At 70.4% G+C, this 55,574-nt stretch carries 57 protein-coding genes and 1 pseudogene (2 of these 58 running past the window's edge); 29 read left to right on the top strand and 29 right to left on the bottom strand.

The features are described from left to right. The 4 genes in view from BXU09_RS21555 to BXU09_RS21540 are tightly spaced (at most 5 nt apart) and all read right to left on the bottom strand, a layout consistent with a single transcriptional unit that may run on beyond the window. On the bottom strand, positions 1 to 23 hold the 5' portion of the coding sequence (locus tag BXU09_RS21555) for a hypothetical protein (protein WP_240501282.1). 160 nt of this gene lie to the left of the window's left edge; 23 of the gene's 183 nt are visible here — the first part of the coding sequence; it begins with the start codon at positions 21 to 23; its stop codon lies beyond the left edge, outside the window. Then, positions 20 to 634 (bottom strand): hypothetical protein, encoded by a 615-nt coding sequence (locus tag BXU09_RS21550; protein ID WP_240501280.1) that lies wholly within the window; start codon positions 632 to 634, stop codon positions 20 to 22. The genes BXU09_RS21555 and BXU09_RS21550 overlap by 4 nt, the downstream gene beginning before the upstream one ends. Then, positions 631 to 897 (bottom strand): hypothetical protein, encoded by a 267-nt coding sequence (locus tag BXU09_RS21545; RefSeq protein ID WP_240501278.1) that lies wholly within the window; start codon positions 895 to 897, stop codon positions 631 to 633. The genes BXU09_RS21550 and BXU09_RS21545 overlap by 4 nt, the downstream gene beginning before the upstream one ends. A 5-nt stretch (positions 898 to 902) precedes the next feature. Further along, positions 903 to 1,208: a hypothetical protein gene (locus BXU09_RS21540; RefSeq protein WP_240501276.1), complete on the bottom strand. Its 306-nt coding sequence runs from the start codon at positions 1,206 to 1,208 to the stop codon at positions 903 to 905. Positions 1,209 to 1,483: 275 nt separating this feature from the next. On the opposite strand from BXU09_RS21540, the pseudogene BXU09_RS14355 reads away from it, so the two are divergent. The 6 genes and pseudogenes from BXU09_RS14355 to lysX all read left to right on the top strand — a co-directional run bounded on the left by BXU09_RS14355 (position 1,484) and on the right by lysX (position 5,228). After that, a pseudogene (locus tag BXU09_RS14355) lies at positions 1,484 to 2,769 on the top strand (3-isopropylmalate dehydratase large subunit). After that, positions 2,766 to 3,167: a VOC family protein gene (locus tag BXU09_RS14350; protein WP_078299309.1), complete on the top strand. Its 402-nt coding sequence runs from the start codon at positions 2,766 to 2,768 to the stop codon at positions 3,165 to 3,167. Before BXU09_RS14355 ends, BXU09_RS14350 begins: the two are co-directional and overlap by 4 nt. A 1-nt stretch (position 3,168) precedes the next feature. Then, a complete protein-coding gene (locus BXU09_RS14345) occupies positions 3,169 to 3,663 on the top strand; it encodes a homoaconitate hydratase (RefSeq protein ID WP_078299306.1) in 495 nt (164 codons plus the stop codon). Positions 3,664 to 3,686: 23 nt separating this feature from the next. Further along, positions 3,687 to 4,025: a hypothetical protein gene (locus BXU09_RS14340; RefSeq protein ID WP_078299303.1), complete on the top strand. Its 339-nt coding sequence runs from the start codon at positions 3,687 to 3,689 to the stop codon at positions 4,023 to 4,025. A gap of 82 nt (positions 4,026 to 4,107) precedes the next feature. Continuing rightward, positions 4,108 to 4,281 (top strand): lysine biosynthesis protein LysW, encoded by a 174-nt coding sequence (gene lysW, locus BXU09_RS14335; RefSeq protein WP_078299300.1) that lies wholly within the window; start codon positions 4,108 to 4,110, stop codon positions 4,279 to 4,281. 83 nt (positions 4,282 to 4,364) lie between these two features. Next, positions 4,365 to 5,228 carry a lysine biosynthesis protein LysX gene (gene lysX / locus BXU09_RS14330; RefSeq protein ID WP_078299297.1) on the top strand — a complete coding sequence of 288 codons (864 nt, stop codon included), beginning with the start codon at positions 4,365 to 4,367 and terminating at the stop codon, positions 5,226 to 5,228. Positions 5,229 to 5,300: 72 nt separating this feature from the next. On the opposite strand, the gene BXU09_RS14325 is transcribed toward lysX, so the two are convergent. Continuing rightward, positions 5,301 to 5,924 carry a CBS and ACT domain-containing protein gene (locus BXU09_RS14325; RefSeq protein WP_055363034.1) on the bottom strand — a complete coding sequence of 208 codons (624 nt, stop codon included), beginning with the start codon at positions 5,922 to 5,924 and terminating at the stop codon, positions 5,301 to 5,303. Between the two features lie 142 nt (positions 5,925 to 6,066). Between BXU09_RS14325 and BXU09_RS14320 the strand changes: the two genes are divergently transcribed. Together BXU09_RS14320 and BXU09_RS14315 are read left to right on the top strand one after the other, a co-directional pair. After that, positions 6,067 to 6,555 carry an OmpH family outer membrane protein gene (locus BXU09_RS14320; RefSeq protein ID WP_055363035.1) on the top strand — a complete coding sequence of 163 codons (489 nt, stop codon included), beginning with the start codon at positions 6,067 to 6,069 and terminating at the stop codon, positions 6,553 to 6,555. A gap of 265 nt (positions 6,556 to 6,820) precedes the next feature. After that, positions 6,821 to 7,285 carry an OmpH family outer membrane protein gene (locus tag BXU09_RS14315; protein ID WP_055363036.1) on the top strand — a complete coding sequence of 155 codons (465 nt, stop codon included), beginning with the start codon at positions 6,821 to 6,823 and terminating at the stop codon, positions 7,283 to 7,285. Between the two features lie 110 nt (positions 7,286 to 7,395). Here BXU09_RS14315 and BXU09_RS14310 read toward each other — a convergent pair whose 3' ends face one another. The 7 genes from BXU09_RS14310 to BXU09_RS14280 form a co-directional block, all read right to left on the bottom strand. Further along, positions 7,396 to 7,908, bottom strand: coding sequence for a pyridoxamine 5'-phosphate oxidase family protein (locus BXU09_RS14310; protein ID WP_055363037.1), 513 nt, complete (start codon positions 7,906 to 7,908; stop codon positions 7,396 to 7,398). 334 nt (positions 7,909 to 8,242) lie between these two features. Next, complete coding sequence (locus BXU09_RS14305) at positions 8,243 to 9,499, bottom strand: MFS transporter (protein WP_078299293.1); 1,257 nt, start codon at positions 9,497 to 9,499, stop codon at positions 8,243 to 8,245. Between the two features lie 70 nt (positions 9,500 to 9,569). Continuing rightward, a complete protein-coding gene (locus BXU09_RS14300; RefSeq protein ID WP_240501274.1) occupies positions 9,570 to 10,340 on the bottom strand; it encodes an RluA family pseudouridine synthase in 771 nt (256 codons plus the stop codon). After that, positions 10,337 to 10,927 (bottom strand): NADPH-dependent FMN reductase, encoded by a 591-nt coding sequence (locus BXU09_RS14295; RefSeq protein WP_078304451.1) that lies wholly within the window; start codon positions 10,925 to 10,927, stop codon positions 10,337 to 10,339. Before BXU09_RS14295 ends, BXU09_RS14300 begins: the two co-directional genes overlap by 4 nt. Positions 10,928 to 11,003: 76 nt before the next feature. Next, positions 11,004 to 12,071: a M48 family metallopeptidase gene (locus BXU09_RS14290; RefSeq protein WP_078304449.1), complete on the bottom strand. Its 1,068-nt coding sequence runs from the start codon at positions 12,069 to 12,071 to the stop codon at positions 11,004 to 11,006. A 2-nt stretch (positions 12,072 to 12,073) separates the two neighbouring features. Next, complete coding sequence (locus BXU09_RS14285; protein ID WP_078304447.1) at positions 12,074 to 13,330, bottom strand: YjgN family protein; 1,257 nt, start codon at positions 13,328 to 13,330, stop codon at positions 12,074 to 12,076. Between the two features lie 244 nt (positions 13,331 to 13,574). Next, positions 13,575 to 13,841, bottom strand: coding sequence for a cold shock domain-containing protein (locus tag BXU09_RS14280; RefSeq protein ID WP_055362996.1), 267 nt, complete (start codon positions 13,839 to 13,841; stop codon positions 13,575 to 13,577). 298 nt (positions 13,842 to 14,139) lie between these two features. On the opposite strand from BXU09_RS14280, the gene BXU09_RS14275 reads away from it, so the two are divergent. Both BXU09_RS14275 and BXU09_RS14270 read left to right on the top strand, forming a co-directional pair. Continuing rightward, the gene (locus BXU09_RS14275) at positions 14,140 to 14,736 is read left to right on the top strand and encodes a gamma carbonic anhydrase family protein (RefSeq protein WP_144012133.1); all 597 of its coding nucleotides are present in this window, start codon (positions 14,140 to 14,142) and stop codon (positions 14,734 to 14,736) included. 25 nt (positions 14,737 to 14,761) lie between these two features. Continuing rightward, positions 14,762 to 15,736: a hypothetical protein gene (locus BXU09_RS14270; protein WP_240501272.1), complete on the top strand. Its 975-nt coding sequence runs from the start codon at positions 14,762 to 14,764 to the stop codon at positions 15,734 to 15,736. A 31-nt stretch (positions 15,737 to 15,767) separates the two neighbouring features. Here the strand turns inward: BXU09_RS14270 and BXU09_RS14265 are convergent, their stop codons facing one another. Both BXU09_RS14265 and BXU09_RS14260 read right to left on the bottom strand, forming a co-directional pair. After that, positions 15,768 to 16,610: an SDR family oxidoreductase gene (locus BXU09_RS14265; RefSeq protein WP_078305052.1), complete on the bottom strand. Its 843-nt coding sequence runs from the start codon at positions 16,608 to 16,610 to the stop codon at positions 15,768 to 15,770. Positions 16,611 to 16,893: 283 nt separating this feature from the next. Further along, the gene (locus BXU09_RS14260; protein WP_078304445.1) at positions 16,894 to 17,517 is read right to left on the bottom strand and encodes a TetR/AcrR family transcriptional regulator; all 624 of its coding nucleotides are present in this window, start codon (positions 17,515 to 17,517) and stop codon (positions 16,894 to 16,896) included. Between the two features lie 138 nt (positions 17,518 to 17,655). On the opposite strand from BXU09_RS14260, the gene BXU09_RS14255 reads away from it, so the two are divergent. After that, on the top strand, positions 17,656 to 20,292 hold the full coding sequence (locus BXU09_RS14255) for a YhgE/Pip domain-containing protein (RefSeq protein WP_078304444.1): 2,637 nt from the start codon (positions 17,656 to 17,658) through the stop codon (positions 20,290 to 20,292). Positions 20,293 to 20,471: 179 nt separating this feature from the next. After that, positions 20,472 to 22,511 (top strand): VWA domain-containing protein, encoded by a 2,040-nt coding sequence (locus BXU09_RS14250; protein ID WP_078304442.1) that lies wholly within the window; start codon positions 20,472 to 20,474, stop codon positions 22,509 to 22,511. 239 nt (positions 22,512 to 22,750) lie between these two features. Here BXU09_RS14250 and BXU09_RS14245 read toward each other — a convergent pair whose 3' ends face one another. From BXU09_RS14245 to BXU09_RS14230, 4 genes are all read right to left on the bottom strand, one after another. Further along, positions 22,751 to 23,545, bottom strand: coding sequence for a hypothetical protein (locus BXU09_RS14245; RefSeq protein ID WP_055363428.1), 795 nt, complete (start codon positions 23,543 to 23,545; stop codon positions 22,751 to 22,753). A 243-nt stretch (positions 23,546 to 23,788) separates the two neighbouring features. Beyond that, on the bottom strand, positions 23,789 to 24,145 hold the full coding sequence (locus tag BXU09_RS14240) for a DUF705 domain-containing protein (protein WP_078304438.1): 357 nt from the start codon (positions 24,143 to 24,145) through the stop codon (positions 23,789 to 23,791). After that, positions 24,145 to 26,487, bottom strand: coding sequence for an ATP-dependent DNA helicase RecG (gene recG, locus BXU09_RS14235; protein WP_078304436.1), 2,343 nt, complete (start codon positions 26,485 to 26,487; stop codon positions 24,145 to 24,147). Before recG ends, BXU09_RS14240 begins: the two co-directional genes overlap by 1 nt. A gap of 49 nt (positions 26,488 to 26,536) precedes the next feature. Further along, positions 26,537 to 27,934, bottom strand: a complete 1,398-nt coding sequence (locus tag BXU09_RS14230) for an MDR family MFS transporter (protein ID WP_078304434.1) — start codon at positions 27,932 to 27,934, stop codon at positions 26,537 to 26,539. 77 nt (positions 27,935 to 28,011) lie between these two features. On the opposite strand from BXU09_RS14230, the gene BXU09_RS14225 reads away from it, so the two are divergent. Beyond that, positions 28,012 to 29,007 carry an aldo/keto reductase gene (locus BXU09_RS14225; RefSeq protein ID WP_078304432.1) on the top strand — a complete coding sequence of 332 codons (996 nt, stop codon included), beginning with the start codon at positions 28,012 to 28,014 and terminating at the stop codon, positions 29,005 to 29,007. A gap of 43 nt (positions 29,008 to 29,050) precedes the next feature. Next, a complete protein-coding gene (locus BXU09_RS14220) occupies positions 29,051 to 29,788 on the top strand; it encodes an MBL fold metallo-hydrolase (protein WP_078304430.1) in 738 nt (245 codons plus the stop codon). A gap of 9 nt (positions 29,789 to 29,797) precedes the next feature. Here the strand turns inward: BXU09_RS14220 and BXU09_RS14215 are convergent, their stop codons facing one another. Continuing rightward, positions 29,798 to 30,280, bottom strand: coding sequence for a MaoC family dehydratase (locus tag BXU09_RS14215; RefSeq protein WP_055363310.1), 483 nt, complete (start codon positions 30,278 to 30,280; stop codon positions 29,798 to 29,800). Between the two features lie 49 nt (positions 30,281 to 30,329). Further along, positions 30,330 to 31,190 (bottom strand): CoA ester lyase, encoded by an 861-nt coding sequence (locus tag BXU09_RS14210; protein WP_240501271.1) that lies wholly within the window; start codon positions 31,188 to 31,190, stop codon positions 30,330 to 30,332. Positions 31,191 to 31,348: 158 nt separating this feature from the next. Here BXU09_RS14210 and BXU09_RS14205 point away from each other — a divergent pair, with 158 nt between their 5' ends. The 4 genes from BXU09_RS14205 (at position 31,349) to BXU09_RS14190 (ending at position 35,152) form a co-directional block, all read left to right on the top strand. Continuing rightward, on the top strand, positions 31,349 to 31,972 hold the full coding sequence (locus BXU09_RS14205; RefSeq protein WP_078304428.1) for a hypothetical protein: 624 nt from the start codon (positions 31,349 to 31,351) through the stop codon (positions 31,970 to 31,972). 222 nt (positions 31,973 to 32,194) lie between these two features. Next, on the top strand, positions 32,195 to 33,532 hold the full coding sequence (gene aspS / locus BXU09_RS14200) for an aspartate--tRNA(Asn) ligase (RefSeq protein ID WP_078305050.1): 1,338 nt from the start codon (positions 32,195 to 32,197) through the stop codon (positions 33,530 to 33,532). Between the two features lie 149 nt (positions 33,533 to 33,681). Continuing rightward, positions 33,682 to 34,332 (top strand): hypothetical protein, encoded by a 651-nt coding sequence (locus BXU09_RS14195; protein WP_078304426.1) that lies wholly within the window; start codon positions 33,682 to 33,684, stop codon positions 34,330 to 34,332. A gap of 40 nt (positions 34,333 to 34,372) precedes the next feature. Further along, complete coding sequence (locus BXU09_RS14190) at positions 34,373 to 35,152, top strand: alpha/beta fold hydrolase (RefSeq protein WP_078304425.1); 780 nt, start codon at positions 34,373 to 34,375, stop codon at positions 35,150 to 35,152. Between the two features lie 38 nt (positions 35,153 to 35,190). On the opposite strand, the gene BXU09_RS14185 is transcribed toward BXU09_RS14190, so the two are convergent. The 3 genes from BXU09_RS14185 to BXU09_RS14175 all read right to left on the bottom strand — a co-directional run bounded on the left by BXU09_RS14185 (position 35,191) and on the right by BXU09_RS14175 (position 37,083). Further along, positions 35,191 to 35,871 (bottom strand): hypothetical protein, encoded by a 681-nt coding sequence (locus BXU09_RS14185; RefSeq protein WP_078304423.1) that lies wholly within the window; start codon positions 35,869 to 35,871, stop codon positions 35,191 to 35,193. A gap of 70 nt (positions 35,872 to 35,941) precedes the next feature. Then, positions 35,942 to 36,469, bottom strand: coding sequence for a chromate transporter (locus BXU09_RS14180; protein WP_078304420.1), 528 nt, complete (start codon positions 36,467 to 36,469; stop codon positions 35,942 to 35,944). Further along, positions 36,466 to 37,083: a chromate transporter gene (locus BXU09_RS14175; RefSeq protein ID WP_078304418.1), complete on the bottom strand. Its 618-nt coding sequence runs from the start codon at positions 37,081 to 37,083 to the stop codon at positions 36,466 to 36,468. The genes BXU09_RS14180 and BXU09_RS14175 overlap by 4 nt, the downstream gene beginning before the upstream one ends. 279 nt (positions 37,084 to 37,362) lie before the next feature. Between BXU09_RS14175 and BXU09_RS14170 the strand changes: the two genes are divergently transcribed. The 5 genes from BXU09_RS14170 to BXU09_RS14150 all read left to right on the top strand — a co-directional run bounded on the left by BXU09_RS14170 (position 37,363) and on the right by BXU09_RS14150 (position 41,863). Beyond that, complete coding sequence (locus BXU09_RS14170; RefSeq protein WP_078304416.1) at positions 37,363 to 38,385, top strand: ATP-binding cassette domain-containing protein; 1,023 nt, start codon at positions 37,363 to 37,365, stop codon at positions 38,383 to 38,385. A 47-nt stretch (positions 38,386 to 38,432) separates the two neighbouring features. Next, positions 38,433 to 39,182, top strand: coding sequence for an ABC-2 family transporter protein (locus BXU09_RS14165; RefSeq protein WP_078305049.1), 750 nt, complete (start codon positions 38,433 to 38,435; stop codon positions 39,180 to 39,182). Positions 39,183 to 39,282: 100 nt separating this feature from the next. Then, entirely contained in the window at positions 39,283 to 40,071 is a 789-nt protein-coding gene (locus BXU09_RS14160) for an ABC transporter permease (protein WP_078304413.1), read from the top strand. Beyond that, on the top strand, positions 40,071 to 40,691 hold the full coding sequence (locus tag BXU09_RS14155; RefSeq protein WP_078304410.1) for a hypothetical protein: 621 nt from the start codon (positions 40,071 to 40,073) through the stop codon (positions 40,689 to 40,691). Before BXU09_RS14160 ends, BXU09_RS14155 begins: the two co-directional genes overlap by 1 nt. Before the next feature lie 74 nt (positions 40,692 to 40,765). Further along, complete coding sequence (locus BXU09_RS14150) at positions 40,766 to 41,863, top strand: NADH:flavin oxidoreductase/NADH oxidase (protein ID WP_078304407.1); 1,098 nt, start codon at positions 40,766 to 40,768, stop codon at positions 41,861 to 41,863. Between the two features lie 78 nt (positions 41,864 to 41,941). On the opposite strand, the gene BXU09_RS14145 is transcribed toward BXU09_RS14150, so the two are convergent. Further along, positions 41,942 to 42,586 (bottom strand): ABC transporter ATP-binding protein, encoded by a 645-nt coding sequence (locus tag BXU09_RS14145; RefSeq protein WP_240501355.1) that lies wholly within the window; start codon positions 42,584 to 42,586, stop codon positions 41,942 to 41,944. A 144-nt stretch (positions 42,587 to 42,730) separates the two neighbouring features. Between BXU09_RS14145 and BXU09_RS14140 the strand changes: the two genes are divergently transcribed. Both BXU09_RS14140 and BXU09_RS14135 read left to right on the top strand, forming a co-directional pair. After that, complete coding sequence (locus BXU09_RS14140) at positions 42,731 to 43,429, top strand: Crp/Fnr family transcriptional regulator (protein ID WP_078304403.1); 699 nt, start codon at positions 42,731 to 42,733, stop codon at positions 43,427 to 43,429. 83 nt (positions 43,430 to 43,512) lie between these two features. Continuing rightward, the gene (locus BXU09_RS14135; RefSeq protein ID WP_078304401.1) at positions 43,513 to 44,265 is read left to right on the top strand and encodes a fumarylacetoacetate hydrolase family protein; all 753 of its coding nucleotides are present in this window, start codon (positions 43,513 to 43,515) and stop codon (positions 44,263 to 44,265) included. A 201-nt stretch (positions 44,266 to 44,466) separates the two neighbouring features. Here the strand turns inward: BXU09_RS14135 and BXU09_RS14130 are convergent, their stop codons facing one another. Then, a complete protein-coding gene (locus BXU09_RS14130; protein WP_078304400.1) occupies positions 44,467 to 45,603 on the bottom strand; it encodes an acyl-CoA dehydrogenase family protein in 1,137 nt (378 codons plus the stop codon). A gap of 224 nt (positions 45,604 to 45,827) precedes the next feature. On the opposite strand from BXU09_RS14130, the gene BXU09_RS14125 reads away from it, so the two are divergent. Beyond that, a complete protein-coding gene (locus BXU09_RS14125; protein WP_144012131.1) occupies positions 45,828 to 47,471 on the top strand; it encodes a hypothetical protein in 1,644 nt (547 codons plus the stop codon). Between the two features lie 30 nt (positions 47,472 to 47,501). On the opposite strand, the gene nagZ is transcribed toward BXU09_RS14125, so the two are convergent. Beyond that, positions 47,502 to 49,040 (bottom strand): beta-N-acetylhexosaminidase, encoded by a 1,539-nt coding sequence (nagZ, locus tag BXU09_RS14120; protein ID WP_346417582.1) that lies wholly within the window; start codon positions 49,038 to 49,040, stop codon positions 47,502 to 47,504. 232 nt (positions 49,041 to 49,272) lie between these two features. Here nagZ and BXU09_RS14115 point away from each other — a divergent pair, with 232 nt between their 5' ends. The 3 genes from BXU09_RS14115 (at position 49,273) to BXU09_RS14105 (ending at position 53,315) form a co-directional block, all read left to right on the top strand. Next, entirely contained in the window at positions 49,273 to 50,850 is a 1,578-nt protein-coding gene (locus BXU09_RS14115; protein ID WP_078304395.1) for an ABC transporter substrate-binding protein, read from the top strand. Between the two features lie 417 nt (positions 50,851 to 51,267). Beyond that, complete coding sequence (locus BXU09_RS14110) at positions 51,268 to 52,296, top strand: ABC transporter permease (RefSeq protein WP_078304393.1); 1,029 nt, start codon at positions 51,268 to 51,270, stop codon at positions 52,294 to 52,296. A gap of 17 nt (positions 52,297 to 52,313) precedes the next feature. Continuing rightward, complete coding sequence (locus BXU09_RS14105) at positions 52,314 to 53,315, top strand: ABC transporter permease (protein ID WP_055363139.1); 1,002 nt, start codon at positions 52,314 to 52,316, stop codon at positions 53,313 to 53,315. A 98-nt stretch (positions 53,316 to 53,413) separates the two neighbouring features. Here BXU09_RS14105 and BXU09_RS14100 read toward each other — a convergent pair whose 3' ends face one another. The 3 genes from BXU09_RS14100 to BXU09_RS14090 all read right to left on the bottom strand — a co-directional run. Further along, entirely contained in the window at positions 53,414 to 54,313 is a 900-nt protein-coding gene (locus BXU09_RS14100; protein ID WP_240501263.1) for a DegV family protein, read from the bottom strand. After that, the gene (locus BXU09_RS14095; protein ID WP_078304389.1) at positions 54,310 to 55,194 is read right to left on the bottom strand and encodes an NAD(P)-dependent oxidoreductase; all 885 of its coding nucleotides are present in this window, start codon (positions 55,192 to 55,194) and stop codon (positions 54,310 to 54,312) included. The genes BXU09_RS14100 and BXU09_RS14095 overlap by 4 nt, the downstream gene beginning before the upstream one ends. A gap of 234 nt (positions 55,195 to 55,428) precedes the next feature. After that, on the bottom strand, positions 55,429 to 55,574 hold the 3' end of the coding sequence (locus BXU09_RS14090; protein ID WP_240501262.1) for a hypothetical protein. It continues 400 nt past the right edge of the window; 146 of the gene's 546 nt are visible here — the last part of the coding sequence; its start codon lies off the right edge, out of view; the stop codon is at positions 55,429 to 55,431.

Raw genomic sequence — 55,574 nt, 5'->3', positions numbered from 1 at the left:
CCCTGGCTGGTCGGGGCGTTCATGGACGTGTTCGGGACGATCCCGTCGTTCGCCCACCACGCGCTGCTGTACGTGACGGCCCCGCCGGGGCTGCGGCCACTGACGTTCCCAGCCCAGGCTTCAGCGGCCACGCGTGGGGGTAAGCGATGGGTTGCAGGACGGCGTTCATGGTGGGGTTGGGGTAGTGCCAGCCGCTGAGCAGGCCGGGCGTGCTGGCGTTCGTCTCCCACGAGAAGTACCGCGTGGTGCGGCTGCGGCCCGCGTAGGCGTTCAGGGCGGCCGCGCCGTCCGGGCTCAGGTCGTACGCCGCCTGATCGCGGGTGTTCCAGATGCCGGAGTTGAACACGCGGGTGTTGTACGTGGTGAAACTCTCGCCCGGCGCGCGGCTCAGACCCCACTGGCCCAGGTCGAAGTTGTACACGAAGTTCTGCGGGTCGAGCCCGCCGACGCTGCCCGCGAACGCCAGGATCAGGTTCTTGAACATGGGCACGGCGTCCTGCAACGTGTCGGCGGCGGGACTGCCGTTGTTGGGGCTGCTGACCGTCATGACGCTGCGCACCCACCCGGCGCGGCCTCCGGCGAACAGGCCGCCGCTGGCGCGGTTGGCGGCGTCCCCGTCGTCCAGCAGTTTCACGAGCACCCGCGCGGTCTGCCCGCCATCGAGTGCCCCAGCAGGTTCACCGGGTGCTGCGCGTCCCACTGCGGGTAGAAGCCGGGGTAGCACTTGGCGGTGTCCGTGCGGGCGTGCCTGTGCGTGGCGGCGTGCGCCGCGCCGTAGTCCACGCAGCCACCCTTGATCTGCGCGTACAGTTCGGCGGCGCGGTCCCAGTTGCTGCTGACCGGCCCCAGGCTGGCCGTGAACACGCTGTACCCCTGGCCGCGCAGGTCCTGCTGCACGTCGTTCAGGCCGCCCCAGTAGCGCAGGCCCAGCGCCTCGTCCCGTCCGAAGCCCCCAGGCCATGCACCAGGATCAGCGGCGTGCTCTTGTCCAGCGCCTGCGCGTTCAGCGGCGCGGGCAGGGCGGTATCGCGCAGGTCGGTGCGGGTGGGCGCGGCCGTCGCCTCGGGCGGGATGGGCACGGCCGCTGTCACCGGAACGGTGGTGGCGGCGGGGCCGGTGGGGGCGCCGCACGAGGCGAGCAGCAGCGCGGCGCTCAGGGCGGCCAGGACGGGGGTGCGGGCAGGCGTACGGTGCGGGGCATGGGACATGACGGCTCCTGGGCCACGGGCGGAGGCAGGCCCGCGCCGGGTGCCGGAACAGGACTGCTGAAGTCCGTTCACGCTGGAACGGACGGATCTGCCGCGGGTGGCAGCTGGGTTGTGGGTACGCTCCGCACAGTGACATACCGGGGCAGCGGTTGACTTGACTGGGGTTCATTTTTGAACTGCACCCTTCCCACCCCTTCCTGGCGTTTGCAAACAATTCAGCCTGAAATCCAGTCAATCTCACGCCGACCCTGGCCGGATGCGGCATGATGGGGCGCATGACGAACCCCACCCCCCGCCCGCAGACCATGGCGGAAAAGATCCTCTCCGACGCGGCACGCAGGTTGTGTACGCCGGCGACCTCGCGGTCGTCGAGGTCGATCAGGTCATGGTCGTGGACTCCATCGCCCAGAGCTTCATCCAGCGCATGGGGCAGGACCTGAACGCCACGCCCAGATACCCCGAGCGGGTCAGTATCGTCATCGATCACGTTGCCCCCGCGAGCACCGTCAGCGTGGCGCAGGCGCAGAAGGAAGCACGCGAGTACGCCGCGCAGACCGGCGTGCGCCTGTTCGACGTGGGGCGCGGCATCTGCCATCAGGTGCTGATGGAGGAAGGACTGGCCCGGCCCGGCTGGATCGTGCTGGGCAGCGACAGCCACTCCACCACGTACGGCGCGGTCGCCGCGTTCGGGACCGGCATGGGCGCCACCGACATCGCCCTGGCCGCCGCCAGCGGCAAGACCTGGCTGAAAGTCCCCGAGAGCGTGAAAGTCACCTTCACCGGCGACCTCAGAGCGGGCGTGAGTGCCAAGGACGTCGCCCTGGAGATGATCCGCCGCCTCGGCGCGGACGGCGCGACCTACCAGAGCATCGAGATGCACGCCGGGGACCGCTTCACGCGCGGCGAACGCATGACCCTGGCGAACCTCTGCGTCGAGGCCGGAGCGAAGGTCGGACTGGTCGTGCCCGGCGGCGAGATCCTCACCGCGTACGGCTACGACATCCCCGACTGGGTGTACCCCGACGACGGCGCCACGTACGTGCAGAGCATCGAGATCGACCTGGGCACCCTGAACCCCCGCATGAGCGCCCCCAACGAGGTCGACAACGTGTTCGACGTGGCCGACCTGCGCGAACAGCTGCGCGACCAGCACGTGGATCAGGTGTTCATCGGCACCTGCACGAACGGCCGCATCGAGGACCTGCACGCCGCCGCCGACGTCCTGCGCGGACGGCGCGTCGCCCCCGGCACGCGACTGCTCGTCATTCCGGCCAGCAGTCAGGTCATGGAGGACGCCATGGCCGACGGCACCCTCCTGACCCTGCAACGCGCCGGAGCGGTGCTGGGAACGCCTGGCTGCGGGCCGTGCATGGGCCGCCACCAGGGCGTGCTGGCCCCCGGCGAGGTCTGCGTCAGCACCAGTAACCGCAACTTCATCGGGCGGATGGGCGACAAGGACGCCCGCATCTACCTCGCGTCGCCCGCCGTGGCCGCCGCGACCGCCGTCATGGGCCGCGTCGCACTGCCAGAGGACGTGCTGTCCACCCCGGTACCCGCGTGAACGTCCGGCTGGATCACTGCGTGCTGCACGTCTCCGACTGGGCGCGTTCGAACGAGTTCTACGCGCGGGTGCTGGGGGCCGAGGTCATCCCACGCGCTCAGGGCTTCGCGTACCGCTTCGGGGCGCAGCAGCTGAACCTGCACGGGCCGGGCCTGAGTCCGCAGCCGCTGGCGCGCGTGCCGGTCGCGCCGGGTGGCAGTGACTTGTGCTTCGTGTGGGACGGCCCGGTCAGCGGGGCCGCCGCGCACCTGAGTGCGTGTGGCGTGCCGGTGGAACTGGGCCCGGTGGCCCGCGCGGGCGCGCAGGGTGACGGCCTCAGTGTGTACTTCCGCGATCCGGATGGGTCGCTGCTGGAATTCATCAGTTACGAACAAGCGTACGAGCAAGAGGGGGCCTGAGATGGCGAGAATCTGGAAATTTGGTGACAGTGTGAACACGGACGACATCCTGCCGGGCAAGTTCGCGCCGTTCATGGCGGGCGAGGACGTGTTTCAGACTTTCGCGTTCCATTACATCCGCCCGGAGTTCGCCGCGTCCGTGCAGCCCGGCGACGTGCTGATCGGGGGGCGCAACTGGGGGCTGGGCAGCAGCCGCGAGTACGCCCCGCAGGCGCTGAAGAAGTTGCAGGTGGGCGGGATCGTCGCGCCGAGTTTCGCGCGCATTCATTACCGCAACCTGCTGAACCTGGGCATCCCGGCGTTCGAGTTCGACCTGACCGGGCTGCTGGAGGACGGCGCGGACGTGTCGCTGGACGTGCCCACCGGCGTGCTGACGCATGCGGGCGGGACGGTGCAGTTGCCGCCGCCACCGGAGTTCCTGCGCGAGGCTCTGGCGGAGGGGAGCATCCTGGCGTTCTTCAAGAAGCATGGGCGTTTTCCCGGCGAGCCCGCCTGAACCGGGGGCCCTACACTGGGGGCATGGCGACCCTGGAGATTGAATGCCCCGTGTGTGCGGAAGTGCTGGAACTGACCGACGAGGACCGTGCGGAGCTGATGGTGGGGGACGTCATCGTGTGCGACTCCTGCCATTCGGAGATGGAAGTGACCCGCAACGGTGAGGGCGAGGACTTCGATCTGGAGCTGCTGGGTGAGATGACGACCTGCCCGAATTGCGGTGAGGAGTTCGAGGTGACCGAGGACATGCTGGGGGCCGCGCCGGTGCAGGTGCTGGACGGTGTGGAGGTCAGCGTGGTGTCGTGTCCGCACTGCAAGGGTCTGGTGGCGCTGGAGTTGATGGACGACCCGGACGTGATCTGAGCGCAAGGTTTCTACCACCTGCCTAGGCAATTGCGAACGCCATAAATTAGGTGCGTTAACCTACCAAACGTAAGGAGTGAATATGGCTACCATTCAATTTGAAAACCCCGATACCGGCGCGACCATCGAACTGACCAACCCCGAACTCGGCGAACTCGTCACCGACGACGAAACCGGCGTGGAATACGAGGTCGTGTCCATCGAACCGCCCCGCCTCGAAGCCGCCCCGCAGGAAGCGGAGGACTGGGGAGAGTGACCCCGCCAGGGCACGCGGTCAGGCCGTTCCACCGGAACACCTGACCGCGCTCCCTTGCAGGGCCACCCACCCCGGACACCCCCATGGCAGACCTCGCCGTCCTGTACGACCGCATCCGCCCCGACGAGAAAATGCTCTTCGAGGCCCTCGACGACCTCGGCGTGCCCTACGACAAGGTTTACGCGCCGCAACTGACCGTCACCTTCGACGAGCAGGGCCGCGCCGCCGTGCCCTGGAAGGTCGCCATCGAACGCTGCGTCAGCCAGAGCCGCGGCCACGGCGTGACCCGCGCCCTCGAAGGCTTCGGCGTGAAGGTCATCAACCCCGCGCACGTCATCGAACTGTGCGGCGACAAACTCGCCACGAACGCCGCCCTGCACGCCCACGGCCTGCCCACCCCCCGTACCGGCGTGGCCTTCGACGGCGACGCGGCCCTGCAACTCATCGAGGAGATGGGCTACCCGGTCGTCCTGAAACCCACCGTCGGCTCGTGGGGCCGCATGGTCAGCCGCCTGAACGACCGCGCCGCCGCCGAGGCCGTCATCGAGCACAAGGAAGTGCTGGGCGGGCCGCAGCACGGCATCTTCTACGTGCAGGAACTCATCAACAAACCCGGCCGTGACATCCGCGCGTTCGTGGTGGGCGGCGAGTGCATCGGCGCGATCTACCGCACCAGCGAACACTGGATCACGAACACCGCGCGCGGCGCCAGGGCCAGCAACTGCCCCGTCACGCCCGAGATGGCCGACCTGGCCGTGCGGGCCGCCGCCGCCGTCCACGGCCAGATCGTCGCCATCGACCTCGTCGAGGACCCGGGTGCCCAGAACGAGTGGGGCGGCCTGAAGATCATCGAGATCAATCACACCATGGAATTCAAGAACTCCGTGGCGACCACCGGCGTGAACATCCCGCGCCGGATGGGCGAGTACGCCATCAGCCTGCTGTAACCGGCTGCAAAGAGAGAGGCCCGGTGTGCCGATCACCGGGCCTCTCTTCTGGTTGCGTCACCTCTGTGTGGGTCAGTCCAGCACGTCGATGCCGGTGGCCCGCACGCGCTCGCGCACGTCCTTGAGGCCCTCGCCGCTGACGCGCATCACGAAACGGCGCCGGCCGTTCTCGCCGCCGTACGTGGCGACGCTGATGATGTTGCTCGGCAGGATCGCCCCGGTCGCGCGTTCCAGGCTGCCCGGCACGTCCGGCATGTCCAGCGTCAGGCGCTGCCCGCCCTCGCGCATGCCCAGGATGCCCGTGAAGGCCCGCAGGACATCCATGGTCGTGATGATCCCACTCAGGCGGCCCGCGTCGTTCAGGACCGGCAGGCCCCCCACGTGATGCTCCTGCATGCGCAGCGCCGCGTCCTCCATGTACTCGCCCTCGGCGGCCGTGATGACCGGGCGGGCCATCATCTCCTCGACCGTCAGTTTGCTCAGCAGGTAATTCAGTTCCCAGACGCTCAGGGTCGTGGCCTTGCTGGGCATGGCGTCTTTCAGGTCCTTGCGGGTCGTGATGCCGACCAGCCGCTCGCCCTCCATGACCGGCAGGCGGCGGAACCCACCCTCTTTCAGCAGTTTCAGGGCGTCCATGACGGGCGTGTCGGGAGTCACGGTGGTCGGATTACGGGTCATCCAGTCGCGAACGAGCATACGCGCAGTGTACAGGTGACCCGGCCCGGCACACGTCCCGCCTGCCTGCGTACAGCCCCACGAACGGGGGATGGAAAGGAGGTGTGAACCGGGTCAGCTGACCTTCATTCGGCTCAGAAAGGCGCGTGATACGTTGCGCGACATGAAGATCAACGCCAAGATCCTGGCCCCCCTGGCCCTCGCGGCCGCCTACGGCCTCGGTACCGTCGCGCCCCACGCGCAGACCACCCCCCAGAAGGTCGGGTTCGTGGACGTTTCCAAACTCCTGGCCGCCCACCCCGGCGACAAGGAAATCCAGGCCATTCAGAAGAAAGCCGACGATGAACTCACGGCGCTCGACAAGCAGGTCAAGGCCATCGATGCCAAGGGCGCGAACGCCTCGGCCGCCGAGAAACAGACCCGCGAGCAGCTGGTCACCACCATCCGCAGCAAGGCCGACGCCTACGACAAGCAGCTGGCCCCGAAGATCGCCGTGGTCGAGAAGGCCGTGGACACCGCCATCAACACCGTCGCCAAGAGCAACGGCTTCTCGATCGTCATGGACCGCGACGTGGCCGCCAAGAGCGGACTGGTCATCTACGCCGACCCCACCAGCGAACTGACCGACGCGGTCGCCAAGTCCGTCAAGTAATACGGACTCCGATTGAATGGGCTGCAAAGACCGTTCAATCCGAGCGGATGCGACTCGTAGAGCTGCCCCGCAGAGTGGGAGAGAAACGGGTTCCGGACGTGGAGTTAGCAACCTGGCGCCCTTCCGGGTTGTCAACGAAACAAACGGAATCCGTATAAGCCCGCCTCCGCGCGATCACCCCTGACCCGAAGCTGGCCCCGCGCGGTACTCGCTGCGGGGCCGGCTCCGTCACCACCGGCTTCCTGCCGGGCCAGGAGAACTTCCCTTGAACCGATTCATGCTCCTCCTCCCGCTCGCCCTGCTGACCACCGTCCCGCACGCCCAGCAGAGCAAGAACCGCGTCGGCATCCTGAACGTCCAGACGGTCGTGAAGGGCATGCCCGGCGCGCAGGCCTACCTGGACCTGAACGCCAGGGCCAGCAGCGACCTCGCCGCGAAGCAGAAGAACATCCAGGCGCTCGCGGCGAAGGCCAGCACCGCCGCCGACCGCGCCGCCCTCACCAAGGCGCAGCAGGCGTACGCGGCCGCCCGCACCGACTACGCCAAACGCATCGACGCGGCCTTCAAACCGCTGGGCACCAAGATGAACGCCGCCGTCGCCAAGGTCGCCCGCGCCAACGGCTACACCGTCGTCCTGGACGAACGGGTCGCCGCGCAGACCAGCCTGATCGTGTACGCCAACGAGGGCGCCACGAACCTGAACAACGCCGTCCTCAAAGAACTGAAGTAAACGGCGGGAATCACCTCACAGAACAGACTCCGGAAGGCGGGCAGCTGCCCCTCTTCCGGAGTCCGTTCTGTGATCATGTCTGACCCGATGTGGTCAGGGCGCGCAGCCGATCAGAGTCGGACGGTTTCGTTCTCGCCCATGTCGGGCTTCCCACCGACCAGTCCCTTCGCGAACGCCAGCAGGCTGCGGATCTTGCCGTTGCCTTCCCAGTACTCGGCGCCGTTCGCGTGAATCTGGATCAGCTGGATGTTCGGGTCTTCCTTGCCCTGCGGGAAGTACGTCTGGTAGAAGTCACTCCAGAGTTCATCGAGTTTCGCGCGGTTCTCGACCAGTTGCGCGGTGCCGTTCACGCTGACGTACACGCCCTTGTCGGGGCTGGAGTAACTGACGTTCACCTGGGGGCGGGCCGCCATGTTCTGCACCTGCTCGGTGTCCTTGCCGCCGATGAACCAGATGTCACCGTCGAACTCGACCTGCTGCGTGGTCATGGGGTGGGCGTGCAGGTGACCGTCGGCGGTCTGCACGGTCAGCATGGCGAAGTGGACTTCCTTGATCATGGCGGCCAGCGTCTTGATGGAGTCCGTGCGGGCGGTATCGGATTGCGCGGTATCGGATTGAGTCATGGGTTCACCCTGTCACGCGCCCGCCGCGCCGAACTGAAATGAGAGGCACCGTGTGAACAGCTTCGTAACCCGTTCTGAAGGAACCCTGCACGCTCCGTGAGGAACAACCGGACACCCCGCACCAGGGCCAACCATGGGAACGGCCCGGACCTCTGGCGTCCGGGCCGCGCACTTCCGCTACTCATACGGACTCCGATTGAATGGACTGCAAAGACCGTTCAATCCGAGCGGATGCGAGAAGGAGAGAAACGGGTTCCGGACGTGGAGCCGGCAATCCGGTGAAGTTCCGGATTGTCGGCGAAACAAACGGAACCCGTATCAGCAGAGGTGACGCTCAGGCAGGCAGGTGCTGACCTTTCGGGCGGGTGTCCGGCACGTTGCGGACCAGCAGTACGCCCAGGATGAAGAAGGCGGCGGCCACGCCGAACACCAGCGTGTACCCCAGGTTGCCGCCCTGCGCGTTCCCCCAGTCGAGCAGCGCGCCCTGCGGCCCCCCGATGAACTGCGGAGCCACGAACGCCACGTGCCAGATGCCCATGTCCCGCGCGAAGCTGGTGTCGCTGGGCATGGCGTCGCTGCCCAGCGCCCAGTCCACGCTGGTGAACGCGCCGAAGCCCAGACCGAACACGACGGCCAGCAGCAGCGCTGCCCCGAAACCCGGCACGACCAGCAGCAGCAGCGCGGCGGCCGCCATGGTCGTCCCGGCGACGTAGATGACGGGTTTACGGCCCACGCGGTCACTGATGCGCCCGCCGATCAGGGCGGACACGATGCTCGCCACGATGATGCACGCCAGCATGATCGAGTTCGACGTGGCCGGGTCCTTCTGGCCCAGCACGTCGGCGTTGTAGTACTGCAAGAAGGGCTGCACCGAGTACTGCCCCAGCGCGAACAGGACGCGCGTGACGAACACCCACAGGAACGGCCGGTACGCGAACAGCGACTGCCACGGCGCGGGCCGGGTGCCGGCCGGGGCGGGGCGGGCGTCGTCCGGAACGCCGCGCATCGTCACGAGCGCCGGCACCAGCAGGAACACCGCGATCAGCACGAACGACACCATGGACGGCAACCCCAGCGTCCCGACCACGAAGGCACTGACCGCGCCCAGCAGCTGCCCCGCCGCCTGGAGCATGCCCATCACGCCGCTGTACCGGCCGCGCTGCTCGGTCGGCACGAGCTGCGGAATCAGGGCCGAGTACGGCGCGGTGGCGTAGTTGTTGCCGAACTGCACGAGCAGGAACCCCAGCACGTACACCCAGAAGCCGGTCATGCCACTCAGCAGGGTCACGGCGGCCCCCATGACGGCCAGACCCGCGATGTTCACGCCCACGCCCAGCCGCAGGTACGGCACGCGCCGCCCGGTGCGGTCGCTGTGCGCGCCCACCAGCGGCGGAATGACGAGCGCCATGACCGCGCCGATGGCGGTCAGCGCGCCCACGTACGTGCCCTTGCGGTCCGGGCCGACGAATTCGAGGACGTTGGCGGGCATCAGGACCAGCAGCAGCAGCAGCCAGTGGAAGGCCGTGCCGAACCAGAACGCGGACAGCACCCACGGGCTCACGCGCGGGGCAGCAGGAGGGGAGGCAATCATGATGCGGCGAGTATACGGGCCGACCGCCCGGCGCTCATGCGCAAGCGGGCAGGCCGGACGCGCCGGGCCTTCAGGGTGTGTCCGGCAGGGCGTCCCAGTACGCCTGCAGGTCCGGGGCGAGCGGCACCTCGGCCACGACCTGCGTGCCCGCCCACGGGAACGCGATGCGCGCGGCGTGCAGCGCCTGACGCGCCAGCCCCAGCCGCGCCGTGAGTTCCGGCGTCTGCCCGGTCTCCATGAACGTCAGGAACACGCCGGGATCGCGGCCGTAGATCTTGTCGCCCACCATCGGCAGGCCCAGGTGCGACAGGTGCGCGCGGATCTGGTGCAGGCGGCCGCTGCGCGGGTACGCCTCGATCAGGGCGTGACCGGCGCGGCGGGCCACCACCCGGAAGTCCGTCACGGCGGGCCGTCCGTCCGGCACGACCCCCTGCCGGATGCTGACGCGGTTCGCGCCGCCCAGCCCCAGGTCGCCCAGCGGGGCGTCCAGCGTGCGCCGTTCCCAGTCGGGGGTACCGTGCACGATCGACAGGTACGTCTTGCCGACCAGATGCGTCTTGAACAGCGTGAAGAACCGCTGCGCGGCCTCGCGGTCGCGGGTCAGGACCTGCGCGCCGCTCGTCTCGCGGTCCAGGCGGTGCGGCGGCGCGAGGTCCGGCTCGCCGGTCGTGCGCTGCATGAACGTCAGCAGGTCCGGCACCTCCACCCGCGCCCGCACCGGGTGCGTGAGCCACAACGCCGGTTTGTGCACCACGTAGAAGTCCGGGTGTTCCAGGATCACGCGCGGGCGTTCCGTGGGCGGCAGGAGCGGCGCAGGCCGGGCCGGGCCGGGCGCGGTCACAGTTCCCACACGCTGGCGTAATCGCGCCCGGCCAGCCGCTGCGAGAGATCCACACCCCGGTCCACGGTGCGCGCCAGCCGCCCGCGCAGCCACTCGCCCGGCACGCCCGGTGCGTCCCAGTGCGCGGAGGTGGCGTACACGAAGTGCGGGTTCACCACGCAGCGGAAATCCACCATCAGGCCGAACGCGAACGCCCCGTGACTCAGGTACCCGTGGTCCAGCCCGCCGGACACCAGGAACGTGACGGGCCGGTCGAACCACGCGCCGTGCAGGCCGCGCGCCTCGTCGCTGCTGCCCGTCAGTTCCACCAGGGCTTTCGCTCCGGACCCCAGGCCCCAGTTGTACACGGGCACGCCCAGGAACACGCCGTCCGCGCCCGCCACGGCCGCGTGGTACCGCGCGGCGTTCGGGTGGTCGTAACAGCCCCCGGCTCCCTGCACGTTGTCGAAGGGCGGGAGCGGATCGGTCCGCAGGTCGAGGAACGTGACCTCGTGTCCCTGCGCCCGCAACTGCGCGGCGGCCAGGGTGCACAGCCACGCGCTGCGGCTTTCCGGGTCGAGACTGGTGGACAGAACCGTGAACTTCACGCCCCAGAGCGTAGTGCATGAGGCGCTGTCCATCTGTGCCGGGCTGTCTGTGTGTGCCGCGTCTGTGCCCGCCGGGTCAGCGGGCCGCGTCCTCCAGCCGCCGCAGGTGCTCGATACGGGCGTCCGTGCCGGGGTGGGTGTTCAGCAGGTCCGGCAGGCCGCCCGCACCTCCCTGGGCCGACTCCAGGCGGGCCAGGATCGTCTGAAGGGGCCGGGTGGTGCCGTACCGCTCCAGCAGGTAGCGGGCGGCGATCCGGTCGGACTGCGTCTCGGCGGCCCGCGAGTACCCGCCCTGCACCAGCGCGACCGGCACCGCCGCCGCGAACGTGGACGCGCTGACCACGTCCCCGGTCAGGGCTGTGACGATCAGGCCCAGGCCCAGCGCCTGGTACACGCTGGCCAGTCCGTGCCGCTGCGTGACGTGCCCCGCCTCGTGCGCCAGCACCCCGATCAGTTCCCGGTCACTGCGGCCCAGCTCGACCAGCTGATCGGTCATGACGACCGTGCCGTTCGGCAACGCGAACGCGTTCGCGCCCAGTCCGCTGCTTCCCGCCGGCTCGCCGTCACGCAGCAGCAGCCGGTACCCGTACCCGCCGCCCGCCCAGGCACTCACGTCCCGGAAGGCGGCCTGCAGCTCGGCCTGCCGCGCGGCGCTCAGGCGGCTCGGCCCGACCAGTTCCTGCTGCTCCAGGACCGTCAGTGCCTCGCGGTCGAAGGTGGCCAGCACGCCCTGCGGGGTCACGGCCGCCGCCTGACGCGCCAGGACCGGCAGGCCGAAGGTCACGAAGCCCCACAGCAGCGCCCCGGTCACGGCGACCGCGCCCAGCGCCGCGCCCCAGCTGGCCTCCAGGCGGGCCACGCCGCCCAGCAGGCGGTTGCGTCCCTGCCGGGACTCCCAGTCGCGGACGGCGGCGTGGTCGGTGGTCTCGAACCGGCTGCCGTCCGGGAAGGACAGCGCGCGGCGCACGCCGGGCAGCGCCGGGTCCACGGTCACGTCGGCCGCGCGCCAGTGGTGGTCGGCGCGGCCCGGCAGGCGCAGCCGCGCGCCGTCCGGTCCCAGGTGCAGCGTGGCGGGGTGGTCGCGGCTGACCTGCCCGTCGAAGTACACGCCCGGCACCTCGGGCCAGGAGTCGCGGCCCGACATCCTCAGAACCCCAGCCCGATGTCGAGGAGTTCCGTGGCGGCCTCGCCCAGCGCCGACTCCGGACCACCCTGACGGCCCGCGAACTCGTCGAGCGGCACGATGGCCCGCACGGTCACGCCCTCCAGGAGGTAGCGGTTACGGCGGATGTCCGCCCAGGGGGTCGCGAGGCCCAGTGTCAGCACCTGCGCCACGCCGTTCGACACGGTGATCCACACGACCTGCCAGGGGTTGAAGGTCGCGCCCGTGCGGACCACGCCGCCCAGTTCGGCGTTGTTCAGCACGTACCGCATGGTCGCGGCCCGCACGTACTGCCACGCCACGCCGTTCATCGCCAGCAGGATCACGTACGCCACCACGACGAACAGCACGCCCAGCAAGCCCGCACTATTCCAGTTCAGGCTGTCCAGCTCGAAGCCCTGACTGGCCATCCACGCCACGAGCGCCACGCCCGCCGGAATGGCCAGCAGCAGCCCCGCCCCGACCAGCAGGCCCACGCCGACCAGCGCGATCAGGTACATGGGCGCCACGTCCCCCCGGAACAGGCCGCGCGCCGACCCGTACCGCAGGTTGTTCAGCTGGTAGCGGCGCTGCATGAACCACGCCCACGGCAGCGCCAGACCCCCGGACACGGCCGCCGCCACGTTCGCCGCGCCGTACGCCACGTAGGCGTCCTGCACGCGGCCGTCAAAGTGAAAGCGCAGACCACGGTGCACGGTATTCACCGCCTGGAACCGCATGGACTGCGCCACCAGCCACGGGTACAACCCCAGGAACAGCAGGGCGATCAGGCCCGACACCCAGCCCAGGCTCTCGCTCTCGCTGGTCAGCACATAGGCCAGGAACAGCGCCCCCACCAGCAGGTAAGAGCGCAGCAGGCGGCGCGGATCGGCCCGGTACTCGAAGTTGTGACCGTCCACCCAGGTGTGCCCGTAGAAGTACTGCCGGTTGCGAACCCGCGCCCACGGCAGGTACAGGCCCAGCGTCACGACCGTCAGCGCCGAGTTCACGATCCACAGCCGGAAGTACTCGCCTGCCGACCCCGTGAACGACACCGGGTAGGCCGTGACGACCGGCGCGGCCTGCGGGCCGTCCGCCGCGTGCGTGCCTGCGGAAGGGCCGGTGCCAGAGCCTGTGTCAGGGCCGGTGCCAGAGCCGGTGTCAGGGCCTGTCGCGGGCGCGGCGGCGTGTCGTCCGAGGGGCGTGCCGGAGTCCGGGACGGCCGCCGGGCGGTCCTTGGACAGGGAGACGGGGTCGCTCATGTCCGCCATGCTACGGGCTGCGCGGCCGACGCGTGGACGCATCTGACGGACTCCGAACGGGTTGCAACAACCGTTCAATCCGAGCGGCAGCGAGTGGGAGCAGTCCGTACGAGTCGGCCGCGCCCGGAAACGCAAGCAGCGGACGACGACGCGTCCGCTGCACAGGTGAATCTCCGAATGGTGGGGGGGCTGAGCCGCAGGGGTGCTGTCCGCTCAGGCTCCGCAGGGGAGCCTCAGCCGGACGTTACCAGCGGCTGCCGCCGCGGTTGCCGCCCATGCCGCCGCCCACCGGAGCGGGCGCGGCGTTGGTGACGACCACGTTCTTGGCCTGCGGGCCCTTGCTGCCCTGGCCGGCCTCCACCTCGAACTCCACCTCGTCACCCTCGTTGAGCTTGCGGAAACCGCCGCTCTGGATGGCGCTGTAGTGCACGAACACGTCAGGGTTGCCCGGGTGCTCGATGAATCCGTAGCCTTTTTCAACGTTGAACCACTTCACTCGACCTTGAGCCATAACTCTCCTTGCATCTCAAGAATTCGCTGCCTGGTATCCCACCCTCTGGGTCAGACCCAACAGATGACGCGAATTTTAAGACCCCAGTATTATCGCATGACTCGCGCCGGGCGGTGTGCAGATTTGCGCCCCTGCCATCCCGCTGCCCGGCCCCGTCCCAGCGGGGCAGCGGCGCGGTGACAGCAGGGTCATGCTAGGCTGACACCCAGTTCAACGCCGCGTGTGTCACTGACGAAGCCCCCGGGCCCTGCGCCGCAGCGACCGTTACCGCACACGCGACCTTCCGGAGGAATACAGCATGCCGCGCTACGCCCTGGACGGGCACGTCCCCCACATTCACCCCACCGCGTTCATCGCGGCCAGCGCCGACATCATCGGTCAGGTCACGGTCGCGGCGCACGCCAGCGTCTGGTTCGGTGCCGTGCTGCGCGGCGACATCGAGGCCGTCACGGTCGGCCCGTCCTGCAACGTCCAGGACGGCGCGGTCCTGCACACCGACGCCGGCTGGCCCTGCATCCTGACCGATCACGTGACGGTCGGGCACCGCGCCATCGTGCACGGCGCCATCTGCGGCCCCGGCAGTCTGGTCGGCATGGGCGCGGTCATGCTCAGCGGCTCCAGTCTGGGCGCGGGCGCGGTCCTGGGGGCCGGCGCGGTGCTGCCCGAAGGGGTACACGTCCCGGACGGCATGCTGGCCGTCGGCATTCCCGCGCGGGTGGTCCGGCCCGCGCCGGGCGGCGGAAACGCGGCGCGGTACGTGCAGAACGCCGCCCGTTTCCGTCAGGGCCTGATCCTGCTGCCCGACGATGCGGACCGCACGGCCGCCCCGGACGCAGCGGCCGCCCCGGCGCTGGACGGAGAGTCCCGCGTACTCTCCCGCGTGGACGGCCTGTGACCGTGCCGGGCGCCCGGAGGGCCGCGTGAAGGAGAAACGTCGCGCCGGCCCCCGAGCCGCCCGCTCCGGCGAGCGTCCCGCAGAACCTGCCCCCGAATCCGGCGCCGAACCGACGGCCGGGCTGCCTACCGAACCGACGGCCGAACTGACCGCCGGGCCGACCCCCGAGGCCACCATGACCGAACCGACCGGAACCCCGCCCGGCCTGACGCCCGCCCCCACCGAACCGGCCGGGGAGGCCGTGCCGGAACTGCAGCCCATGTATCCGGGGGCCGCGCCGTTCCTGGCGCGCTTCCTGCCGCACGCGCCGCCCACGCACGCCGGGCTGGAGCAGTCGTTCTGCGACCTGCACGCGTTCCTGAAACACCTGCACGAGCAGGCGTGGTTCGGGTACCTGCACGCCACGCTGGGCGAGCAGAGTGCCTTCGCGCTGCTGTTCGAGGGCCGCGCCGTCACGGCCGCCGCCGCGACCGCCACGGGCGAGCAGGCGCTGGGAGAGCTGCTGAACCTGTACGAGCAGGGCGCCTCCCTGAGCGCCCACCCGCTCCCGGCGACCCTGGCGCACGTCCTGAGCGGCGTCGGGTCACGCGCCTGGAAGTTCAACCTGACCGAGGACTTCACCGGGCTGCACGCCCGCCCGACCGGCGCGATCTACTACCTGCGCGGCGAGATCATCGCCACGCTGCCCGCCACCCTCCCGTACGAGGGCGCGTTCCCCGCCCCGCTGCGGCCGCAGACGCTGATCCTGCCGCGCAGTCTGGCCGGCTGGGCGCACCACCAGTACACCATGACGCTGCGCGGCCGGGACGCCCTGAACGCCATCACGGGCCTGCACCAGACCTTCCGCGCGCAGCACGGCCCGGCCGGACTGGCCTTCCTGCGCGCGCTGGGCGAGAACCTGTCGCCCGCCGAGTACGCCCTGCGCACCGACGTGGCCCTGCACGACCTCGAGGCGATGGTGCAGGACTTCGTCAAGAGCGGCTACGTCCGCGAAGCCTGACCGGAAACCCCGGTGCGCAGGGCTGGCCCGGTCAGTCCAGGTAGCCCTCGCTGAGAATCCACAGGCGGAACGCGGCCCCGTCGTCGCGGGCCTGCGGGGCGGGCGTCACGGCGCGCGACTCGCTGAAGTACGCTCCAGATACCGGTGCGTCGCTGCTGGCGAGGTGAATGCTGGTCTGCGCGCCCTGCTCGGCCGTGATCGCGAAGCGGTCCACGACGCGGTACGCCCGGCTGACCCACCCGCCGTTGTTGTGCGCGAAGCCGGTGGCGACCATGCCGGGGTGCAGGCTGTTGCTGCGGATGCCGGGTTCGCGCCGCGCGAGTTCCCGCGCGAACAGGATGTTGGCGAGTTTACTCTGCGCGTACGCGGCCCACCCGCCGTACCCGCGCCGGAATTCCGGGTCGTCGAAGCGGATGCGGCCCGTGGTGTGCGCGGCCGACGCGACCGTCACGACACGCGGCGCGGCGCTGGCACGCAGCAGGGGCAGCAGGTCGCGGGTCAGCAGGAAGGGGGAGAGGTGGTTCAGGGCCCAGGTCTGCTCGATGCCCTCGCGGGTCTCGGCGCGGCGGGCATTGAAGGCCCCGGCGTTGTTGACCAGGACGTCCAAGTGGCCGTGGCGGGCGGCGTACTCCTGCGCGGCGCGGCGGGTCTGCGCGAGTTCCGACAGGTCGGCCAGGATGAAGTCCTGCGCGCCGGTCTGCTGCGCGGCGAGGCGGGTGCGTTCCGGGTGGCGGCCGACGATGGTGACGTGAGCGCCGCGCGCCGCGAGTTCGCGGGCGGTGATCAGGCCGATGCCGCCGGTCGCGCCGGTCACCAGGACGCGCTGGTCGTGCAGGGAGGGGGTCGGAGTCGGGGGCGTGCGGTCTGACGTCATGCCGCCCAGCATAGAAGGCGGGGCGTGGCGGGGGCTGAAGCATAAAGGACAATCCCGCCCGGTGGAACGCCGTGCCGGGCGCCGGGTCACGAAAGGGAGGCTGAACCCGTTGTGCGGTTCAGCCTCCTGGCGCTGCGGACTTCACCCGGCCCGCATTCTGGATTGTGTGCGCTGATAGGGTCAGTGTAGCGGGTGCGTTTCACAGCTTTGTCACAGCTTGGTGAAGACGTCCTGATGAAGCCTACGTGAGGGCCGCGCGGCCGTGGCGCCGACTCCGGCGGGTTCAGCGGTCGCCGGAGTCCGGACCGGCCGGGGCGGGCTGGGTGGCGAAGGCCTGCACGCCGGTGTTCAGCAGGGTGTCGAGCGTCTGCCCGAGCTGCGCGGTGGCGGCGGCGCTCAGTCCGGCGTTCACGGCGTGCGCGGCGGCGCCGTGCAGCAGGATGGTGATGCAGGTCAGCAGGTAGGGCGTGCGGGCGCCCTCGCTGGGCAGGTGGGTGTGCAGGCGCTGTTCGAGGTCGGCCAGGACCTGCTGGCGGCGGCGGGTAAAGGCGGGGCCGCTGCCGCTCTGGAGCAGCGTCAGTAGCGACTGTTCCTGCACGAGTTCGTTCAGGAGGGCGGCGAAGGGGCGGGTGCGTTCGCCGCTGTGAATCTCGGCGAGCAGCGGGGCGAGGCGGGTTTCGAGGTCCTGGAGCCGGGCCGTGAGCAGTTCGGCGAGGATGTCGGTGGTGGACGTGAAGTAGCTGTAGATGGTGGGCCTGGAGACGCCGATCACGCGGGCGACGTCGCCCATGGTGACGGCCTCGAAGCCGCGGGTGGTGAACAGGGCCTCGCTGCCGCTGAGAATCTGCTGCCGGCGGTCGGCCGAGGGAAGGCGGCGGGGACTGCGGGCGGAGGAGAGGCTCTGCATCCCTACAGTCTACACCTCTCTGACGCATTGTCATCTGACAGATCGTCCATTGACAGAATGTCACCTTCTGGGGAATACTCCGTGAACTGACAACGTGTCAATTCATGACACGCCGCAATTCCCGTTGCAGAGGTCCCCATGAACACACTGCCTCCAGACGCCCCCACTCCCGACACACCCCCCAGCCCCGCCACACCTCCCAGCCCCGAGACACCCCGCCGCAGGCGCCTGAACACCGACTACCGCGCCCTGAGCGCCGCCGAACGCAGCCTGTGGCGCTACCCGATCATGTGGGCCGCCGCCGCCGCCTTCCTGTTCGTGCCGCTGATCTACGTCGGCGTGTACCTCATGAGCGTCTGGGACCCCGCCGGGAACCTGCCGGACCTGCCCGCCGCCCTCGTCAACCTCGACCAGGGCACCGTCTCACGCGGCGAACCCGTCAACGTGGGCCGCGAACTCCTGACCGAACTGCACAAAGACCCACCCGTGCAGTTCCGCCGCTACCCCACCCAGGCGCAGGCCGAGGCCGCCGTCCGGCGCGGCGAGGTGTACTTCGCCCTGACCATCCCCGCCGACTTCAGCCGCCGCGCCGTCAGCGGCAACAGCAGCGAACACGGCCTGCTCCGGCTCTACCGCGCCCCTGGCCTGAACTACTACGCCAGCACCGTCGCCGACCGCGTCGCCAGCGCCATCGCCGAGGACCTGAACGCCACCCTCGGCGAGAACCGCTGGGAAGTCGTGCAGAACAGCCTCGCGGACGTCCAGCAGGGCTTCCTGGACCTGCACGGCGCCACCGTGAAACTCGCAGACGGCGCGCAGACCCTCCTGGACGGCAGCGGGAAACTCACGGGCGGCGCGACCACCCTCGCCGGTGGCGCGGACACCCTGGCGGGCGGTGCCCGCGACCTCGCGAACGGCGCCCAGGACCTCAGCGGCGGCGTCGGCAGCCTGACGGGCGGCGTGAGCAAACTGAGCAGCAGCCTGAAACAACTCGGGGCGGCTGCCCCCGGCGAGAAACAGCTCGCCCCGCTGCGCAGCGGCAGCGCCAGGCTGGCCAGCAGCGCCGACACCCTGGCCGGCGGCCTGGGCCAGCTCTCCAGCGGCAGCGAACAGCTGGCCGCCGCCGCGAAGAAACTCGGCAGCGGCGCCGCCCAGGTGGACACCGGTACCCGCCAGCTCGCCGCGCAACTCCCGGCCCTGGCCACCGGCCTGGGCGACCTGAACGGCGGCGCCGCCACCCTCGCCAGCGGCGCTGCCCGCCTGAGTGACGGCCTCGGCAAGGCCCAGACGGGCGCGAAACAGGCCTCGGACGGGGCCGCGCAACTCGCCACCGGCCTGGGTAGACTCGACACCGGCCTCGGCGACCTCCAGAGCGGCGCGCAGTCCCTGGAGAGCGGCGCGACCAGCCTCGCCGCTGCCCTGAACGCCACCCCCGCCGTTCAGAACGCCCGCGCCCTCCAGACCGGCGCGGCCAGCCTCGCCACCGGCCTGGAGGGGTCGAAGGCCGCCTCGGCCGCCACCAGCCGGGGCGCCCAGACCCTCGCCACGCAACTGCCCGCCCTGGGCAGTGGCCTGAACGACCTGAGCGGCGGCGCCACGCAGCTGCAGGCCGGCGCCGCGAAACTCGCCGCCGGAACCGCCAGCGCCCGCACCGGCGCACAGAAAGCCGCCGCCGCAGCCGCGCAGCTCGCCACCGGCACCGCCCAGCTCGGCAGCGGCACCCAGGAACTCGCCACCGGTGCCGGCACCCTCGCCACGAACACCCGCCAGGCCGCGACCGGCGCCACGCAACTCGCCGCTGGCGCCCGGACCCTCCAGACCGGCGTGAACACCCTGATCGACGGCAACCTGAAGATCAAGAGCGCCCTCGGGCAGATCACCGCCCAGCTCCCGGACCAGAAGGACCTGGACGCCCTGAGCAGCGGCGGCCGGACCCTCGCCAGCAGCAGCGAGCAGCTCGCGGGCGGCGCCCGCAGCCTCGCCACCGGCGCCGGGACGCTCCGCACCGGCACCGCCGATCTGCAGAGCGGCGCCCGCCAGCTCCGGGACGGCCTCGTCACGCTGCGCGACCGCATCCCCACCGACACCGAACAGCTCGGCGGCGACCCCGACGGCCTCGCCCGCAGCGTCCAGGTCCGCACCGAGGACTTCGCGAACGTCGCCAACAACGGCAGCGCCTTCGCGCCGTACTTCATTGCCCTGGCCCTGTGGGTCGGCGCGACCCTGACCACCTTCATCTTCCCGTTCCTGCTGATTCCCGACAGTGGCCGCCACACCGGACAGGTCGCCCGCGTCCTGCGCAAACTCAGCGTGCCGCTCCTGATCGTCGCCGGACAGGCCGGCATCGTCGTGCTGGGCGTTCACCTGATGGACGTGCCGTTCATGAATCCCGCCCAGGTCCTGCTGACCAGCCTCGCGGGCAGCGTCACCTTCCTGATCGTGATCCTCGCCCTGAACCTGCTGTTCGGCCCGGCCGGGCGCGTCCTGGCGCTGATCCTGCTGATCGTGCAACTCGCCGCGAGCGGCGGCAGCTACCCCGTTGAACTCTCCAGCCCCGCCTTCCAGGCCATCCACAACCTGATTCCCGTCACGGAACTCATCAACGCCCTTCGGCACGCCATGTTCGGCGCCTTCGAGGGCCAGTACTGGGACTTCATGGGCCGCATGGGTCTGGTCGCCCTGATCGGGTTCATCGTCGCGCTGCTCAGCCGCCGCCGCTGGGTCTATACCCCGGACGACCGCTTCCGCTCACCCATCATCACCGACGTCGGGTAACCCTGTTCCTGTCCGCCGCCGCCCCAGCCGGGAGCGGCGGCGTTCACGTCTCGCGCGTCCTCTGGCCCGTCACCCGTTCCCCCCGCCGCGCCCGAACCGGTACACTACAGACCCCCCCCTGGACCGCCCTCGACCCGGCCCGGTGACGCTGCCCCGCACCGGTCCTGACAAGGAGTCCCATGCCCAGACCCGCCCCCACCCGCCGGTCCCGTTCCCTCGCCGCTACCCTGCTGCGCGGCGCGTCTGCCCTGCTCCTCGGGACGCTGGCTCTTGCCGGCGGCGCCCACGCGCAGGCCGGTCCCACCAGCGTGCAGCTGATCCTGGACGCCTCGGGCAGCATGTTCACGCGCCTGCCCGGCGGGCAGACCCGCATCGCTGCCGCGCAGGACGTCCTGAGCGACCTGATCGCCGCCCTGCCCGACCGCCCGGACCTGAACGTGGGCCTGCGCCTGTACGGCGCCCGCACGAACGCCGGGGACGCCGGCGCCTGCCAGGACAGCGCCCTGACCATCCCCATGACCGGCGTGGACCGCGCCGCGCTGCTGAACACCGTCCGGACCACCCGCCCACGCGGCGCGACGCCCATCGTGTACTCGCTGACGCAGGCCGCCCGCGACTTCCCCACCACCCCCGGCCGCAAACTCGTGGTGCTCGTCACGGACGGCCTGGAATCCTGCGGCGGGAACCTCCAGGACGCCCTGAAAGCCTTCCGGGAACGCGGCATCGAGGTGGACCTGCGCGTGATCGGCATCGACCTGAACGACCGCGCCGCGCAGGCCTTCGCGGGCGTGGGCACCTTCGTGAACACCCGCAGCGCCCCCGAACTGGCCGCCGCGCTCGGTCAGGCCACCGCGCAGGTCGCGCCGCCCGCCACGCAGACCCTGCCCGTCACCGTCACCCTCACCAGCGGCGGGAATCCCGTTCCCAGCGGCCCGACCGTCACCTTCACCGCAACGGGCGGCCGGGCCACCAGCCTCAGCCCCGCCAGCGGCGCGTACGCGGCCAGCGTCCCACCCGGCGCGTACACCGCCACCGTCAGGACTGCCACCGACACCCGCACCTTCGCGGGCCTGACCGTCAGCGCCGGCAGCCCCAACCGCTTCACGTTCGACCTGACCCCCACCGGCCGCGTCACCCTGACCGTTACGCCCGCCGCTCCCACCGCCGGGGGCCGCGCCACGGTCACGTTCAGCGGCGCGCCCGCCGCCACCGGCCGCCCCTGGATCACCCTCGCCCGCCCCGGCGACCCCGACGCCGCCTACCTCGACTGGGAGTACGTGACCGGCGCGGGCGGCACCGTCACCCTGACCGTCCCCGACGACACCACCCCCCACGAGGCCCGCTACCATCAGGCGAACTCCGACGGCAGCACCCGCGTCATCGGCCGCAGCGCCCCCTTCACGCCGCAACGCACGGCCGCCAGCGTCACCGCGCCCGCCACGGCTGCCGCCGGCAGTGCCATCCGGGTCGGCTGGACCGGCCCGAACAACCCCGGCGATTACGTCACCATCGTCCCCGCCAGCGCCGACCCCGGCGCGTACACCCGCTACTTCTACACTACCGGCATCAACCCCGGCACCCTGACCACCCCCACCGCCCCCGGCGCGTACGAGGTCCGCCTGAACAACGAAACCTCCGGCCGCGTCCTGGCCCGCGCGCCCATCACCCTGACCGCCAGCGCCTACGCCGTCACCGCCCCACCCACCGCCACCGCCGGCAGCCGCATCCAGGTCGGCTGGACCGGCCCGAACAACCCCGGCGACTACGTCACCATCGTCCCCAGGGGCGCCCCGGTCGGCGCGTACCTCGCGTACTTCTACACCAAAGACGCCAACCCCGGCACCCTGACCACGCCCCCCACCCCCGGCGAGTACGAGATCCGCTACTCCACCGAGGCCACCAGCCCCAACCCCACCCTCACCAGCACCCCCATCCGCCTGACCGCCGCCGCGTACGGCCTCAGCGCCCCCCGCCAGGGCAAGGCCGGCACCACCATCCAGGTGAACTGGACCGGCCCGAACAACCCCGGCGACTACGTCACCATCGTCCCCAGGGGCGCCCCGGTCGGCGCGTACCTCGACTACTTCTACACCAAAGACAGCAATCCCGGCCGCCTCACCCTGCCCGCCCAGCCCGGCGAGTACGAGATCCGCTACTCCACCGAGGCCGCCAGCCCCAACCCCACCCTGCACAGCATCCCGTTCACCGTCACGAAGTAGACGGGACGGTCACGCCGGGCGGCCACGCGACAGGGCCGCCCGGTACGACATCCACGGACACGACCAGCGGGGGAGGGGTCATCGTACAGACTGCCGTTTATTTTGCGGACAATCCGGAACTTCACCGGATTGACGGCGCCACGTCCGGCAGCCCGCTTCGGCTCCTCTGCTGCGCAGCTCTACGAGTCGCATCCGGTCAGACCCAGCGGTCTTTGCAGCCCATTCAACCGGAGTTCGTCTCATTGACTGACGTGAGATCGGAACTGGGCGCACATCACACCAAACTCCTGTTGAAGCGCAGGTGACAGTTCAGCGGTCGTGAAATACCACTTCCGCGCACTGTCGCTGATGGGAAGGTCCGCAAGGCTCGACACTTCCGCCTCTACCCCGAAACACTTCAATTCCTCGCGACTCGGAGCCCAGAAATATGGAAGTGGCAGCCCTGGAAGGCGGCGCGCGCCATCCGTCGCGGCCCGCTGGGCGAACACGGACTCGACCGCCCTGCCCGAAAAAACCACGAAATTAGGATTTAACCCGAACTCCTGGGCAAAGGCAGCGCGGTCGCTCGCCGCATCTGATCTGCATCCGGGCAGACCCGTACAGGGCGCGACGTACGTAGACTGCTCACCGCCATGAAACAGCAGAATCGTCGGCTGTCCCCACTGCGCGCCCGGTACCCCGGCCACATAATTTGCGCACGAGCTGACGCAGTACCCTCTGATCGTCAGGTTGATGCGGTGGGATTTCATCCAACGGGCAATCTGCTGCGCTTCTTCTGAACGCCCACCGAAACTCTGGAAGATCAGTTTCGACCCATCGGGCACCTCCTTCCTGAGACGTTCCGCAGTGCCGAAATTGATCGGCCCGACGAACGAGTAGGCCCCCAGTCGGGCATCGTATGTGATCTCCGGCTGCTGAGTCAGGAGTTTGACGTACGTGCATGACGACAGCGCGAGCAGCACGCTGCCCACCACGAGCGCGCGCAGGCCGAGAACGCCGGAGGGTACTCTTCGGCCCGACAGTGGCTTGAACATGCCGTGAATTGTAATTGCCGGACAGCCCCACCAGGAATGAACCTGGGCGATTCGGCCGTGACATGGAGCCGATGTCCCTGACGCGCCCCCCCACAACGGGAGGGCGGTTGCTCCGCTGGAGCGTCGACCCGCAAGCAGGCGCGGCGACAACCCCCGTAGCCGGTTCTCCTTCTGCCCAGAGCACCCGGTACTCCAGTCCATCCGGCCGAATTCCGGCAGATTTACCCTGCGTCGGTCAGGGCCTCACCGCTCTGACCGGCGGGTGTTGTCCAGCGACTCCCGGTACGACTCCACCGACTCGCCGGGGCAGGACAATGGATGCAGCTGCACCAGCTGCCGCCACGACTCGACCCGCTGGTCGTCCAGCAGCACCTGCGGCTTGGGCAGGAACGCCATGAACACGCCATCCAGCCCCACCTCGCGCGCACTGTCCCGCGCGTAGGCGGCTCCACCGGAACTCCAGCAGTACAGCTCCGCGCCCTGCGCCGCCAGCTCCCGCACATGCGCGATCGCGCCGGGGATCGGCACCCGTGACCGCCCCACGTTCCGCACCAGCGTCTCGTCCACATCCACGTACACGATCAGCGGGGGAGGGGTCATCAGATCACTTCGCGGAATGCCACGCTCTGGCTGCGGTTCTGCAACTCGCTGCGCAGGTATTGCAGGCGGGGGTGTTCCAGCCTGGGGTCGTGCGCGAGGATGTGTTTGGCGAGTTCGCGGGCCTGTTCGATGATCTGCGTGTCGTTGGCGAGGTCGGCGAGGCGTAGGTCCGGGATGCCGCTCTGGCGGGTGCCCCGGATCTCGCCGGGGCCGCGCAGTTTCAGGTCAGCTTCCGCGATGACGAAGCCGTCTGTAGAGCCTTCAATGATCTTCAGGCGCTGGCGGGTTTTCTTGCTGTGTTCCCCGGCGATCAGGACGCAGTAGGACTTGGCGCTACCTCGTCCGACGCGGCCGCGCAGCTGGTGCAGCTGGGCGAGGCCGAAGCGTTCGGCGTTCTCGATGACCATCACGCTGGCGTTGGGGACGTCCACGCCGACCTCGATGACGGTGGTGGAGACGAGCAGGTCGAATTCGTGCGCGCGGAAGCGGTCCATCACATGGTCCTTCTCGGCGGCGCTCATCTTGCCGTGCAGGACCTCGGTGCGCGCCTCGGGGAGGATGGTTTTCAGGTCGTCGGCGAGTTGCGTGGCGGCCAGGAGTTCCAGCGTGTCGCTTTCCTCAATCAGCGCGGTGACGACGAACGCCTGTCTTCCTTCGCGGATCTGGCGCATGACGAAGCCGTACGCCTGCTGCCGGGCGGTGTCCTGCACGAGTTTCGTCTCGATGGGGGTGCGGCCGGGGGGCAGTTCGTCGATCACCGAGAGTTCCAGGTCGCCGTAGGCGGTCAGCGCCAGCGAGCGGGGGATGGGCGTGGCGCTCATGACGAGCACGTCGGGGCGGCCCGCGAGGAGTTTTCGGCGCTGCTGCACGCCGAAGCGGTGTTCCTCGTCCACGACGGCCAGCCCGAGGTTGTCGAAGCGCACGTTCTCCTGAATGAGGGCCTGGGTGCCGACCACGACGTCCACGTCTCCCTCGGCAATGCGGGTCTGCATCTCCAGTTTCACCTTCGGGGTCATCGCGCCGATCAGCAGGCCCACGCGCACGTCCAGTTTGCCCAGGTACCCCACGAGGTTCGCGTAGTGCTGCCGGGCGAGAATCTCGGTGGGGGCCATCAGCGCGCCCTGGTAGCCGTCGCGCACCGCGAGGTACAGCGCGCAGGCGGCCACGGCCGTTTTCCCACTGCCCACGTCGCCCTGCACGAGGCGGGCCATCTGGCGGTCGCTGCGCATGTCGTCCGTGATTTCCAGCAGCACGCGCCGCTGGGCGTTCGTGAAGCGGAAGGGAAGGGCGCCCTCGAAGGTGTGGATGTCCTCGCTTTTCGCGCCGAAGCGTTTGCCTTCCAGCACGGCGTCCTCACCCTGAAGCAGCATGCGGAGTTCCAGGAACAGGTACTCGTCGAAGCGCAGGCGGTGGTTCGCGCGGGCCAGTTGCGCCTCGTCGGCCGGGTAGTGCATGCCCCACAGGGCGTCACCCAGGTCGGTCAGGGCGTACTTCTGCCGCCAGTGCGCGGGCAGGTAATCGTCCAGCGGCGCGGCCAGCAATGCGCGGTGCGCGGCGCGGCGCAGGAATTCCTGCGAGACGCCGTCCTTGCTGTCGTACACGCCCACGATCCGCCCGGTACTGAGGCTGTCCTGCGCGCCGTCCACCGTTTCCAGGTGCTCGACACCCAGTTGCACGCTGCGCCCGAAGCGTTTCACGCGGCCCGTCAGGACCAGCCGCGCGCCCTCACGCAGCTGCTTTTCCACCCACGGCTGGTTGAACCACGTGGCCTTCACGCGCCCGCCCGACGGGGTTTCCAGCGTCACGTCCAGAATCTGCATGCCGGGTTTCGGGCTGCGGCGCGACTTGGCGACCACCCTGCCCTCCACCGTGACCTTCTGGCCGTCCTCGACTTCCGACAGGTCCGGCAGGGCGCGGCGGTCCTCGTGGCGGTGCGGGTAGGCGTGTAGCACGTCCCGGACGGTGTGCAGGCCCAGGGATTGCAGTTTGCGCGCCCCGCCGGGACCGGTGTCCAGCCGGGCGATCTCGGCGTCCAGCGGCAGGCGCTCGCCGGGCGCGGCGGTCGGGGGGGCCGCGCGGGTCGCGGCGCGCGGCGCGGCCGCTTTCGGGGCGTCCGGGTCGGCCAGCAGCGCCAGCGCCCCCCGCAGGGCCGCCTCCCGCTCCGGGCCGTCCAGCTCCGCGTACCCGCGCAGCGCCTCGCGCACCTTCGGGAAGGGATTCCCCAGCGGCGAGGCCAGCAACCGCTCCACGCCGCCCGCCACCACGCGGTTCTGACAGCCGCCCGCCAGTTCGGCGTTCAGGGGCCGCCGCAATTTCTCCCGCAGTTCCGCCACAGTCGCCATGCGCGCTCAGGCTAGCAGAGGGCGCGCGGCGGTGTCCGTGAGGGGGGCGTTATTCCATGGGCACGGGCCGGTCCGGGCGGCTGACCGGCGTGGGGCGCAGCAGCAGGCTCAGCGCGAACGCGGCGGCGACCAGCCCCAGCGCCAGCAGGTACGCGCGGCGCAGTCCCTCGGCCAGCGGGTAGCCGCCGCTCTCGATGGCGGCCGATCCGATCAGCAGGGCCATCAGGGCCACCCCCAGCGCGCCGCCCATCTGCCGGGCGAACAGGACGCCGCTGGTGACGGCCCCGAGGTCCTCGCGGGCGCTGCTTTCCTGCGCGGCCAGCAGCAGGCTCAGCATCGCCAGCCCCATGCCGGTCCCGACCGCGAAACCCAGGACGCTCGTGACCCACAGCGGCGCGTGCACGGCGAAGGTCAGCGCGGCGAACATGACGACCAGTACCGCGAAGCCCGCCTGCGCGATGCGGGGCAGCGGCACGGTCCGGACCAGCCGCGCGGTCAGGATGGCGGTCAGGGTCCAGCCGACCAGCATGGGGGTCAGGATCGCCCCGGCCGAGGTCGCGCCGCCCCCGCTGACGCCCTGCGCGTACAGCGGCAGGTACGCGATCACGCCGAAGTACGCCGCGCCGCCCAGCAGGTTCCCGGCGAACGCCACGCGCGGCAGCCGCTGGCGCAGGGCGCGCATGGGCAGCAGCGGTTCCGGGTGCCGCCGCTCGACCAGCACGGCGGCCAGCAGGGTCAGCAGGCCGCCGGCCACCATGAGCCACTGCCGCTGCTCTAGGCCCCAGACGAGCAGGCCGCTGCCGGCCGTGAACAGCAGCGCGCCGGGCCAGTCGAGTCGCGCGGGCCGGGGTCGCCCCGTCTCCGGCAGGAAGCGCAGGGCCAGCAGCAGGGCCGCCACGCCGAAGGGGAGGCTGGCGTAGAAGGTCCAGCGCCACGACAGGCTCTCGGTCAGCCAGCCGCCCAGCAGTGGCCCCAGCAGCCCGGAGATGCCCCATACGCCCGAGATGAACGACTGCACCCGCGTGCGTTCGGCCAGGGTGTACAGTTCGCCGATCATGGTCAGCGTGAGGGGCAGCAGGGCGCCCGCGCCGAGTCCCTGCACGGCCCGCGCCAGGATCAGGGCGGTCATGGAGGTGCTCAGGCCGCACAGCGCCGACCCGATCAGGAAGATCACCACGCCCCACAGGTACAGGCGGCGCCGCCCGACAATATCGCTCGCGCGGCCCCACAGCGGGCTGGACACCGTGCTGGTCAGCAGGTACACCGCGAACGGCAGGGCGTACAGGCTCTCGCCGCCCAGGTCCGCGATGACGCTGGGCATGGCGGTGGCGACCACGCTGGCCTCCAGCGCCGCCAGGAACACGCCCACGACCAGTCCCACCGTGGCGAGCTGCCGGACCTGCGGCGAGATGGCGGGGGCAGCGGCGGGGGTGGGGGGAGCGCTCACCCGCGCAGGGTACTCCCGGCGCGGTCATGAAGACTGCGGGACTGGATTCATGGACTCTGAATCGTTACAGTCAGGGCATGACCACCATTACCAACCCACTTCACCAGCGGCCCCTGGGCCGCAGCGGCCTGAGCGTCACCGAGATCGGCTACGGCGCCTGGGGCATCGGCGCGGACATGTGGAAAGGCGCGCAGGACGACGAGAGCCTCACCGCCCTGCGCCGCTACGTCGCCCTTGGGGGCAACTTCATAGATACGGCCATGGGTTACGGCAACGGGCACAGCGAACGCCTCGTCGGGCAGGTCGCCCGCGAACACCCAGGCACCCTCGTCGCCACCAAGATCAGCCCCCTGAACATGCAGTGGCCCGCCGCGCCCGCCACCACCGCCGATCAGGCCTACCCCGGCGAGTACCTGATCCGCATGACCGACGAGAGCCTCGCCCGCCTGGGCCTGGACACCATCGACGTGCAGCAACTCCATGTCTGGAACGACTCCTGGCTGGGCCAGGGCGACTGGCAGGACGCCGTGACCCAGCTCAAGCGCGACGGCAAGGTCCGCGCCTTCGGCATCAGCATCAACGACCACCAGCCGCACAACGCCGTGGCCGCCGTCGAGGCCGGAGCGGTGGACAGCGTGCAGGTCATCTACAACGTGTTCGACCAGTCCCCCCAGGACCGCCTGCTCGACGCCTGCCACGCCCACGGCGTCGGCGTGATCGTCCGAGTCGCCCTCGACGAGGGCAGCCTGACCGGCACCCTCACCGCAGACACCACCTTCCCCGAAGGCGACTGGCGCAACGGGTACTTCGGCGGCAACCGCCTGACCGAACTGCAACCCCGCCTGCGCGCCATCGAACAGGACCTCGGCATCCGCACCGACGGGCTGGCCGAGACCAGCCTGCGCTTCGTCCTGAGCCACCCGGCCGTGTCCACCGTGATCGTCGGTATGCGCTCGGTGCGCAACGTGGAACGCAACGCCGCCATTGCCGACGGTCAGGGCCTCCCGGCCGAACAGGTGCAGAAACTCCACGCGCACCGCTGGGACCGCAACTGGTACCTCCCCGCCGAGTAACGACCCGCCCCGGGGGGTTCCGGACGCGCGGTACGCTGCGAGCATGAAACGACTCGGTGACGTGATCGTCCTGGAACTCCCCGCCACCCTGATGGGTACGCCCAGCGTCATCCACCCGGTCGCGCTGGTCGGCCCGGACCACATCCTGACCCTGGTGGACACCGGGCTGCCCGGCATGCTGGACGCCATCATCAGCGAACTGCACGCCGCCGACTTCACGCTCGGGCAGGTGCGGCGAGTGATCGTCACGCACCACGACCTCGACCACATAGGTAGTCTGGACGCCGTCGTGCACGCCACCGGCGCGGAAGTCTGGGCGCTGGAACCCGAGGTGCCGTACGTCACGGGCGAACGCCGCGCCCAGAAACTCCCCAGCCCCGAACAGGCACAGGCGATGCTGGCCGACCCGCACCTGAACCCCGCCACGCGCGCCCTGCTGACCCGCGAACCCACCCGCGTACCCGTCAGCCGCGCCCTGCGCGACGGCGACCTGCTGCCCGGTCAGGTCCGCGTGATCGCCACGCCCGGCCACACCCCCGGCCACCTGAGCCTGCTCGTTCCCGGCGGGAACATCCTGATCAGCGGCGACGCGCTGACCTCACAGGACGGTGCGCTGCACGGCCCCATGCCCCGCGCGACGCCCGACCTGCCCAGCGCGCACGCCTCCGTCCGGCGGCTCGCGCAGGAAGACATGCAGACCATCGTCACGTACCACGGCGGCGTGGTCAGCGACGACGCCGGAGGGCAACTGCGCGCCCTGGCCGCCAACCTGGACAGCTGACCCCAGCCCTTACCCCGTCCCGGTGGGCCGCCGCTGCATCAGCGCCGTGCGTTTGCACCGCGCGACCACCTCGCCCCGCTGGTTGATGGCGCGGTGCTCCACGATCACGATGCCCGCGTCGGGTCGGCTGCGGCTCTCGCGGACCTCCAGCACCTCGGACTCGGCGCGGATGGTGTCGCCGTGGAACACGGGTTTCGGGAAGGTCACGTCCGTCAGGCCCAGATTCGCGACCAGCGTGCCCAGCGTCAGCTCGTGCACGCTGAGGCCCACCAGCAGGCTCAGGGTGAGCAGGCTGTTCACGAGTGGTCGCCCAAACTCGGTTCCGGCCGCGTACTCGTGATCCAGGTGCAGCGGCTGCGGGTTCATGGTCATGGTCGTGAAAAACACATTGTCTGCCTCGGTCACGGTGCGCGTCACGCGGTGCCGGATGAGGGTGCCGGGCGTCAGTTCCTCCAGGTAACGCCCCTGCGGGCGGTTCAGGTCTTCATTCATGGGGTGCCTCCGGCGATGAGTGGGTCGTGGTGTTTGCGCTGCCTGATCATCAACCGACCTCCTGCGCGAGGATGGCGCGCGCGGCGGCCAGCATGGGTTCGTCCACCATCTGGCCTTCGAAGCTGAAGGCTCCGTGGCCCTGCGCGGCGGCGTCGTGCGCGGCGGCGAGCAGGGCGTGGGCGCGGGTCTTCTCGGCATCGGTCGCGCCGAAGAGGTCGTGGGCCAGTGCAACCTGCGCCGGGTGGATGCAGAGCTTACCGGCGTACCCGAGGGCGCGGCCCAGTCCCGCGTCCTCGCGGAAGCGGTCCGGATCGTTCAGGGCAGTCACGACGATGTCCAGCGCGGGCACGCCGGTCAGGCGCGCGGCCAGCGCCACCTGCGAGCGGGCGTACAGCACCTCCAGGCCGCCGGGCGTGCGCCGCCCACCCAGGTCGGTGGTGTAGTCCTCGGCGCCGAAGTACGCCCAGCGCACGGCGTCCTCCCGCAGGATCTCGTGGGCGTTCCACACGCCGGCCCCTGTTTCCAGGCCCGCCAGGATCGGCAGGTTCAGGCCGTGCGTGGCGAGCGCATTCACGACGAGGCGCACGTCGGCGGCGCTCTCCAGTTTCGGGATGACCACCCCGGCCAGCTCCGGGGTCAGGACGTTCAGGTCGTCGGCGAAGTACGGCGAGTGCGGGGCGTTCACGCGCAGGAACACCGGCAGGTGCGGCGCGGCCACGATCAGGTCCCGCGTGGCGTCCCGCGCGACCGGGCGGGCGGCGGCCTTCGCTTCCGGGGTGCCGGGCACGGCGTCTTCCAGGTCGATCACCACGGCGTCCGGCTGCGCGCGCGGCAGTTTGGCGATCAGGTCGGCGCGGTTGCCCGGCGCGAACAGCAGGCTGCGCGGGCGGGACAGTCGGGTGCCGCTCACGCGGGCCACCCGGCGCGGGCAGACAAACGAACGTTCGTTGACATGCCCCGAGGATAGCGGCTCCGGCGGGTTCCGGGATCTGCCCCCGGCTTGCGGTGCGTCACATCTGCTTGAACACTCCCGGCAAGTGTAAGAAATTCAACACCATGATAACCAGATTGATCATCCTGCTGGCAGCCCTGTACGGTCTGTGGACCTACGGAATCGACGGTATCCGCATCAGCCTCCAGGGTCGCACCCCGCAGACGTACACCGCCCAGCAGGTCATCGACAGCGGCGTCGGCGGCGCCCGGTACGTGCGCATCACGGGGTTCACGGACGGCACCTACGTCTACCAGACCCCTGACAAGGACAGCGACGACGCGACCCGGACCGTCAACCGCATCGAGTACGCCCTGCTGCCGGAACAGGAATTCAAGGACAGCGTGGCAGCCGTCATGACCGGCGAGTCGCATGTCACGCCCATTCACATCATGGCCAGCGACAGTCGCGTCAGTGCCGGCTGTCAGGCAGAGGAGAAAGATGTTGGTGACGGCTGCCTCACCATGGGCGAACGCACCATCGAGGGCATCGTCCGCACCGGCCCGGACGCACTGACCAGCGAGACGCGGAACCTGTTCAACGAGGGCGGCGAGTACAGGGTGAGTGACAACGTCCTGTACATCACGGAAGGTGACCGGCCCTCCGCCCTGTGGGTTCCGATCCTCGTGACCGTCGGGCTGACCCTCCTGAGTCTGCTGATGCTGCTGACGTTCATCCCGACCGGACGCCACGCCAGCTGATCCGGACTCCGGTTCCCGGTGGAACCCTGACGATCCGTCCGCCCGCGCCTGCCTAGTTTCCGGCATTGACCCGGCGCGGGCGCGGCGCGTACACTTCCCGGCATGACCGCGGCGAGCAACAACGTGAATGATGATCCCTGCTAGGGGACGTCACGCCGCATACCGCGCCCCCGACCCCACCACGGAGTCGGGGGCTTCTTCATGAACAAGGAGACGCACCGCATGACCACCGAAGCGCACACCCCGGAAGCCGCCCAGCAACGCCTGCCCCGCACCCTCACCCGCGACCTGAAACACCACGACGGCCAGACCGTGCGCCTGCAGGGCTTCGTGCATGCCCGCCGCGACCTGGGCGGCGTGCAGTTCGTGGTGCTGCGCGACGTGAGTGGCGTCACGCAGTGCGTCGGCAAGGGCCTGAACCTGCCGCTCGCGGAGAGCAGCGTGGAGGTCACGGGCACCGTCAAGGCGCACCCCAAGGCGCCCGGCGGGTTCGAGGTGCAGATCAGTGAGTTCCGCGTGATCAGCGCCGCCGTGGAGGCCAGCCCGGTCGAGATTCCCAAGATGGAATGGAACGTCAACCCGGAAACCATGCTCGACTACCGCGTGGTGACCGTGCGCGGCCTGAAGGAACGTGCGGCGCTGAAGGTGCAGGCCGAACTGGTCGCCGCGTTCCGGGATCACCTGATGACCGAGGGCTTCACCGAGATCAGCACGCCCAAGATCGTCTCGGCCGGCGCGGAGGGCGGCGCGAACCTGTTCCCCATCGACTACTTCGGACACCCCGCCTACCTCGCGCAGAGCCCGCAGCTGTACAAGCAGATCATGGTCGGCGTGTTCGAGCGCGTGTTCGAGGTCGCGCCCGTGTACCGCGCCGAGGAGCACGCCACCAGCCGTCACCTGAACGAGTACCTGAGTCTGGACGTCGAGATGGGCTTCATCGAGGACGAGGAAGACGTCATGAGCCTCGAGAACCGCCTGCTGGCCAGCATCATGACCCGCCTGAAAGCCACCTCGCAGGCCGAGTTCGACCTGCTGGGCGCCACCATTCCCGACGTGCCCGCCCACATTCCCCGCATCACCCTGCTGGACGCCCGCGCGCTCGTGCAGGAAAAGTACGGGCACGTGGTCGGCGGCAAGGACCTCGACCCGGAAGCCGAGCGCCTGCTGTGCCAGCACTACGCGGAAACCCAGGGCAGCGACTTCGTGTTCGTCACCAAGTACCCCCGCGCCGCCCGGCCCTTCTACGCGCACCCGGACAGCAACGCCGACGGCAGCCTCAGCAGCGAGATCACGCGCGGCTTCGACCTGCTATTCCGTGGCATCGAGATCACGTCGGGCGGCCAGCGCATCCACGACCACGCCATGCTGATGGACTCCATCGCCGCGTACAAACTGAAGCCCGAGACGCTGGAAGGTTACACCGAGGTCTTCAAGTACGGCATGCCCCCCCACGGCGGTTTCGCCATCGGCGCCGAACGCCTGACCGCCAAACTGCTGGGCATCAGCAACGTCCGTTACGCCCGCGCCTTCCCCCGCGACCGTCACCGGCTGACGCCCTGAGGGGCGTGGTCGATGGCTGATGGCCGATAGCTGATGGTCGATGGCTGATAGGCAGGCTCGCCCCGGACGGGTGGGCCTGTTTTCCATTGTTGGGCGGGTGTACGCTGGAACCGTACCCATCCAGCCCCCCCGGCCCCGGAGGAACCATCATGCGCGCACCTGCCGTCCGACCCGCCCTGATCCTGAGCGCCGCGCTGCTGGGCTGCGCCGGCACGCACGCGCTGGCCGCCTGCGACCCCGCCGGATTCATGCCACCCGGCACCCGCACGTACCGCCTGACCACGCAGGGCCAGAGCAGCACCTTCACGTCCCGCGCCCAGGTAAAGGGCAACACCGTGACCGTCCAGACCACCACGGGCGGCCAGACCACCAACAGCACCTGGACCTGCACGGGCCGGGGCATGACCGCCACCATCGGCTCCGGCAGGGGCGACCTGCGCCTGGAGTCCGGGTTCTACCCGCCCACCTCCGCCTGGAAGGTCGGGTACGCCTGGACCAGCGACGGGAAGATGCAGGCCAGCGGCGGCATGAACATGCAGAGCCGCACCCGCAGCCGCGTCGCCGCGCAGGAGAAGGTCACCACGCCCGCCGGGACGTTCACCGCCCTGCGCGTCGAGACGACGACCACTACCACCATGACCCCGCCCGCCGGGGCTGACCTGCCGCCCGGCATGGACCTGAACAAACTGATGGGCGGCGAGACCCGCAGCACCGCCTGGTACGTGCGTGGCGTCGGTCTGGTCAAGCAGACCATTCCGTCCGCGCAGTTCAGCATGGTCCTGACGAAGTACACCCGCTGACCCTGGCTGGCCCCGCCGCGACTGGGCTACCATTCCCGGCATGACCGACCCCACCCGAGGCAGCAACGAACAGGCCCTGAACGAGGAATTCGCGCAGTTCAGCGTGGACGGGCAGCGCCTGTACGGCCTGCTGCACCGCCCCACCGGAGACGCGCCCGCGCAGGGCTGGCCCAGCGTGGTCATCCTGCACGGCTTCACCGGTAACCGTGGCGGCGACCACCGCCTGCTGCCGCTGCTGTCCCGCTACCTTGCGGCCAGGGGCGTGGCCAGCCTGCGCTTCGACTTCCGGGGCAGTGGCGAGAGCCACGGCGACTTCAGCGAGATGACCGTCACCCGCGAGGTGCAGGACACGCAGGCCGCCTTCGAGTACCTGCGCCGCCAGACCGGTATCGACCCGGAACGCACGATGCTGCTGGGCTTCAGCATGGGCGGGCTGGTCGCCGCGCTCAGCGCGCCCCTGGTGCGCCCGCACCGCCTGGCCCTGTGGGCACCCGCCCTGCCGGAACTGTGGCTGCCGTTCCTGCGCGGCGGCTTCCTGCCCGCCACCGTCACCGATTACAACGGCTGGCCGCTGGGCCGCGAGTTCCTTCAGGAAATGACCCGCCTGCGCCCCCTGGAGGCGGCCGCCGCGTGGCAGGGCGAGGCCCGCGTCTTCCACGGCGACGCCGACCAGACCTGCCCCCCCGAATACGGCGTGCGTTACGCCCAGGCGCTGCGCTGCGAGGCGGTCGCCATTCCCGGCGCGGGCCACACCTTCGACTCGCTCGAACAGGTGGACCTGCTGTACCGCGAGACGGCGCGCTTCCTCACCGGGGGGTGAAGGGGAAGCAGGGACGCCCGATCCCGCCCCGCCACTGCCTACCCGTCCGAGCGGGCGACCCAGATGGTGTGCCACGCGCCCTTGCCTTCGCGGGCGCGGGCGCGGCGCACCTCGGTGTGATACCCGGCCTTCTCCAGCGCGGCCGTGAAGCGCGGCACGGCCTCCACGCTCCAGACGGCCAGCAGCCCGCCGGGTTTCAGGGCGGCGCGGATGGCGGCCAGACCGCGCGGGGAGTACAGCCAGTCGTTGCCGTGCTGGGTCATGCCTTCCGGGCCGTTGTCCACGTCCAGCAGGATCGCGTCGAAGGTCCGCTTCGCGGCGCGGATCAGTTCGGCCACGTCGCCCACGTGCACGCGGGTGCGCGGGTCGGTCAGCGGGTACCCGGCGGCCTGCCCGAGCGGCCCCCGGTTCCAGTCCACGACGGCCCCCACGAGTTCCGCGACGGTGACGGTCGCGTCCGGCCCGGCGCAGCGCAGCGCGGCGGCCAGCGTGAACCCCATGCCCAGTCCGCCCACCAGGACGTGCGCGGCGGCGCGACCCGCGACCTGCGGCACGGCGTACTCGGCGAGGGCCTCCTCGCTGGCGTGCTGGCGGCTGTTCATGAGTTCGCTCACGTATCCGCTGATGCGGATGCTGAACTCGTTCTCCCGCTGCCACAGCTCCAGCTGATCGGGACTGCCGGGAATGGGCGCGGAACCCAGCGGCACCCAGGCTTTCAAGCGCGCACCGCGCGGGGGGAGGCTGGGCAGGAGGGAAGGTGGGCGTGCGGCATCCGGCCAGTGTACCTGCCTACAACCCGATCAGGGCGCCCAGCGCGGCCGCACCGATCACGACCAGGGCCGGGTTCACGCGCGTGCGGGTCAGCAGCGCGAACGCGGCGGCGGCGATGACGGCCCCTGCCACGTTCTGCACGCTGCCGCGCGCCAGGACCAGCACCCCGGCCAGCAGCACGCCCCCCCCGAACGGCAGCAGGGCGCTGCGGATGGTGGGCAGCCACTTCCAGCCCAGCAGCCGCCTCCAGGCGAGGGCAGCGGCGGCGCTCAGCAGGGCGGTGGGCCCGTAGAAGCCCAGCGTGGCGGCGGCCGCTCCGGCCCACCCGCCCGCCGCGAAACCGTAGTGGGTCATGGCCAGCATGTTCGGTCCCGGCATGATCTGCCCCAGCGCGAACCCGCTGGCGAGCGTGTCGGGCGTGATCCAGTGCCGCTGCCCGACCAGAACCCGTTCGATCTCAGCGAGGTTCGCCCCGCCGAAACTGATCAGGCCCAGCCGCGTGAAGGTCAGCAGGATGTCCAGCCAGTTCGCGCCCGCGTCCGTCATGGCTGCTCCTGCGGGCGGGGGCGGTGCAGGATCAGGCCCGCGCCCACCACGACCGCCAGGACCGGCAGCAGGTCCAGGCGCAGCAGGCCGATCCCGGCGAAGGTCGCCAGCGCCAGCGGCCACCCGCCGCGCAGGCCACCCACGACCCGCAGGACCGGCAGCGCCGCCGTGAGCATGACCGCCAGGGCCGCGCAGGCCGCGCCGCGCAGCGCACTCTGCAGCGGGCCGGGCAGCCCGCCGGGCAGGCCCAGCGTGACGACCGTGACGGCCAGCATGGCGATCAGTCCGGGCGTCAGGACCCCCACGACCGCCCAGAGCGCGCCGGGCCAGCCGCGCAGGCGCGCGCCGATCATGGCGGCCAGATTCACGGCGTTCGGGCCGGGCGTCAGTTGCGCCAGCGTGTACGTCTCCGCGAAGTCCAGTTCGGTCATCCAGGCGCGGCCCAGCGCGGCGCGGCGCATGTGGGCGGGCAGGCCCCCGCCGATGCCCACCATCGCCACGCCCGCGAACACCCGCAGCAGGTCCGCGTGCGTGGGCGTGACCGGAACCGGCGCCGGTGGGTGGCGGGGTGCGTCCTCCGGCGGGGCGGGCGGCGGGGCGGCGGGGGCACTCATCTGAACTCCGGTTGAACAGCGTTCAACCCGAGCAGCGCGAGCAGGAGAGAAGCGGATTCCGGGCGTGGAGTTGGCACCCCGGTGCCGTGCCGGGGTGTGAACGCAACAGACGGAATCCGTTCCATGGCCCGAGGCTACTCCCGGCCCCGCCGCGCGGGCGTGACTGTCGGGGGAACACCCGTGCACGCAACGCACGCAATCCCACCCCGGCCTGGGCACTACGCCAACTGGCTGATTCCGCGCGCCTGAATTCGCCCGTGGCGTATCCTGCGAGGCACGATGACCACCTCACCCCCGGACGCCGCCGTGCACGTTCGCGACCTGCGCAAGGCCTACGCCGTACACGAGAAGGAACCCGGCTTCATGGGCAGCCTGCGGTCCTTCGTGAGCCGCAAGACCCGGCAGGTCGAGGCGGTGCGCGGCGTGAGTTTCGACCTGCATCCCGGCGAGGTCGTGGGGTTCCTCGGGCCGAACGGGGCGGGGAAGACCACCACCCTGAAGATGCTCTCGGGCCTGCTGCACCCCTCGGGCGGCGAGGCGCGCGTGGCGGGCTTCGAGCCCCGGCGGCGCGAGGCGGCGTTCCTGCGGCAGATCACGCTGGTCATGGGGCAGAAGCAGCAGCTGATCTGGGACCTCCCGGCGCTGGATTCCTTCCTGGTCAATCAGGCGATCTACGAGATCCCGGATGACCAGTACCGCGCGACCATGCGTGAATTCACGGACGTGCTGGGCCTGGACGGCATCCTGAAGAAGCAGGTGCGCAAGCTGTCGCTGGGCGAACGCATGAAGTGCGAACTGGCCGCCGCGCTGCTGCACCGACCCAGGGTGCTGTTCCTGGACGAACCGACCATCGGGCTGGACGTGAACATGCAGGAAAGCGTGCGGGCGTTCGTGCGCGACTACAACGAGCGGTACGACGCGACCGTGATCCTCACGAGTCACTACATGGCGGACGTGACCGCCCTGGCCCGCCGCATCTTGGTGATCGACCAGGGCGCGCTGGTGTTCGACGGCGACCTGGGCAGTCTGGCCGGGCAGGCCGGGGCGGGGAAGACCATCCGGCTGCAACTGCGTTCCCCCGTGACCGCGCAGGCGCTCGCCGCGTACGGGCAGGACGTCAGCGTGGACGGCCTGAGCGCCCAGCTGCGCGTGCCGCGCTCCGAGGTCAGCGAACGCGCCGCGCGGCTGCTGGCCGACCTGGACGTGGCCGACCTGACGGTCGAGGACCCCAGCATCGAGGCGATCATGGCCGATCTGTTCGGGCACCGCACGCCCCCCACACCCGCACTGGAGCGCGCGTGAGTCGCCTGAACACCGCGCGGGTGCTGTTCGCCACGCGCTTCGCGGAGATGGCCGAGTACCGCGCCGAGGTCGTCATCTGGATGCTGTCCGGCACGCTGTCGCTGGTCATGATGCTGGTCTGGATGGCGCAGGCGCAGGCGGCGCCCGGCGGGCAGATCCGCGGCTACGACGCCGCCGGGTTCGCCACGTACTTCCTGAGCACGTGGCTGGTGTCGCAACTGCTGGTCGTGTGGGTCGCGTGGGAACTGGATTTCGAGATCCGGCAGGGCACCCTGTCGGCCAAGCTGCTGCGCCCGCTGGACCCCATGTGGACGCACTACGCCTCGCACGTGGCCGAGCGGCTGGTGCGGCTGGTGCCCATGCTGGTGCTCGTCACGGCCTTCGCGCTGCTGTCCGGCGCGCGCTTCACGACCGAGTGGTGGGCGTACCCGGCCGCGCTGGGCCTCGCGGCGCTGGGCTTCACGGCACGCTTCCTGTACGAGTACGCCATCGGCCTGCTGGCCTTCTGGACCGAGAGCAGCACCAGTTTCCAGGAACTCGCGTGGCTGGTGTACGCCGCGCTGGGCGGCATGTTCGCCCCGCTGGACTTCTATCCCGCCTGGGTGCAGGGTGTGGCCGTCTGGACGCCATTCCCGTACATGCTGGGCCTCCCCGCGCAACTCCTGGCGGGCAAGGCCGGACCCGAGGACGCCCTGCGCGGCGCGCTCGTCATGCTGGGCTGGCTGGTCGTGTTCTGGTTCCTGCGACTGGCCGTCTGGCGCGCCGGCCTGAAGAAGTACGGCGCGGTGGGAGCATGAGGGTTGATGGTAAACGGTTGATGGTTGACAGAGGCTGGTGCGCCCTTCCATCAACCATCGACCATCAACCTTCAACCCGCATCACGCCCCGGCGGGCTGCGTGAGCCGCTACCTGCGCCTGCTGCGGATCTTCACGGGCGCGACCCTGTCGGCGCAGCTGGAGTACCGCGCGAACTTCGTGGGGGCGCTGCTGGCCAGTCTGGGGGAGGTGGGCGTGGCGCTGCTGGGGCTGGGGATCGTGTTCGGGCAGCCGGGGATCACCAGCGTGGGTGGCTGGTCGTTCCGGGAGGCGCTGCTGGTCACGGGGTTCTTCATGCTGACCGAGGGCGTGATCAGCGTGTTCATCCAGCCGAACATGAGCAAGATCGCGGACGCCATCCGCACCGGCAGCATGGACTTCACGTTGCTCAAGCCCATTGACGCGCAGTTCGGGGTGAGTACCCGGCACCTGAACGTGCTGCGCGCGCCGGACCTGCTGATCGGGCTGGGCCTGATCGCGTACGCCGCTTCGGGCCTGACCGTCACGCCGCTGGGGGCGCTGGGCGCGGCGCTGCTGTACGCCTCGGCGGTCGTGATCGTGTATTGCATCTGGCTGGCGCTGAGCACCACGGCGTTCTGGTTCGTGAAGACGCAGAACGTCGCGGAACTGTTCAACGGCGTGTTCGGCGCGGCCCGCTTTCCGGTGTCGGCCTTCCCGCTGCCCGTGCGGGCGTTCCTGACGTTCGTGGTGCCGGTGGCGTTCATCACGACCGTGCCCGCGCAGGCCATGACGGGCGAACTGGCCTGGGGCGTGGCGCTGGCGTCGCCGGTCGTGGCGGCCGCGCTGTTCGTGGTGACCCGCCTGTTCTGGCTGCGTGCGGTGGGCAGTTACACCAGCGCGAGCAGCTGATGCCTGCCGACCCTGAACGTGAGGAGGCCCCCACCTGGCAAGCACTGGGCCTGAGCCGCCCGCGCGCCCAGCCCCTGACCGACGCGGCCCGCGCCCGGCTGGCGCACCTGACCGAACTGCGCGACATCGACTCGCCCGCCGCTGCCGACCGCGCCGGGGCCGAGTACGCCGGGGAACGCTGGCTGGCCCCGGACCTGCTGGGCGTGCGCCCCTGGCTGCCGCCGGACACGCCCCCCCGTGAGGTTGTGCGCGCCGTGCTGAACAGCGAATGGACCGGGTTCCTGGCGTTGCTGGGCGAGTACGGTCCGTGGGTGTACGCCGCCGACGTGCGCGCGTTGCAGGAGCTGTCCGGCGCGTACGCCGCGCTGGTACAGGCCGCGCAGACCGCCCCCGAGGACGTGGCGCTGCACGCCGCGCACCGGTCGCGGCAGGACGCGCCGCACCACACGCTGCTCGTGCGGCTGGAGGCGACCCCGTACCGCCGCCCGGCCCGCTCTGCCCCGGATTCCGCCCAACTGACCGGACTGGAACGGGCGTTCTGGGCGCAGGTGGGCGAGCAGGCCGCCCGTCACCGCGCCGCGCGGCCCGGCCGCCAGACCGGCCACCGACCCGGCTCTTAAGCTGGCGTTCATGTGCGGTGTGAATGTCGGCTGTCCCTTACTCCACCCGGCCCGGCGGCTCTAGATTCGCGCGTATGACACCCGGTTCCAACGACGCCGCTCCCATGCTGTTCCAGCCGCTGAAACTCGCGCAGCTGACCCTCCCCAACCGCGTGGTCGTCTCGCCCATGTGCATGTACTCCGCGCGTGGTGGCGTGGCGAACGACTTCCACCTCGTGCACCTGGGGCAGTACGCGCTGGCCGGCGTGGGCCTGATCTTCACCGAGGCCGTCTCGGTGTCCCCCGAGGGCCGCATCAGCCCCGAGGACCTGGGCCTGTGGGACGACGAGCACATCGTCCCGCTGGGCCGCGTCACGGACTTCGTCCATGCGCACGGCGGCCTGATCGGCACGCAGCTCGCGCACGCCGGACGCAAGGCCAGCACCTACGCTCCCTGGCGCGGACGCGGCGCCGTTCCCGAGGAACGCGGCGGCTGGCCCGTCATCGGCCCCAGCGACCAGCCGTACAGCGACGCGCTGCCCACCCCGCGCGCCATGACCGCCGACGACATCGCCCGCGTCACCGCCGACTTCGCGCAGGCGGCCCGCCGCGCCGAGATGGCCGGCTTCGACACCGTCGAGATTCACGCCGCGCACGGCTACCTGCTGCACCAGTTCCTGTCGCCGCTGTCGAACACTCGTACCGACGCCTACGGGGGCACCTTCGAGAACCGCGTGCGGCTGCTGCTGGAAGTCACGCGCGCCGTCCGGGACGCCTGGCCCATGCACAAGCCGCTGTTCGTGCGCCTCAGCGCCACCGACTGGGTCGAGGGCGGCTGGGACGAATCGCAGACCGTCGTCCTGTGCGGCCTGCTGGCCCGCGAGGGCGTCACGGCCGTGGACCTCAGCAGCGGCGGCCTGAGCGCCGAGCAGCAGATCCCCGTGCAGCCCGGCTACCAGGTGCCGTTCGCGCGGCAGGTCCGGGCCGCCGTGCCGGACCTGAACGTCATGACGGTCGGCATGATCGACACGCCCGAACGCGCCGAGGCCTACCTCCAGAACGGCGACGCCGACCTGATCGCCCTGGGCCGCCCGCTGCTGGGCGACCCGCACTGGATTCAGGCCGCCGCGCAGCGCCTGGGCGTCACGCCGCCCGTCGCGGCCCAGTACGCCCGCGGTGCCCGCACCACCTGAACGCCCCATGACCGCCCGGCCTTCGTAGCCGCGCGGTCACACCTGCGCCGTCACACCTGCGCCGTCACATCTGCGCGGTCAGAGGAGTGCCGGCACCGAGTCGGTGAACTGACCGTCCAGCAGGTGCAGCGTCCGGTCGGCGAAGGCCGCCAGCCGGTCGTCGTGCGTGACGAACAGCACCCCCGCCTGCTCCTCGCGCGCCAGGTTCACCAGCAGCTGCGCCACCGCCTGCGCGTTGGCGCGGTCCAGGCTGCCGGTCGGCTCGTCGGCCAGCACGGTCGCGGGCCGCGCCGCCAGCGCGCGCGCCACCGCCACCCGCTGCCGCTCGCCGCCGCTCAGGACGCCGGGCAGGGCCGCCTCGCGCCCGCCCAGGCCCACGCGGGCCAGCAGGTCGCGGGCGCGCGCCTCGTCCCGCTGCCCGGCCAGCCGGGACGGAATCAGGACGTTCTCGATCACGGTCAGGTCGTCCAGCAGGTAATGATGCTGGAACACCAGCCCGACCTGCCCGGCGCGGCGCGTGGCGCGCACCTGGGTGTCCAGGGTGTCCACCCGCGTACCCGCCCACCAGACTTCGCCCTCCTGCGGCACGTCCAGGCCGCCCAGCAGGTGCAGCAGGGTGCTCTTGCCGCTGCCGGACGGGCCGGTCACGGCGACCACCTCGCCCGCCTCCACGCGCAGCGATACGCCGCGCAGGGCGGTCAGCGATCCGTAGCGCTGCGTCAGGGAGCGGGCTTCGAGGGCGGCGGGAGCGGCAGTCACGCGCGCATCCTAGCGCGGACGCCAGTGTCGGCCGGCGCAGACTGGTTGGCGCAGACTGGTTGGCGCAGACTGGTTATCGCCGCCCTGTCAAGCTAGGATGAGCGGACTATGGCCCGGTTGGACGATCTCAAGAACTCCCCGCTTTTCCACGACGTCCCCGACGAGGCCCTCCAGGAAGCCCTGCGCGTCATCACCGAGCGCCGCTATCACGCCGGTCAGGTGATCCTGGAACAGGACGCCGAGGGCGAGGCCCTGCACCTGATCACCAGCGGCGTCGTGCGGGTCTCCCGTATCAGCCTGGGCAGCCGCGAGCGCGTCATGGGCGACGTGTACGCGCCGGGCGTGATCGGCGAGACCGCCGTGCTGGGCGGCGGTGAACGCAGCGCCACCGTCCGCGCTCAGACGGAAGTCACCACCCTGATGCTGTACCGCACGCACTTCCGGCAGATCCTGCGCCGCCACCCGCAGGTCCTGTGGAACCTCAGCGCCCTGCTCGTGCGGCGCGTCACCTTCCTGAACGACGAACTGATCGCCTTCGGCCTGAACACCGAGGCGGCCCTCAGTCACGTGTTCCTGAGCCTGTACCAGCAGCGGCTGGCGGCCGGCGTGCCCAACCCCGAGGTGCTGCCGCTCTCCACGCAGGACATCATGGCCCGCATCTCCTCGAGCCGTGAGACCGTGTCCCGCGTGATGCGGAAACTCGACGCGGCGCGCATGCTCACGTACACCAGCGCGCAGGTCACGCTGATCGACCCCGCCGCGCTGGAACACGTCACGCTGGACGAGGCCGACGTCAGCGCCGACTGACCGCCGCGCGCGTCCGGGGGTTCCGGATCGGCCCGGCGGATTCCGGGGGGGCAGCGGCGCGGTCACTGCACTATCCTGCCCGCATGAAACTCGCGCGCATCCGGCACGCCGGCGAGGCCCACTGGGCCGAACTGGACGGCGATACCCTGCACCTGACCCGCTCGATGGGCGGCCCCCGCACCGGCCAGAGCCTGCCGATGGACCCGGCCCTGCTGCTGGCCCCCGCCGAGCCCGGCAAGATCGTCTGCGTGGGCCGCAACTACCTCGACCACATCCGCGAACTGGGCAACGACACGGGCGACCTGCCCACACAACCCGGCATCTTCCTGAAGGGCGCCAACGCGCTGGCCGAACCCGGCGGCACGGTGGACCGCCCGGACTGGACGCAGAACTTCCACTTCGAGGGTGAACTGGCCCTGGTGATCGGCCAGCGCGCCCGCGACCTGACGCCCGACACGGCCCTCGCGCACGTCGCTGGCTACACCTGCGGCCTGGACCTGACCGCCCGCGACCTGCAGAAGACCGACCTGCAGTGGTTCCGCGCGAAGGCCGCCGACCGCTTCTGCCCGCTGGGACCGTGGCTGGAAACGGACCTGGACACCCGCGACCTGCGCGTGCAGACCCGCGTGAACGGCCAGACCCGCCAGGACGGCCGCACCGCGCAGATGATCTTCCCGGTCGTGGACATCCTGGTGTACGTGACCCGTTACGTGACCCTGGAACCCGGCGACGTGGTCCTGACCGGCACGCCCGAGGGCGTCGGCCCGCTCAGCAGCGGCGACATCGTCGAGGTGGAGGTCGAGGGCGTGGGAACCCTGGTCACGCACATCGGCTGAGCCGGACTGCCGTCACCACAGAAGAGCGGCCGGGGCAACAGCTCCGGCCGCTCTTCTGTGATGACGTTATACGGATTCCGTCTGTTTCGCTGACAATCCGGAACTTCACCAGATTGCCAGCTCCACGTCCGGAACCCGTTTTGCTCCCACTCGCTTCGCTCGGATTGAACGGCTCTGCAAGCCATTCAATCGGAGTGCGCGTTACTTCAGCAGGTGACGGCTGATCACGACGCGCTGGATCTCGTTGGTGCCCTCGTAGATCATGTTCAGTTTCACGTCGCGCAGCAGTTTCTCGACCGGGTACTCGCCGACGTAGCCGTACCCGCCGTGAACCTGGATGCCCTCGTTCGCGGCGTTGAAGGCCATCTCGCTGCAGTACGCCTTGGCGATGGCGCTCTCGAAGCCGTGCGGCTGCCCCTGGTCGACCAGCCACGCGGCCTTCTGGTACATCAGGCGGCCGGTCTCTATGCCCATGGCCATCTCGGCCAGCTTGAACTGGATGGCCTGCAACTCCGCGATGGGTTTGCCGAACGCGGTGCGTTCCTTGGAGTACTTGATGCTCTCCTCCATGGCACGCCGGGCAATGCCGACCGAGCCGGCCGCGACCGGGATGCGGGTCTTGTCCAGGGTCTTCATGGCGATCTTGAAGCCGTCACCCAGGCCGCCCAGCTGGTTCTCTCTGGGCACGCGGACGTTCTCGAACACCAGTTCGCTGGTCAGGCTGGCGCGCTGGCCCATCTTGTGCTTGATCTTGTTGTAGCTGAAGCCCGGCGCGTCCTTGGGCACGACCAGCGCGACGGTGGCGCGGTGTCCGCCCTGGCGGTCGGTGGTGGCGAACACGACCGTGAACTCGGCCAGGCCGCCGTTACTGATCCACATCTTGGTGCCGTTCAGGACCCACTCGTCGCCGTCGAGAACGGCGGTGGTGTGCATGCTGGCGGCGTCCGAGCCGTTGTTCGGTTCGCTCAGGGCGAAGGCGGCCAGTCCGGCCTTCTCGGTCAGGGGCGTCAGGAAGCGCTTCTGCTGCTCCTCGGTGCCGCCGATCAGGACGGGCGCGATGCCCAGTTCGCTGGCCATCAGGACGGTGTAGATGCCCATGCAGCCGTACGCGAGTTCCTCGCCGATCAGGCACTCGTCGAACATGCCCAGGCCCAGGCCGCCGGCGTGCTCGGGGATGCTGGGGTTGAGCAGACCGACCTCGAAGGCCTTCTCGACGACCTGCCAGGGCAGTTCTTCCTTCTGGTCGTACTCGGAGGCGATGGGCATGATCTCCTTGCGGGTAAAGTCCCGCGCGAGTTGCTGCAGCTGGCGTTGTTCGTCGTTCAGGGTGAAGTCCATGACAGGGGGTCCTCCGGGTGGGGGCGTTCAGGGGCGCGCCGGCGCGCGGAGCCTGAAGGCAGGGTGGGTAACGGATCGGTGATCGACTTGGCTTGTACTCAGTTCAATCTATCAGCCGGGAGGGGCGTCTGTCTCGCCCGGCCCGCCGCCCCGCCGCCCCCTGCGGCCACCCACACCGGACACCGATCACGGCCCGATCACGCCCCGCCCCGTCTAATGAACGCGTGCGGAGGCCCGGCACGCCGCCGCGCCTGCCGGGCGTGCGCCGGATCGCCCGGCCCGCTCCCGCACCGGCGTACCCGCACCCCGCACCCCACCCACCCGGAGGCGACATGCACGGCCCCACGCACCCAGCCCGGCCCGGCCCCCAGCCCGGCCCGCCCCAGGCGCAACTGACCCACACCACCCGGCTGCACGTCACGGACGACGAACAGTTCGGCGGGGACCACGCCCTGGGCTGGCTGCGCGAACGGACCGTCCTGGACGCCGCCCGGCCCGTCACGCAGCTGCACCTGACCGGCGTGGGCGGCGGGGGGCGGCAGGTGCAGCTCACCGTGACCTTCACCCTGACCCCCCAGGGGCCCGTGCAGGTCAGCGGCGACGCCCGCCTGCTGACCCTGACGCCCGGCCAGCCCGTGAGCGAGAGGGGCGGCGCGGCCTTCAGCGGACAGGTGGCGGCCGGCGAGACCCGCACCTTCCGCGTCTCGCTGCGCCACCACGACAGCGGCGAGGAGTACGCCCGCGTCACCGTGTGCGCGCAGCACACCCCCCTGCACGCCGCGCAGCCCGCCGCCACCCTGGACGCCCACGCGCGGGCGCTGGGAGAGCGGCACACCGGCCCGCCCACCGGCCCCTGCGAGGCCGTGCGGGGCGGCCACCGCCGCCGCTACCACCACGCGGACCTGTACACCTCGCCCGGCACCGGCGTCCACGAGGTCCGGGGTGACATCCGCCGCCGTTACGACGCCCTGGGCGGCCCCGACAGCGTCCTGGGCTTCCCGGTTGGCGACCCGACTCCCGACCCGTTCCCAGCCCCCGACCCGCTCCCAGCCCCCGACCACGCCGGCCAGTGGAGTCACGTTCAGTGCCGTCAGCACTTTCAGGGTGGCAGCCTGTTCCTGCATCCCCGCACCGGCCCGCTGTTCGTGCGCGGCGAACTGCGCGCCGCCTGGGCCAGGACCGGCTGGGAGAGCGGCCCGCTCGGCTACCCCACCAGCGACACCCTGAGCCTCGCCCCGGAGAGCCCCCTGGAGTTCAGCGACTTCCAGAACGGCGTGCTGGTGCTGCACGCCGGGCAACTCTGCCCGCCCGCCACCGCCACCCTGTCCCGCGATCACCTGCTGGCCGCCGTCACGGGCGCGCTGCGCCGCGCACTGCCCGCCGGACTGCTGGACAGCGTGACCCTGGCCGGGATCAGCGACACGACCTTCGACCTGAGCCGCAGCGGCAACCGCGTCCTGACCTTCCAGCTGACCGGCCCCCTGCGCCCCGGCCCGCACGACCTGCCGGAACCCACCTTCGAGGCGCGGCTACCGGTGCAGTTCGCCGCCTCACCCCCCCCGGACGCCCGGCGGCCCGTCAGCCTGATCGCCCGTCAGGCCGGTCTGATCACCCTGCGCGCCCCCCCGGACCGCCAGGGCGCGCTGCCGGCCCTGAGCCGCGCCTTGGGCCTGCTGCTGCGCGCGCCCGTCACGCTGGCCCGCGTGCCGGGCCACGCCGGACTGCTGAGCTTCAAGGTCCACGCCGACGGCAGCCTGAGCCTGTCGTTCCGGCCCGACCCGGCCGGCCGCGCCGCCGCCGGGGCCGCCCAGCGACGCCTGGACCGCCTGCCCCTGGACGGCCTGCGCGCAGACGACCCGCTCGCCTGAAGGGACCGGCAGGGGCTCTCACCACAATGGTCAGGTGCCGAAGGGCAGGCGCCCCGGAGTGCCCGCCTCGCCGCGCAGCCACGCCAGCAGGGCGGCGCGGGCCTCCGGGCGGAACCCGAAGGTCAGCACGGCCGGGGCGTCCACGTCCAGCGCCGCGTACGGGTTGTACAGCGCGAGGTGCAGGTCCGGCTGCGCGCCGCGCAGCGCCGGGTGCCGGTGACGGCCGGTCGTGGCGAGCATGACCGGTATCCCGTCTGCCCTCAGCGCGTCCCAGTCGAGCTGCGCCGGGTCGTCGAAGGCCGTCAGGTCCACCCGGTACACCCCCGCGAGTTCCGAGGCGAGGGTGGCGGCGTCCACGCTGGCCTCGCTGACGTTCTCGCGCGTCACGCGGCGCGGCGCGACCAGCCGCACGCGCGACCCCGGCGCGGGGGCCACCGGGTCGCGGTACGCGGTCAGGGCCTGCGCCCACGCCCGCGCGAACAGCGGCGCGTCGGCCTGCAGGTCCAGGGCGGCGTCCGCCCGCGCCGGGTAGCGCCGCGCCAGCGCCGAGAGCCGCGCGGCGCTTGCCTGCACCTGCGCCGCGTCCAGTCGGCCGTCCGCCAGTGCCGAGGCCAGGGCGTCCAGGGTCTGCTCCTGCGCCTCGCGGCGCCCCAGCGCCATCACCAGGTCCGCGCCCGCCTGCACGGCCAGCACGCCCGCCTCGCCCCGCCCGTAGTGGTCGTCGATGGCCTTCATGCCCATCGAGTCCGTGACGATCACCCCCGTGAACCCCCACTCGCCGCGCAGCACGTCCGTCAGGACCGCTCGGGACAGCGTGGCGGGCGCGTGCGGGTCCAGCGCCGGGTACACGACGTGCGCCGTCATCACGGCCGGCGTGACCGGCAGCAGTTCCCGGAACGGCGCGAACTCGGTCCGGTCGAGTTCCGCGCGTGAACGCGTCACGCTCGGCAGCGCCAGGTGACTGTCGAGCGACGTGTCCCCGTGACCGGGGAAGTGCTTCACGCAGGCCGCCACGCCCGCCGCGTCATGCCCCGCCAGCGCCGCGCGGCCGTGCCGCGTGACCAGCGGAACCTGACCCCCGAACGCCCGGTCCGCGATCACGGGATTGGCCGGGTTCACGTTCACGTCCAGCACCGGCGCAAAATTCCAGTTGATGCCCACGGCCCGCAGCTGCCGCGCCAGCGCCTCACTCGACCGGCGCGTCAGGTCCGGGTCGTCCGCCGCGCCGAGCGCCATCGCGGACGGCGCGAACGGCCAGAAGTCGGGCCGCAGGATCGCGCCCCCCTCGTGATCCAGCGCGATCAGCGCGTCCTCGCCCATCACGCCGCGCAGGTCGGCGCACAGGGCGCGCAGCTGCTCCTCGGACTGCACGTTCTTGCCGAACAGACACACGCTGCGGATCCCGCGCCGACGCAGGTGCGCGGCCGTGTCGCCGTCCAGGGTCGGGCCGGGAATGTCCACCATCACCAGCCGCCCGGCCGGCAGGCTGCCCGCCGGGGGGCCAGGAACGTGCGGCGCGGCGTCGGCCTGTGCGGCGTCGGCCCGGACAGCGTCTACTCGGTGGGTCACCCGCCCAGCGTACGGCAGCGGCGGGGTGGGTCGGGGCGGCGGTGGTTCCGACCAGCGCGGGCTGGGCGCGCGGGCCGCCGGGGGGGCGGGGTGTCCGGTGGGTGCATACGGATCGCTTGACACCCCCCCGGCCGCCCCCTACCCTTAACGAACGTTTTACTTTTTTACTGTCCACATGCACGTACGGCCGGGTCGTTCCGGAAGCGCGCCGCATGCCGGACCCGGAGGTTCCATGAAGAAACTGCTTCTGACCGCTCTGCTTTCCACCCTCAGCGCCGCCTCGGCCGCCAGCCTCGTGTTCGGCGGTAACGGCGAGCCCGTCAGCCTGGAATCCGGCAACATCACCGACGGCATCAGCATCCTGGTGCAGCGTCAGATCTACGACACCCTGGTGGACTTCAAGCCCGGCAGCACCGACCTCGCGCCCGGCCTCGCCACCTCCTGGAAAGCGAACGCGAACAACACCGCCTGGACCTTCACGCTGCGCAAGGGCGTGCGTTTCCATGACGGCACCCCCATGAACGCCGACGCCATCGTGTTCAACCTGAGCCGCTGGTGGGACAAGAGCCACCCCTACGGCTTCCGCGACCAGGGCCGCACCTTCGAGATCGTCGGCGAACTGCTCGGCGGCTACAAGGGCGACGCCACCGCCGTCATCAAGAACATCGTCAAGGTCAACGACACCACCGTCCGCGTGGACCTGAACAAACCCAGCTCCGTGCTGCCCAACGTGATGGCCGCCGGGTACTTCGGCATCGCCAGCCCGACCGCCATCAAGAAGGAAGGCGCCAAGTACGGCACGCCCGCCAGCAAGCCCGTCGGCACCGGCCCGTTCATCTTCCAGAGCTGGCGCACCGGCGACCGCGTGACCCTGCTCCCCAACAAGCTGTACTGGGGTGAGAAGGCCAAGGTCGACCAGCTGATCATCCGCAACATCAAGGACGCCAGCCAGCGCCTGAACGAACTGAAGGCCGGTACCATCGACTTCGCCAACGACCTGACGCCCGACAGCCTCAAGAGCGTCCAGGCCGACAAGAACCTCGTGGCCGTCAAGCGCCCCAGCTTCAACGTGGGCTTCGTCAGCATGAACAACCGCAACCAGTACCTGAAAAACCAGCAGGTGCGTCAGGCGATCAGCATGGCCATCAACAAGAAGGCCATCGTGGACGCCTTCTGGAACGGCCTGGGCGTCAGCAACGCCAGCTTCGTGCCGCCCGTCATGGCCTGGGCGAACAGCTCCAAGGTCCCGGCCGACTACAAGTTCGACCCAGCCGCCGCCAAGAAGATGCTGGCCGAAGCCGGCTACCCCAACGGCTTCTCCATCGACCTGTGGTACATGCCCGTCAGCCGCCCGTACTTCCCCACCCCCAAACCCATCGCGGAAGCCATCGCCGCTGACCTGAGCGCCATCGGCATCAAGGTCAACCTGAAAACCCAGGACTGGGCCAAGTACCTCGAGGACCGCAACAAGGAACCCGGCTTCGACATGTACATGATCGGCTGGACCGGCGACTACGGCGACCCCGACAACTTCTACGGCGCGTACTACGGCGCCAACGCCAGCGACGACATCAACTGGAACCCCGCGAACGTCGAGACGCTGCTGCAGCAGGGCCGCGCCGCCGCCACCCAGGAAGCCAAGGCCAAGGTCTACTCGCAGCTGCACGAGATCACCTACAACGCCGCGTACCGCGTGCCCATGGTTCACAGCAACCCGCTGGCCGCCGCGCGCAGCTACGTCAAGGGCTGGGTGCCCAGCCCGCTGGGCAGCGAACCCTTCAACACCATCACCGTCACCGGCAAGAAGTAATCCGGACCCGGCCTGAAAGGTCCGCACAGCCTTTCATACGGACTCCGATTGAACGGGCTTTAAAGCCCGTTCAATCCGAGCGGATGCGAGTGGGAGCAGGGCGGGTTCCGGACGTGGAGCTGGCAACCCGGTGAAGTTCCGGGTTGTTGGCGAAACAAACGGAATCCGTATCAGGCCCCGGCAGTCCGTCATGACCCCGGTCGGGGGGCGGCAGGTCTCCAGATACCGGAGGCCTGCCGCTTTCCATTGACGGTCGCCGCCCTGTCTGAACTGCCCGGACCGCCCGACTCCCTGCGCGGCAGCCTGACAGGTACACTGTGCGCCGACACACTGTCTGACCGTCCGACGAAACCGACCCGACCGGGTCTGTTCGCACTCCGATTTCCGTTCCATTCATTTACCCAAGGGAGGTCTGCTTTGGGCAGTTACCTGATTCGCCGCCTGCTGCGGACCGTACTGGTCATGCTGGGCATCAGCCTCGTGGTGTTCGTGTTCGTGCGTTCCATTCCCGGCGATCCGGCCGTCGCCATGCTCGGCGAGCGCGCCACGCCGGAAGCGGCCGCCGCGCTGCGCGAGCAGCTGGGCCTGAACAAACCGTGGTTCTTCAATCCCGCCAACCCCATGGACGCCCAGTACCCCCGGTACATGGGCGCGCTGCTCCAGGGCGACCTGGGCAGCGGAATCAAGAGCAACATCCCCGTCTGGGACGACCTGAAAGCCCGCTTTCCCGCCACGGCCGAACTGAGCGTCGCGGCGCTGCTGTTCGCGCTGCTGATCGGCATGCCCGCCGGGATCCTGGCCGCGCTGCGCCGCAACTCCATGTGGGACAACCTCGCCACCACCATCTCGCTGGTGGGCGTCAGCATGCCCGTGTTCTGGCTGGGGCTGCTGCTGTCGTACTTCTTCGCCGTGAAACTCGGCTGGCTGCCCCCCTCGGCGCGGCTGGGCAGCGAGGTGAACCTCGAACCCGTGACCGGCTTCTACGTCCTGGACGGCCTGCTGCGCGGCCAGCCGGCCGCCGCCTGGGACGCCCTGCGCCACCTGATCCTGCCGGCCATCGCGCTGGGCAGCATTCCGCTGGCGATCATCGCGCGCATCACGCGCTCCTCCATGCTGGACGTGCTGGGGCAGGACTACGTCCGCACGGCCCGCGCCAAGGGCCTGACCGGCCGCGCCGTGACCTTCAAGCACGCGCTGCGCAACGCCCTGCTGCCGGTCGTGACCGTCATCGGCCTGCAGGCGGGCGCGCTGCTCGGCGGGGCCGTGCTGACCGAGACGATCTTCTCGTGGCCCGGCATCGGCTCGTGGGTGTACGACGCGATCAGCCAGCGTGACTACCCGATCATCCAGGGGGGCGTGATCTTCGCCGCCCTGATCGTGAGCCTCGCCAACCTGATCGTGGACCTCAGTTACGCCGCCCTCGACCCCCGCATCCAGTACAGCTGAAGGGAACTGGTGACCTCATGACAACCGCAACCACCGCTCCCGCCGTCAAACCCCGCCAGGACAGCATCTTCTGGCGCCGCTTCCGCCGCTCCACGCCCGGCCGGGTCGGGGCGGTCATCGTGGCGGCGTTCGTGCTGCTGGCCATCTTCGCCAGCGTCCTGAAACCCTACGACCCCACCACCGACCGCAACTACAGCCGGATTCTCAAGGCGCCCAGCGTCGCCGCGCTGTGGAACCCGGACGTCGCCGAGACCTACCGCGACCCCGTCACGGGCCGCGTGAACGCCTGGGCCGCCCCGATGGGCACCGACAACCTGGGCCGCGACGTCATGACCCGCGTCCTGCACGGCACCCGCATCAGCCTGAAGGTCGGCGTGGTCAGCACCCTGCTGGCCCTGGTGATCGGCTCGCTGCTCGGCGTGCTCGCCGGGTACTTCGGCGGCTGGTTCGACTCGGTGATGGGCTACCTGACCGACGTGATGCTGGCCTTCCCCAGCATCCTGCTCGCCATCGGCTTCGCCAGCATCTTCAGCGCCAGCGACCCGCCCCTGCTGATCGCCGGCATGGACCGCCTGTTCGCCCTGAACAGCCCGCAACTCGTGACCGCCATGCTGGCCGTGTCGCTGGTGCAGGTGCCGGTGTACATGCGACTGGCACGCAGCGTGGTCCTGTCCATCCGCGAACGTGAATTCGTGCAGGCCGCCGGGGCGCTGGGCGCCACGCAGGGCCGCATGATCTTCCGGCACGTTCTGCCCAACAGCCTCTCCCCGCTGATCGTGCAGGGCTCGCTGAGCATCGCCACCGCCACCATCGAGGTCGCCGCGCTGGGCTTCCTGGGCATCGGCGCGCAGCCGCCCCTGCCCGAGTGGGGCACCATGATCAGCGACAGCCGCCAGTACTACATCGACGCGCCCTGGACGATGGTCTTCCCGGGACTGGCGATCTTCCTGACCGTGCTGGGCTTCAACCTGCTCGGCGACGGCCTGCGCGACGTGCTCGACCCGCGCAGCACCCAGTAAAGAGGGTGATGGTCGAGAGTTGATGGCCAAGCGTTGATGGTCGATAGGGAAGAGGGGGACGCCCGGATTGCGCGGCGTCCCCCTCTGGCTTGTGCGCTTCAGCGTTCCCAGGGCCACGCGCCGGGTGCGGCGGCAATCCCGACGGTACGCGGGCCGGTGTGGACGTTCAGGACCGGGTTCACGCCCGCCACGTCCGACCACACGATCGGGTGGCGGCCCTTCAGGTGGGCCAGGACCTCGTCGGCGTCCTCGCGCACGCTGCCGTACAGCAGGCCCACGCGCAGCGGGGTGCCCTCGCCGAAGCGGCGCGTGACCTGCGCCGCGAGCGCCTCGATGGCCCCCCGGTACGAGCGGGCGCGGCCCACGTTCGTGTATGTTCCGCCCGCCTTGTCCACCGTCACCACGGGTTTGAGGTTCAGCAGGCCGCCCAGCGTGGCCTGCACCCGCCCGATCCGTCCGCCCCGGCGCAGGTACTCCAGCGTCTCGATGGTGAAGTACAGTTCGGTTTCCTCGTGCACGGCGCGCATCCACTCGCGGGCGGTCTCCAGGCTCTCGCCGCGCGCGGCCGCCGTGCCCGCCGCGTGCAACTGGAAGGCCTGCGCGGCGCTGAGGGTGCCGCTGTCATGCAGGGTCAGGTTGAAGTCGCCGCCCAGCGCCTGACGGGCCTGCTCGGCGGCGTTCATGCTGCCGCTCAGGCCGGCGCTGATGGTCACGCCCAGCACGTCCCGCACGCCGGCGCGGCGCACGGCGTCCATCCAGTCCTGCGGGGTCGGCTGACTGCTGGTCGGGTGGTTCGCGTTGCTTTCCAGCATCCGGAACAGGTCCGTGCGGCTGATCTCGTTCGTGCGGTAACTGGCGTCCCCGAACGTCACGGAGAACGGCGCGACCGGCACGTCGTTCAGCAGCGAGGGGTAGGCGTCCAGGCCGCCGTCCGTGACGATCCCGAAGCGGGGAGAGGTGGTCTGGTTGGTGCCGGGGGTCATATGTTCCTGTGTCATGTCAACTCCACGTCGTTCATCTGCTCGATCAGTTTCAGGGCGGCCGTGTGATCCTCGTCCGCGCCCACCACGCGTTCGGCGGCGCGCAGCAGGGCCGCCGTCTGGGCCAGCAGCGGCGCGCTGCCCCGCACCTCGCCGGTCAGGTCGGCGGCAATCCCGGCGTCCTTGGCGAGCAGGCCCAGCGCGAAGGTCGCCGGGAACTCGCGGGTCAGGACCCGCTGCCCGATCAGGTTCTGGCTGGCGTTGCTGCGGCCACTGCTGGCGTTGATGACGTCCAGCGCCGCGCCCAGGTCCACGCCCGCGCGCGCCAGGACCGCCAGTCCCTCGCCGGTCGCCCACAGCGTGACGCCCAGCAGCGCGTTGTTCACGGCCTTGACCGCGAAACCCGCGCCGCTCTGACCCACATGCACGACCTTCCCGGCGAACGCCAGGTGCGGCCGCACCGCCTCCAGCGCTTCGGCCGGGCCGCCGACCATCACGGTCAGGGTGCCGGCCTGCGCGCCGCCCGTGCCGCCACTGACCGGCGCGTCCAGCAGCGTCACGCCCCGCGCCGCCAGCCGTTCCCGCTGGGCAGGCGCGGCCTGCGGGTGCCCGCTCGTGCAGTCCACCCACACCGCGCCCGCCTTCAGGTGCGGCTCCATCATGGCCAGGACCTCGTCCACCTCGGCGCTGGTGGGCAGGCAGGTGAAGATCACGTCGGCCCGCGCCGCCTGTTCCAGCGAGGCGACCTCGCTGCCATGCGCGTGGGCGTGCGCCTCGGCGCGGGAGGCGGTGCGGTTCCAGACGAGGGAGCGGTGACCTCCCTGGCGCGCGTGCTGCGTGACGTGCGCGGCCATGGGGTCGCCCATCGCGCCCAGGCCCAGAAATGCCAGTGTGGTCATACCGGCAGGCTACGGCCCCGCCGCGCCCTGGACCGCGAAACTGGACCCGGTTCAATCTTGAGCGTTCGTTCAGTTATACGGACTCCGATTGAATGGGTTGCAAAACCCGTTCAATCCGAGCGGAGCGAGTAGGAGCAAAACGGGTTCCGGGCGTGAAGCTGGCAATCCGGTGAAGTTCCGGATTGTCAGCGAAACAAACGGAATCCGTATTACCACCGCCCGCAGCCCCGACGGTTACTTCTCCAGCGTCAGGCCACTGCCGAAGCGTTCGCGCAGGAACCGCCCCTGCGTCAGCAGGCGGTCGGCCGCCGCGTGATCGTGCCGCAACGCCTCGCGCACCCCGTCCTCCAGCAGCGTCAGTTGCTCGTCCAGCAGCACCT

The sequence above is a fragment of the Deinococcus sp. LM3 genome, from assembly GCF_002017875.1.
Taxonomy (GTDB): domain Bacteria; phylum Deinococcota; class Deinococci; order Deinococcales; family Deinococcaceae; genus Deinococcus.
Note: the sequence above shows the minus strand (reverse complement) of the source record. Positions and strands in the feature narration are given on the sequence as shown.

Coding starts and splice junctions, on each gene's coding strand:
- BXU09_RS21540 (WP_240501276.1), bottom strand. CDS start 1,208: ATGTCCCATGCCCCGCACCGTACGCCTGCCCGCACCCCCGTCCTGGCC.
- BXU09_RS14095 (WP_078304389.1), bottom strand. CDS start 55,194: ATGACCACACTGGCATTTCTGGGCCTGGGCGCGATGGGCGACCCCATG.
- BXU09_RS14245 (WP_055363428.1), bottom strand. CDS start 23,545: ATGTTCAAGCCACTGTCGGGCCGAAGAGTACCCTCCGGCGTTCTCGGC.
- BXU09_RS14115 (WP_078304395.1), top strand. CDS start 49,273: ATGAAGAAACTGCTTCTGACCGCTCTGCTTTCCACCCTCAGCGCCGCC.
- lysX (WP_078299297.1), top strand. CDS start 4,365: ATGGCAGACCTCGCCGTCCTGTACGACCGCATCCGCCCCGACGAGAAA.
- BXU09_RS14255 (WP_078304444.1), top strand. CDS start 17,656: ATGAACACACTGCCTCCAGACGCCCCCACTCCCGACACACCCCCCAGC.
- recG (WP_078304436.1), bottom strand. CDS start 26,487: ATGGCGACTGTGGCGGAACTGCGGGAGAAATTGCGGCGGCCCCTGAAC.
- BXU09_RS14155 (WP_078304410.1), top strand. CDS start 40,071: ATGCCTGCCGACCCTGAACGTGAGGAGGCCCCCACCTGGCAAGCACTG.
- BXU09_RS14225 (WP_078304432.1), top strand. CDS start 28,012: ATGACCACCATTACCAACCCACTTCACCAGCGGCCCCTGGGCCGCAGC.
- BXU09_RS14250 (WP_078304442.1), top strand. CDS start 20,472: ATGCCCAGACCCGCCCCCACCCGCCGGTCCCGTTCCCTCGCCGCTACC.
- BXU09_RS14260 (WP_078304445.1), bottom strand. CDS start 17,517: ATGCAGAGCCTCTCCTCCGCCCGCAGTCCCCGCCGCCTTCCCTCGGCC.
- aspS (WP_078305050.1), top strand. CDS start 32,195: ATGACCACCGAAGCGCACACCCCGGAAGCCGCCCAGCAACGCCTGCCC.
- BXU09_RS14305 (WP_078299293.1), bottom strand. CDS start 9,499: ATGATTGCCTCCCCTCCTGCTGCCCCGCGCGTGAGCCCGTGGGTGCTG.
- BXU09_RS14100 (WP_240501263.1), bottom strand. CDS start 54,313: ATGACACAGGAACATATGACCCCCGGCACCAACCAGACCACCTCTCCC.
- BXU09_RS14135 (WP_078304401.1), top strand. CDS start 43,513: ATGAAACTCGCGCGCATCCGGCACGCCGGCGAGGCCCACTGGGCCGAA.
- BXU09_RS14265 (WP_078305052.1), bottom strand. CDS start 16,610: ATGACGTCAGACCGCACGCCCCCGACTCCGACCCCCTCCCTGCACGAC.
- BXU09_RS14240 (WP_078304438.1), bottom strand. CDS start 24,145: ATGACCCCTCCCCCGCTGATCGTGTACGTGGATGTGGACGAGACGCTG.
- BXU09_RS14130 (WP_078304400.1), bottom strand. CDS start 45,603: ATGGACTTCACCCTGAACGACGAACAACGCCAGCTGCAGCAACTCGCG.
- BXU09_RS14165 (WP_078305049.1), top strand. CDS start 38,433: ATGGCCGAGTACCGCGCCGAGGTCGTCATCTGGATGCTGTCCGGCACG.
- BXU09_RS14340 (WP_078299303.1), top strand. CDS start 3,687: ATGGCGACCCTGGAGATTGAATGCCCCGTGTGTGCGGAAGTGCTGGAA.
- BXU09_RS14310 (WP_055363037.1), bottom strand. CDS start 7,908: ATGACTCAATCCGATACCGCGCAATCCGATACCGCCCGCACGGACTCC.
- BXU09_RS14140 (WP_078304403.1), top strand. CDS start 42,731: ATGGCCCGGTTGGACGATCTCAAGAACTCCCCGCTTTTCCACGACGTC.
- BXU09_RS14105 (WP_055363139.1), top strand. CDS start 52,314: ATGACAACCGCAACCACCGCTCCCGCCGTCAAACCCCGCCAGGACAGC.
- BXU09_RS14180 (WP_078304420.1), bottom strand. CDS start 36,469: ATGACGGACGCGGGCGCGAACTGGCTGGACATCCTGCTGACCTTCACG.
- BXU09_RS14290 (WP_078304449.1), bottom strand. CDS start 12,071: ATGTCGGGCCGCGACTCCTGGCCCGAGGTGCCGGGCGTGTACTTCGAC.
- lysW (WP_078299300.1), top strand. CDS start 4,108: ATGGCTACCATTCAATTTGAAAACCCCGATACCGGCGCGACCATCGAA.
- BXU09_RS14220 (WP_078304430.1), top strand. CDS start 29,051: ATGAAACGACTCGGTGACGTGATCGTCCTGGAACTCCCCGCCACCCTG.
- BXU09_RS14150 (WP_078304407.1), top strand. CDS start 40,766: ATGACACCCGGTTCCAACGACGCCGCTCCCATGCTGTTCCAGCCGCTG.
- BXU09_RS14345 (WP_078299306.1), top strand. CDS start 3,169: ATGGCGAGAATCTGGAAATTTGGTGACAGTGTGAACACGGACGACATC.
- BXU09_RS14275 (WP_144012133.1), top strand. CDS start 14,140: ATGCCGCGCTACGCCCTGGACGGGCACGTCCCCCACATTCACCCCACC.
- BXU09_RS14280 (WP_055362996.1), bottom strand. CDS start 13,841: ATGGCTCAAGGTCGAGTGAAGTGGTTCAACGTTGAAAAAGGCTACGGA.
- BXU09_RS14170 (WP_078304416.1), top strand. CDS start 37,363: ATGACCACCTCACCCCCGGACGCCGCCGTGCACGTTCGCGACCTGCGC.
- BXU09_RS14320 (WP_055363035.1), top strand. CDS start 6,067: ATGAAGATCAACGCCAAGATCCTGGCCCCCCTGGCCCTCGCGGCCGCC.
- BXU09_RS14190 (WP_078304425.1), top strand. CDS start 34,373: ATGACCGACCCCACCCGAGGCAGCAACGAACAGGCCCTGAACGAGGAA.
- BXU09_RS14325 (WP_055363034.1), bottom strand. CDS start 5,924: ATGCTCGTTCGCGACTGGATGACCCGTAATCCGACCACCGTGACTCCC.
- BXU09_RS14215 (WP_055363310.1), bottom strand. CDS start 30,280: ATGAATGAAGACCTGAACCGCCCGCAGGGGCGTTACCTGGAGGAACTG.
- BXU09_RS14195 (WP_078304426.1), top strand. CDS start 33,682: ATGCGCGCACCTGCCGTCCGACCCGCCCTGATCCTGAGCGCCGCGCTG.
- BXU09_RS14285 (WP_078304447.1), bottom strand. CDS start 13,330: ATGAGCGACCCCGTCTCCCTGTCCAAGGACCGCCCGGCGGCCGTCCCG.
- BXU09_RS14175 (WP_078304418.1), bottom strand. CDS start 37,083: ATGAGTGCCCCCGCCGCCCCGCCGCCCGCCCCGCCGGAGGACGCACCC.